Annotated in this window: 58 protein-coding genes (2 of these 58 only partly in view); 31 read left to right on the forward strand and 27 right to left on the reverse strand. The window is 36.0% G+C overall.

Features of this window, described 5'->3' with window-relative positions; translation table 11 throughout:
* The 3 genes from hisD to JHT90_RS04715 all read left to right on the forward strand — a co-directional run.
* A protein-coding gene (gene hisD / locus JHT90_RS04705) for a histidinol dehydrogenase (protein WP_201094726.1) crosses the window boundary here: on the forward strand, window positions 1–877 show its 3' portion. Its footprint begins 428 nt before the window's first position; the window shows 877 of its 1,305 coding nt (coding positions 429–1,305); the start codon falls outside the window, past its left edge; its stop codon occupies window positions 875–877.
* On the forward strand, window positions 877–1,953 hold the full coding sequence (gene hisC, locus JHT90_RS04710; protein ID WP_201094728.1) for a histidinol-phosphate transaminase: 1,077 nt from the start codon (window positions 877–879) through the stop codon (window positions 1,951–1,953). The genes hisD and hisC overlap by 1 nt, the downstream gene beginning before the upstream one ends.
* A 95-nt stretch (window positions 1,954–2,048) precedes the next feature.
* Window positions 2,049–2,597, forward strand: coding sequence for a GbsR/MarR family transcriptional regulator (locus tag JHT90_RS04715; protein ID WP_236254046.1), 549 nt, complete (start codon window positions 2,049–2,051; stop codon window positions 2,595–2,597).
* 80 nt (window positions 2,598–2,677) lie between these two features.
* On the opposite strand, the gene JHT90_RS04720 is transcribed toward JHT90_RS04715, so the two are convergent.
* The 4 genes from JHT90_RS04720 to JHT90_RS04735 all read right to left on the reverse strand — a co-directional run bounded on the left by JHT90_RS04720 (window position 2,678) and on the right by JHT90_RS04735 (window position 7,482).
* The gene (locus JHT90_RS04720) at window positions 2,678–3,352 is read right to left on the reverse strand and encodes a LutC/YkgG family protein (RefSeq protein ID WP_201094730.1); all 675 of its coding nucleotides are present in this window, start codon (window positions 3,350–3,352) and stop codon (window positions 2,678–2,680) included.
* Window positions 3,352–4,803 carry a LutB/LldF family L-lactate oxidation iron-sulfur protein gene (locus JHT90_RS04725; RefSeq protein WP_201094732.1) on the reverse strand — a complete coding sequence of 484 codons (1,452 nt, stop codon included), beginning with the start codon at window positions 4,801–4,803 and terminating at the stop codon, window positions 3,352–3,354. Before JHT90_RS04725 ends, JHT90_RS04720 begins: the two co-directional genes overlap by 1 nt.
* A complete protein-coding gene (locus tag JHT90_RS04730) occupies window positions 4,796–5,626 on the reverse strand; it encodes a (Fe-S)-binding protein (protein WP_201094734.1) in 831 nt (276 codons plus the stop codon). The genes JHT90_RS04725 and JHT90_RS04730 overlap by 8 nt, the downstream gene beginning before the upstream one ends.
* Window positions 5,627–5,811: 185 nt before the next feature.
* Complete coding sequence (locus JHT90_RS04735; protein ID WP_201094736.1) at window positions 5,812–7,482, reverse strand: lactate permease LctP family transporter; 1,671 nt, start codon at window positions 7,480–7,482, stop codon at window positions 5,812–5,814.
* A gap of 208 nt (window positions 7,483–7,690) precedes the next feature.
* On the opposite strand from JHT90_RS04735, the gene JHT90_RS04740 reads away from it, so the two are divergent.
* Window positions 7,691–8,467, forward strand: a complete 777-nt coding sequence (locus tag JHT90_RS04740; RefSeq protein ID WP_201094738.1) for a GntR family transcriptional regulator — start codon at window positions 7,691–7,693, stop codon at window positions 8,465–8,467.
* A 33-nt stretch (window positions 8,468–8,500) separates the two neighbouring features.
* Here JHT90_RS04740 and JHT90_RS04745 read toward each other — a convergent pair whose 3' ends face one another.
* Entirely contained in the window at window positions 8,501–8,824 is a 324-nt protein-coding gene (locus JHT90_RS04745; RefSeq protein WP_201094740.1) for a DMT family transporter, read from the reverse strand.
* A 355-nt stretch (window positions 8,825–9,179) separates the two neighbouring features.
* Here JHT90_RS04745 and JHT90_RS04750 point away from each other — a divergent pair, with 355 nt between their 5' ends.
* Window positions 9,180–10,403, forward strand: coding sequence for a 2-octaprenyl-3-methyl-6-methoxy-1,4-benzoquinol hydroxylase (locus JHT90_RS04750; protein ID WP_201094741.1), 1,224 nt, complete (start codon window positions 9,180–9,182; stop codon window positions 10,401–10,403).
* A 58-nt stretch (window positions 10,404–10,461) separates the two neighbouring features.
* Window positions 10,462–10,947, forward strand: a complete 486-nt coding sequence (locus tag JHT90_RS04755; RefSeq protein ID WP_201094742.1) for a DUF3465 domain-containing protein — start codon at window positions 10,462–10,464, stop codon at window positions 10,945–10,947.
* 72 nt (window positions 10,948–11,019) lie between these two features.
* Here the strand turns inward: JHT90_RS04755 and hemA are convergent, their stop codons facing one another.
* The gene (gene hemA / locus JHT90_RS04760) at window positions 11,020–12,228 is read right to left on the reverse strand and encodes a 5-aminolevulinate synthase (protein ID WP_201094743.1); all 1,209 of its coding nucleotides are present in this window, start codon (window positions 12,226–12,228) and stop codon (window positions 11,020–11,022) included.
* 329 nt (window positions 12,229–12,557) lie between these two features.
* Here hemA and gabD point away from each other — a divergent pair, with 329 nt between their 5' ends.
* The gene (gene gabD, locus JHT90_RS04765; protein WP_201094744.1) at window positions 12,558–14,000 is read left to right on the forward strand and encodes an NADP-dependent succinate-semialdehyde dehydrogenase; all 1,443 of its coding nucleotides are present in this window, start codon (window positions 12,558–12,560) and stop codon (window positions 13,998–14,000) included.
* A 110-nt stretch (window positions 14,001–14,110) separates the two neighbouring features.
* Window positions 14,111–15,490, forward strand: a complete 1,380-nt coding sequence (gene gabT, locus JHT90_RS04770; protein WP_201094745.1) for a 4-aminobutyrate--2-oxoglutarate transaminase — start codon at window positions 14,111–14,113, stop codon at window positions 15,488–15,490.
* Between the two features lie 66 nt (window positions 15,491–15,556).
* Here the strand turns inward: gabT and JHT90_RS04775 are convergent, their stop codons facing one another.
* Window positions 15,557–15,727, reverse strand: coding sequence for a hypothetical protein (locus JHT90_RS04775; RefSeq protein WP_201094747.1), 171 nt, complete (start codon window positions 15,725–15,727; stop codon window positions 15,557–15,559).
* A gap of 372 nt (window positions 15,728–16,099) precedes the next feature.
* On the opposite strand from JHT90_RS04775, the gene JHT90_RS04780 reads away from it, so the two are divergent.
* Window positions 16,100–16,918, forward strand: a complete 819-nt coding sequence (locus JHT90_RS04780) for a DUF1266 domain-containing protein (RefSeq protein WP_201094748.1) — start codon at window positions 16,100–16,102, stop codon at window positions 16,916–16,918.
* A gap of 231 nt (window positions 16,919–17,149) precedes the next feature.
* Here the strand turns inward: JHT90_RS04780 and cspD are convergent, their stop codons facing one another.
* Entirely contained in the window at window positions 17,150–17,389 is a 240-nt protein-coding gene (cspD, locus tag JHT90_RS04785) for a cold shock domain-containing protein CspD (RefSeq protein WP_201094750.1), read from the reverse strand.
* A gap of 399 nt (window positions 17,390–17,788) precedes the next feature.
* On the opposite strand from cspD, the gene dapA reads away from it, so the two are divergent.
* From dapA to JHT90_RS04815, 6 genes are all read left to right on the forward strand, one after another.
* Complete coding sequence (dapA, locus tag JHT90_RS04790) at window positions 17,789–18,670, forward strand: 4-hydroxy-tetrahydrodipicolinate synthase (RefSeq protein WP_201094752.1); 882 nt, start codon at window positions 17,789–17,791, stop codon at window positions 18,668–18,670.
* Between the two features lie 89 nt (window positions 18,671–18,759).
* Window positions 18,760–19,890, forward strand: a complete 1,131-nt coding sequence (gene bamC, locus JHT90_RS04795) for an outer membrane protein assembly factor BamC (RefSeq protein ID WP_201094754.1) — start codon at window positions 18,760–18,762, stop codon at window positions 19,888–19,890.
* A gap of 35 nt (window positions 19,891–19,925) precedes the next feature.
* Window positions 19,926–20,636 carry a phosphoribosylaminoimidazolesuccinocarboxamide synthase gene (gene purC, locus JHT90_RS04800; RefSeq protein WP_201094756.1) on the forward strand — a complete coding sequence of 237 codons (711 nt, stop codon included), beginning with the start codon at window positions 19,926–19,928 and terminating at the stop codon, window positions 20,634–20,636.
* A gap of 195 nt (window positions 20,637–20,831) precedes the next feature.
* Window positions 20,832–21,644: a pyrroline-5-carboxylate reductase gene (proC, locus tag JHT90_RS04805; protein ID WP_201094758.1), complete on the forward strand. Its 813-nt coding sequence runs from the start codon at window positions 20,832–20,834 to the stop codon at window positions 21,642–21,644.
* An 80-nt stretch (window positions 21,645–21,724) separates the two neighbouring features.
* Entirely contained in the window at window positions 21,725–22,645 is a 921-nt protein-coding gene (rdgC, locus tag JHT90_RS04810) for a recombination-associated protein RdgC (RefSeq protein WP_201094759.1), read from the forward strand.
* Between the two features lie 19 nt (window positions 22,646–22,664).
* Entirely contained in the window at window positions 22,665–23,381 is a 717-nt protein-coding gene (locus tag JHT90_RS04815) for a 5'-methylthioadenosine/adenosylhomocysteine nucleosidase (RefSeq protein WP_201094760.1), read from the forward strand.
* 47 nt (window positions 23,382–23,428) lie between these two features.
* Here JHT90_RS04815 and JHT90_RS04820 read toward each other — a convergent pair whose 3' ends face one another.
* On the reverse strand, window positions 23,429–24,448 hold the full coding sequence (locus JHT90_RS04820) for a DUF481 domain-containing protein (RefSeq protein WP_201094761.1): 1,020 nt from the start codon (window positions 24,446–24,448) through the stop codon (window positions 23,429–23,431).
* Window positions 24,449–24,753: 305 nt separating this feature from the next.
* Here JHT90_RS04820 and JHT90_RS04825 point away from each other — a divergent pair, with 305 nt between their 5' ends.
* The 10 genes from JHT90_RS04825 to JHT90_RS04870 all read left to right on the forward strand — a co-directional run bounded on the left by JHT90_RS04825 (window position 24,754) and on the right by JHT90_RS04870 (window position 34,763).
* Window positions 24,754–26,577 (forward strand): AmpG family muropeptide MFS transporter, encoded by a 1,824-nt coding sequence (locus JHT90_RS04825; protein ID WP_201094762.1) that lies wholly within the window; start codon window positions 24,754–24,756, stop codon window positions 26,575–26,577.
* 125 nt (window positions 26,578–26,702) lie between these two features.
* Window positions 26,703–27,266 carry an ATP-dependent zinc protease family protein gene (locus JHT90_RS04830; RefSeq protein WP_201095773.1) on the forward strand — a complete coding sequence of 188 codons (564 nt, stop codon included), beginning with the start codon at window positions 26,703–26,705 and terminating at the stop codon, window positions 27,264–27,266.
* 38 nt (window positions 27,267–27,304) lie between these two features.
* Window positions 27,305–28,915, forward strand: coding sequence for a UUP1 family membrane protein (locus tag JHT90_RS04835; protein ID WP_201094763.1), 1,611 nt, complete (start codon window positions 27,305–27,307; stop codon window positions 28,913–28,915).
* A gap of 4 nt (window positions 28,916–28,919) precedes the next feature.
* Window positions 28,920–29,903 (forward strand): alpha-L-glutamate ligase-like protein, encoded by a 984-nt coding sequence (locus JHT90_RS04840; protein ID WP_201094764.1) that lies wholly within the window; start codon window positions 28,920–28,922, stop codon window positions 29,901–29,903.
* A 158-nt stretch (window positions 29,904–30,061) separates the two neighbouring features.
* A complete protein-coding gene (locus tag JHT90_RS04845; protein ID WP_201094765.1) occupies window positions 30,062–31,015 on the forward strand; it encodes a toxin-antitoxin system YwqK family antitoxin in 954 nt (317 codons plus the stop codon).
* A gap of 175 nt (window positions 31,016–31,190) precedes the next feature.
* A complete protein-coding gene (locus JHT90_RS04850) occupies window positions 31,191–32,048 on the forward strand; it encodes a hypothetical protein (RefSeq protein WP_201094767.1) in 858 nt (285 codons plus the stop codon).
* Between the two features lie 291 nt (window positions 32,049–32,339).
* Window positions 32,340–33,266, forward strand: coding sequence for a hypothetical protein (locus JHT90_RS04855; protein ID WP_201094769.1), 927 nt, complete (start codon window positions 32,340–32,342; stop codon window positions 33,264–33,266).
* A 171-nt stretch (window positions 33,267–33,437) separates the two neighbouring features.
* On the forward strand, window positions 33,438–33,941 hold the full coding sequence (locus JHT90_RS04860; RefSeq protein WP_201094771.1) for a hypothetical protein: 504 nt from the start codon (window positions 33,438–33,440) through the stop codon (window positions 33,939–33,941).
* A gap of 153 nt (window positions 33,942–34,094) precedes the next feature.
* Complete coding sequence (locus JHT90_RS04865; protein ID WP_201094773.1) at window positions 34,095–34,448, forward strand: JAB domain-containing protein; 354 nt, start codon at window positions 34,095–34,097, stop codon at window positions 34,446–34,448.
* Window positions 34,449–34,508: 60 nt separating this feature from the next.
* Window positions 34,509–34,763, forward strand: coding sequence for a hypothetical protein (locus JHT90_RS04870; protein WP_201094775.1), 255 nt, complete (start codon window positions 34,509–34,511; stop codon window positions 34,761–34,763).
* A gap of 50 nt (window positions 34,764–34,813) precedes the next feature.
* Here the strand turns inward: JHT90_RS04870 and JHT90_RS04875 are convergent, their stop codons facing one another.
* The 12 genes from JHT90_RS04875 to JHT90_RS04930 form a co-directional block, all read right to left on the reverse strand.
* On the reverse strand, window positions 34,814–35,617 hold the full coding sequence (locus JHT90_RS04875) for an HNH endonuclease (RefSeq protein WP_201094776.1): 804 nt from the start codon (window positions 35,615–35,617) through the stop codon (window positions 34,814–34,816).
* Between the two features lie 28 nt (window positions 35,618–35,645).
* A complete protein-coding gene (locus JHT90_RS04880; RefSeq protein WP_201094777.1) occupies window positions 35,646–37,637 on the reverse strand; it encodes an AbiJ-related protein in 1,992 nt (663 codons plus the stop codon).
* A gap of 238 nt (window positions 37,638–37,875) precedes the next feature.
* Complete coding sequence (locus JHT90_RS04885) at window positions 37,876–38,178, reverse strand: topoisomerase II (protein WP_201094778.1); 303 nt, start codon at window positions 38,176–38,178, stop codon at window positions 37,876–37,878.
* Window positions 38,179–38,203: 25 nt separating this feature from the next.
* Window positions 38,204–39,406, reverse strand: coding sequence for an aspartate aminotransferase family protein (locus JHT90_RS04890; RefSeq protein ID WP_330893059.1), 1,203 nt, complete (start codon window positions 39,404–39,406; stop codon window positions 38,204–38,206).
* Window positions 39,407–39,515: 109 nt separating this feature from the next.
* Window positions 39,516–39,728, reverse strand: coding sequence for a 50S ribosomal protein L31 (rpmE, locus tag JHT90_RS04895; RefSeq protein ID WP_201094783.1), 213 nt, complete (start codon window positions 39,726–39,728; stop codon window positions 39,516–39,518).
* 121 nt (window positions 39,729–39,849) lie between these two features.
* A complete protein-coding gene (locus JHT90_RS04900) occupies window positions 39,850–40,173 on the reverse strand; it encodes a DUF3392 family protein (RefSeq protein WP_201094787.1) in 324 nt (107 codons plus the stop codon).
* A 3-nt stretch (window positions 40,174–40,176) separates the two neighbouring features.
* Window positions 40,177–41,328, reverse strand: a complete 1,152-nt coding sequence (hemW, locus tag JHT90_RS04905) for a radical SAM family heme chaperone HemW (RefSeq protein WP_201094788.1) — start codon at window positions 41,326–41,328, stop codon at window positions 40,177–40,179.
* Complete coding sequence (rdgB, locus tag JHT90_RS04910) at window positions 41,328–41,921, reverse strand: RdgB/HAM1 family non-canonical purine NTP pyrophosphatase (protein ID WP_201094793.1); 594 nt, start codon at window positions 41,919–41,921, stop codon at window positions 41,328–41,330. The genes hemW and rdgB overlap by 1 nt, the downstream gene beginning before the upstream one ends.
* Window positions 41,922–41,940: 19 nt before the next feature.
* Window positions 41,941–42,537 (reverse strand): methionine biosynthesis protein MetW, encoded by a 597-nt coding sequence (gene metW, locus JHT90_RS04915; RefSeq protein WP_201094795.1) that lies wholly within the window; start codon window positions 42,535–42,537, stop codon window positions 41,941–41,943.
* A gap of 10 nt (window positions 42,538–42,547) precedes the next feature.
* Complete coding sequence (gene metX / locus JHT90_RS04920) at window positions 42,548–43,690, reverse strand: homoserine O-succinyltransferase MetX (RefSeq protein WP_201094803.1); 1,143 nt, start codon at window positions 43,688–43,690, stop codon at window positions 42,548–42,550.
* A gap of 41 nt (window positions 43,691–43,731) precedes the next feature.
* Window positions 43,732–44,283, reverse strand: a complete 552-nt coding sequence (locus JHT90_RS04925) for a YggT family protein (protein WP_201094804.1) — start codon at window positions 44,281–44,283, stop codon at window positions 43,732–43,734.
* An 85-nt stretch (window positions 44,284–44,368) separates the two neighbouring features.
* Window positions 44,369–45,064, reverse strand: coding sequence for a YggS family pyridoxal phosphate-dependent enzyme (locus tag JHT90_RS04930; protein WP_201094805.1), 696 nt, complete (start codon window positions 45,062–45,064; stop codon window positions 44,369–44,371).
* Window positions 45,065–45,172: 108 nt separating this feature from the next.
* Here JHT90_RS04930 and JHT90_RS04935 point away from each other — a divergent pair, with 108 nt between their 5' ends.
* Together JHT90_RS04935 and JHT90_RS04940 are read left to right on the forward strand one after the other, a co-directional pair.
* Window positions 45,173–46,189, forward strand: a complete 1,017-nt coding sequence (locus tag JHT90_RS04935) for a type IV pilus twitching motility protein PilT (RefSeq protein ID WP_201094806.1) — start codon at window positions 45,173–45,175, stop codon at window positions 46,187–46,189.
* Between the two features lie 66 nt (window positions 46,190–46,255).
* On the forward strand, window positions 46,256–47,398 hold the full coding sequence (locus JHT90_RS04940) for a PilT/PilU family type 4a pilus ATPase (protein ID WP_201094807.1): 1,143 nt from the start codon (window positions 46,256–46,258) through the stop codon (window positions 47,396–47,398).
* Between the two features lie 54 nt (window positions 47,399–47,452).
* On the opposite strand, the gene JHT90_RS04945 is transcribed toward JHT90_RS04940, so the two are convergent.
* From JHT90_RS04945 to JHT90_RS04955, 3 genes are all read right to left on the reverse strand, one after another.
* The gene (locus tag JHT90_RS04945) at window positions 47,453–48,346 is read right to left on the reverse strand and encodes a toxin-antitoxin system YwqK family antitoxin (RefSeq protein WP_201094808.1); all 894 of its coding nucleotides are present in this window, start codon (window positions 48,344–48,346) and stop codon (window positions 47,453–47,455) included.
* Window positions 48,347–48,397: 51 nt separating this feature from the next.
* Window positions 48,398–48,838: a hypothetical protein gene (locus JHT90_RS04950; protein WP_201094809.1), complete on the reverse strand. Its 441-nt coding sequence runs from the start codon at window positions 48,836–48,838 to the stop codon at window positions 48,398–48,400.
* 113 nt (window positions 48,839–48,951) lie between these two features.
* Complete coding sequence (locus JHT90_RS04955) at window positions 48,952–49,548, reverse strand: IMPACT family protein (RefSeq protein WP_201094810.1); 597 nt, start codon at window positions 49,546–49,548, stop codon at window positions 48,952–48,954.
* 154 nt (window positions 49,549–49,702) lie between these two features.
* On the opposite strand from JHT90_RS04955, the gene JHT90_RS04960 reads away from it, so the two are divergent.
* Window positions 49,703–50,569, forward strand: coding sequence for an alpha/beta fold hydrolase (locus JHT90_RS04960; RefSeq protein ID WP_201094812.1), 867 nt, complete (start codon window positions 49,703–49,705; stop codon window positions 50,567–50,569).
* 36 nt (window positions 50,570–50,605) lie between these two features.
* On the opposite strand, the gene sohB is transcribed toward JHT90_RS04960, so the two are convergent.
* The gene (gene sohB, locus JHT90_RS04965) at window positions 50,606–51,634 is read right to left on the reverse strand and encodes a protease SohB (protein ID WP_201094814.1); all 1,029 of its coding nucleotides are present in this window, start codon (window positions 51,632–51,634) and stop codon (window positions 50,606–50,608) included.
* Window positions 51,635–51,807: 173 nt separating this feature from the next.
* On the opposite strand from sohB, the gene JHT90_RS04970 reads away from it, so the two are divergent.
* Together JHT90_RS04970 and JHT90_RS04975 are read left to right on the forward strand one after the other, a co-directional pair.
* On the forward strand, window positions 51,808–52,119 hold the full coding sequence (locus JHT90_RS04970; protein ID WP_201094816.1) for an SCP2 sterol-binding domain-containing protein: 312 nt from the start codon (window positions 51,808–51,810) through the stop codon (window positions 52,117–52,119).
* Window positions 52,120–52,134: 15 nt separating this feature from the next.
* Window positions 52,135–52,911, forward strand: a complete 777-nt coding sequence (locus JHT90_RS04975) for a TSUP family transporter (protein ID WP_201094818.1) — start codon at window positions 52,135–52,137, stop codon at window positions 52,909–52,911.
* Here JHT90_RS04975 and nudC read toward each other — a convergent pair.
* Window positions 52,879–53,718, reverse strand: coding sequence for an NAD(+) diphosphatase (nudC, locus tag JHT90_RS04980; protein ID WP_236254048.1), 840 nt, complete (start codon window positions 53,716–53,718; stop codon window positions 52,879–52,881). The genes JHT90_RS04975 and nudC overlap by 33 nt on opposite strands.
* The gene (locus JHT90_RS04985) at window positions 53,703–55,916 is read right to left on the reverse strand and encodes a hypothetical protein (protein ID WP_201094820.1); all 2,214 of its coding nucleotides are present in this window, start codon (window positions 55,914–55,916) and stop codon (window positions 53,703–53,705) included. The genes nudC and JHT90_RS04985 overlap by 16 nt, the downstream gene beginning before the upstream one ends.
* A 448-nt stretch (window positions 55,917–56,364) precedes the next feature.
* Between JHT90_RS04985 and JHT90_RS04990 the strand changes: the two genes are divergently transcribed.
* A protein-coding gene (locus JHT90_RS04990; protein ID WP_201094821.1) for a potassium transporter Kup crosses the window boundary here: on the forward strand, window positions 56,365–57,671 show its 5' portion. Its footprint extends 616 nt past the window's final position; 1,307 of the gene's 1,923 nt are visible here — the first part of the coding sequence; its start codon is at window positions 56,365–56,367; its stop codon lies beyond the right edge, outside the window.

Raw genomic sequence — 57,671 nt, forward strand, 5'->3', positions numbered from 1 at the left:
TTCTTCAGTAATTATGAATGCTATTCCAGCTAAAGTGGCAGGTGTACCTGAAGTGGTGATGGTAGTACCAACCCCTGATAATGAGGTAAATGATATTGTTTTAGCAGCAGCGGCTGTAGCAGGTGTGGATAGAGTATTTGCTATTGGCGGAGCACAAGCTGTAGCTGCATTGGCTTATGGTACGGAAACAGTGCCTGCTGTGGATAAGATAGTAGGGCCTGGTAATATTTATGTGGCTACCGCTAAACGTCATGTGTTCGGTAAAGTGGGCATTGATATGATCGCAGGGCCTTCTGAAATTCTTGTGGTATGTGATGCTGGTACTAATCCAGATTGGATTGCCATGGACTTATTCTCACAAGCAGAACATGATGAAGACGCACAAGCTATTTTAATCTCACAAGATAAAGCCTTTATTGAGCAGGTTGAGGCAAGTATTAATAAATTATTGCCTACCATGGAACGCTCTGAAATTATTAAAACCTCGCTAGAAGCGAGAGGTGCGTTAATCCATGTTGATACCAAAGAGCAGGCTCTAGAAGTAGCCAATATTATTGCACCAGAGCATTTGGAGTTATCAGTAGCCGATCCAGAAGATTGGCTACCAGAGATTCGCCATGCAGGTGCTATTTTTATGGGTCGTTACACAGCTGAATCAATTGGTGATTATTGTGCAGGCCCTAACCATGTATTACCAACCTCAGGTACAGCACGTTATTCTTCACCTCTAGGTGTTTATGATTTCCAAAAACGCTCTTCAATTATTTTCTGTTCAGAGCAGGGAGCGGCTGAATTAGGCAAAACAGCTTCTGTATTAGCTCGTGGTGAGTCATTAACTGCACATGCGCGTAGTGCCGAATATAGGATGAAAAAATAATGAATAAATATTGGAGTCCCTTAGTTAATAAGTTAACGCCTTATGTGCCAGGAGAGCAACCAAAACTGGATAAGTTAGTTAAACTAAATACTAATGAAAATCCTTATGGCCCATCACCAAAGGTGTTAGAGGCTATTAAGGAAGTAACTGCTGATAGTTTACGCCTTTATCCTGATCCCAATAGTGATCGTTTAAAACAAACCATTGCTAACTATTATAATTTAGAGGCTAACCAAGTTTTTGTGGGTAATGGTTCTGATGAAGTGTTGGCAATAGTGTTTCAAGCATTATTTAAACACGATGATGAACAGCGCCCCTTACTATTTCCTGATATTAGTTATAGTTTTTATCCTGTGTATTGTGGGTTATATGATATTCACTATACAGCTATTGAGTTAGATGAATTATTCCAAATTAAAGTGAAAAGTTATCTAAGACCCAACAGTGGTATTATTTTTGCTAATCCTAATGCGCCAACAGGCATTTTATTATCATTAGAAGATATAGCGGAGTTATTAGAAGCTAATACTGAATCAGTCGTAGTTATTGATGAAGCCTATATTGATTTTGGTGGTGAAACAGCTGTTGCTCTAGTCAATCAATTCCCTAATTTATTAATTGTACAAACACTTTCTAAATCGCGTAGCTTAGCAGGATTGAGAGTTGGTTTGGCGTTGGGCAATGCTGAATTGATTGAAGCCCTAGAGCGAGTCAAAAATAGTTTTAACTCTTATCCATTAGACCGTTTGGCACAAGCAGGAGCGATTGCTGCTTTTGAAGACGTAGAGTACTTTAATGAAACCTGCCAGACTATTATTGAAGATAGGGAGTCTTTAGTAGCAGCTCTTGAGCAACTACAATTTAGAGTATTACCATCAGCAGCAAACTTTGTATTTGCACGTCATACTAAATTAGATGCAGAGTTATTAGCTACTAAATTGCGTAATAGAGGCATTATTGTTCGTTATTTTAATAAAGCACGTATTAATCAATTTTTACGTATCACTGTAGGTACTTTAGAGCAGAATCAACAGTTGATTGATGGAATCATTGAGATAATGCAAGAAACGGAATAAAAGTTATTATCTATAAGGGATAATCATTGATTATCCCTTTTTTATGATTTATTATTTCTGTAACTACAGAAATAAATAAAATTTGTGAGTTGATTATGATGAAGCTAACACCTCTTACTGAAAAATTTATTCTGCATTGGGGTGAAATGGGGCCCAGATGGGGAGTGAACCGTACTGTAGCTCAAATTCAGGCATTATTGTTCTTGTCTGATGAACCACTCAATGCAGAAGATATTTGTCAGATTCTTAATGTGGCACGCTCTAATGTAAGTAATAGTATTAAAGAATTACAATCAATGAAGTTAATTAAAGTAGTTCAAAAAATCGGTGATCGCCGTGACTACTTTGAATGTCAAAAGGATGTATGGGAATTAGTTAGAACTATTATAAAAGAGCGCAAGGAAAACGAATTTGATCCTACCATTGCTACCTTGAAAGGTTATATGGAAGAGGATGATTTTGCTCAAGAAACAAAATCCACACAAAAACGGATTAAAGATACTTTAGAGTTAATGCAGGTAATGGATAGTTGGGTAGATGAAATGCTAAAGCTTTCCCCTGAAACAGTATTAAAAATTATGAAATTAGGGGCTAAAGTACAGAAGCTAATTCGTGGCGATAACGAAAAAAGAATGAAGAAGTAACTATTAATAACTAACTATTTGATACTGCGCAATCATATTAAAAAAAGGGCTAAAAAAGAGATTTAGCCCTACTAGAGTGATTAAGCATCTTCAAGAATAAGTACAATTAACTCTTTTGGACCGTGTGCACCATAAGCTAATACTTGTTCAATATCCGCTGTTTTTGAGGGGCCAGAAATTAATAAAGCATTAGTTGGAGTATGTTCTACCCAGTTTAATTTTTGTTGTGCTTCATAGAAGTTATCTACAATTTTACTGGCTTCTAAAATAGCAAAATGGATAGGTGGAACGAGACTCATCAAACGAGGTTCTTCGCTATTCGGCCATACAATTAAACTACCTGTTGCCGCAATACCGCCCAAAGTGCTAGTAATACTTGATTCAATTTCAAAGAATAACTGAGTTTTCCATTTCTCTAGGAGTTGATCATAAAGTTTCAAAGTAGGCAGATCAGCATTTAGCTGCCAATAATCAGCTATTTGCTTACCCCATTCAGTGGTGGGTGCGTAGAGTAGATTATTGACTTTTTTTTGTTTGAGCAAATCAGCAAATAAAGTGACCCAGCTTGCTTTAGTGGTTTGATAAACTTCAGTACGTACCGATTCCATCATGGTTCGTAATTGTTTGATCTTACCCTGTGTATCACCATACGACCAAGGTTTGGTGACTAGCTCAACATTAAAATCGTCAGGACGAGGTGTAGTGCCTTCAAGACTGGTACGCAGTTTTTTCAGGATATTTTCACGTGCAGTCATTATTGCTCTCCTAAGTGCTTGCGTGCTAATTCATGTAATGTTTTGCTAGCTGGTTTAGCTTTGCTATGATTTTGTGACCAAGCTATTATATTAGGAGTTAATGCTCTAAAACGAGTAGCCAATAGGCTAAAGTTACGATACAACCTAGGTTTGGTATTAAGCATTTTCCAAACTTTCCACATTAAACGTTCTTTACGGGAGAAGCGTGCGCCTTGTCCTTTAACGGTGTGTGGTGTTTCTTCTGGAGGGCGAACATCTTCTTCACGAAGCCTACGTAATAATTCAGGAATAGGAATTTTCACTGGGCATACTTCACCACAAGCACCACAAAGGGTAGAGGCGATAGGTAGATCTTCTGTTTTATCTAACCCCATAAGGTGAGGAGAGATGATTATACCAATGGGGCCAGGATATACAGTGCCATAAGCTTGCCCACCAATGCGCGTATAAACAGGACAGTGGTTCATACAAGCACCGCAACGAATACAGTTAAGGGTTTGTCTTAATTGTGCATCTGCAAAAGCTTGGGTACGACCATTATCTAATAATACTAAGTGGACTTCTTCTGGACCATCTAATTCATCTGCTTTACGTGGACTAGAGATTAAGTTGACATAGGTTGTAATAGCTTGACCTAGTGCAGAACGGGTTAGGAGTGACAGTAATGGTACTGTATCGCGCAAGTTTTCTACCACTTTTTCAATACCCGTAATAGCAATATGGACAGGTGGTACTGTGGTAGACATGCGGCCATTGCCTTCGTTTTCTACTAACAACAATGAGCCTGTTTCTGCCACGGCAAAGTTTACCCCTGATATACCAATATCAGCTTCAAAGAATTTCTGACGCAGAATCTTACGACCTGTTTGAATTAATGTATCTACATCATCGGTGTATTGGGTATGTAATTTATTTTCAAATAAATGGCCTACCTGTTTAGCACTTTTATGAATAGCGGGCACAATAATATGAGAAGGGCGTTCATGGTCTAATTGGATAATATATTCACCCATATCAGATTCCAATGCTTCAATACCATGATGTTGTAGATAATGGTTCATGTTCAATTCTTCACTGACCATGGACTTACCTTTAATAAAATATTTTGCTTGGCGACGCTGAGCAATTTCTAAAATAATGTGGTTTGCTTGCTCAGTAGTCTCAGCCCAATGTACTTGTACACCGCGTTTAGTTAAGTTTGCTTCTAACTTTTCCAATAAATCTGGCAGTTTAGAAAGCGCTCTAGCACGAACGTGGTTTCCTAGTTCACGCAAGTTTTCACGTTCATATTCATTGCTCATAGAGGCTAAACGTTTAGTCATTAGTGAGTCCATCGCTGAACGCATATTATGACGTAGCTGTTGATTACCTAAAGCTTGGTGAGCATTTTCTTTAAAATGCTGGCTTAGCGCATCAAATACAGGAATACGATGTTGATCTTGATTACTCATCTCTAGTGCCTCCTGTACGTAGCCAAAGGAATGTGGCTAGATGTTGTCCCCTAAGGGCTTCATTTTGCTTTTCAAACGAACCATTAATATTCATTAAACAACCACAATCTGCACTCACTACTTCATTAGCCCCTGAGTCTTTAAGTGCTTTAGTTTTATCTAATACCATAGCGCCTGAAATATCAGTCATTTTTACTGAGAAAGTACCACCAAAACCACAGCATTCGCTTTCATGGTCATGATTAATACGTTCTACATTGTCTAATTGACTGAGTAATTCGCGAACATGTAAATGGGTATTCATTTCACGGCGTGCTGCACAAGAAGTGTGTAGCGCGATTTTAGTGTGTGGCCCTTGGTCTTTAAGTTGTACTTTACTGACATAGAGTAAAAACTCAGCAAATTCATAAATGCGTTCGCTTAAGGCAGTTACTTTTTTTAAGGTCTCAGGTTCATCTTTAAATAATTCTTTATAATGATGACGCATCATCCCAGCACATGAGCCAGAAGGAATAACCACAGGCCAATCATGTTCAAATAGCTTTAGTTGTGCACGGGCTACTTCTCTTGCTTCTTCAGTATAACCAGAAGAATAGGCGGGTTGACCGCAACAACCTTGATCCTGTGGATAATGTACTTTTATCCCTTCACGTTCAATAATTCGAATAGCATCTAAACCAGCATTAGGATACATAATATCAATGATACACGTACCAAATAAATAAATATCCGTCGGTTTTTCTGTAGGGTATTGACGGAGTTCGGGCAGAGGGGGAGCTACGCGCGTTGCATTGGGGGCAGCATCATAAAATAAACTACTCATCAGACTATCCTCTGGTTTTTACCAGTATTTATTGCTATTCCCTAGCTTATTATACTTTGTTGAATGGCTTAGCCGTACTAATTGTACTGTCTTCAGCCATTCGCCTCGTCTAAAAAGCTATGGAAACAGCTATCTTAAAATATATAAAATCTAATAGGGCAATCACGGTTGCCCTTTTTGTATTATTAATGGGTATAAATCATCCAAGGAAATACATACGATTGTAATAAGTTTATAAGCCCTACAATTACTGCAAAGAAGATACTGTGCTTCACAGTAAAGCGGAATAAATCAGATTCTTTACCTACTTGGTTAGTAGCAGCACACGCAACAGCAATAGATTGTGGGGAAATCATTTTACCAGTTACACCACCACTACTATTTGCGGCTACCATTAAGGTATCTGATAAGCCTAATTGGTGAGCAGTATTAGCTTGCAAAGAACCAAATAAAGCATTTGCAGAGGTATCAGAACCTGTTAGAAATACCCCTAGCCAACCTAAGAAGGGTGAAAAGAAGGGAAAGGCAATACCAGTGCTAGCCAGTACAAGAGCCATTGTCACAGACATACCAGAGTTATTAGTCACATAGGCAAAACCTAATACCATACCAATTGAAAATATAGACCATTTTAATTCTTTAATAGTTTCCCAAAATGTACAGAGTGCAGATTTAGGTTTAATTTTTAAAATGATGATAGAAATAATAGCGGCAATTAAGATAGCTGTACCAGTAGCGGCTACTACATCAAATACAAATAAGTTTTTGATATGGTTAATTCCTGAACCAGTAGGATCAGCTACAGCAATAGGTGCTGATTTGGTGATTTGGATACCATCAAATACAAATTGAGTACTAAATACGCTTAAAGCATCTTTGATCGTTTTTAAAGTCCATACACTCACCATGATAGTTAGTACAATAAAAGGCGACCATGCTAAAAGAATTTGTTTAAAATTATAGGGTAGAGGTTGTTTCTCTTTAGTGCCAGTGGCAATGCTTGCTGTTCCATCGCCATTAATGGCGAGTTCAGTACTTCCTTTTGGTTGCCAAACTTGTAATAAAGCGGTTAAGCAAAGCATACTTACTAGTGCTGAGGTAATACCTGCTAACTCATAACTAATATAGTGAGCAGTAATATATTGCACAATAGAGAAGCTAAAGCCTGTAACTAGCGTGGCTGGCAGGGTTTGTTTAACACCTTTGACACCATCCATAATAAACACAATCCACATTGGCACAAAGGCAGCCAAGAAACAGAGTTGACGACTTGTCATTGCACCTATATCGTGGGCATCAATACCACTTACAGAGCCAGCAACAGTAATTGGAATACCAAGGGCACCAAAAGCAACAGGAGCAGTATTTGCGATTAAACATAAGCCAGCAGCATAGATAGGATTAAACCCCAGACCAACTAGCAGTGCTGCTGTAATTGCAACAGGCGCACCAAAACCAGCAGCACCTTCTAAGAAGCCACCAAAACAGAAACCGATTAATAACACTTGTAGGCGTTTATCATCAGTAATATACACAATGGAGTCACGGATAATATCAAATTGACCACTCTTTACGGTAAGTTTGTATAAAAATACCGCTCCAATAATGATCCAAGCGATTGGCCATAACCCATAAAGAAATCCGTGAGCTGCTGAAAGTAAAGCCATTTTGGCTGGCATACCAAAAGCTACTATGGCAACAATAATCGATAGGATCAGTGTTATCGCACCTGCTATATGGCCTTTTAATCTTAAAACAGTTAAGGCTAAAAAGAAGAATATTACAGGGATGGTGGCTACAAAGGCTGATAAGTAAATATTTCCGAGAGGATTATATATGTGTTCCCATATTTGCATGAGCGGCTTGCCTCTTTATAGTGTTTATTATAAAGTTAGTTCTATTGTTATTTTGGTCAATTGGTAAGACCAATTTTAGTTTGACTATATTAGATTAAAGGTTTATTGACTAAATAGTCAACTATTCTTTGTAAGACTTTTGTAGAGTTTGAAGTAATAAGTTAGAATTATTCGGATAAGCAGGCTGATAGACAAGAAAGAGACATTAATGGCCCAACAATTGGTAAAAAATAGAAAAATATCTGATGATATTGTTGAACGTTTAGAGCAAATGATTTTAGAGGGTATATTTGCTACAGGTACACGTTTACCTGCTGAACGTAAGTTGGCTGAGCAATTTGGTGTTTCTAGGCCTTCTTTAAGGGAAGCTTTAAAAAAATTAGCTGCAAAAGGACTTATTACTAGCAAACAAGGTGGCGGTAATTACGTGGCAGAGAGTGTAGGCCAGTTATTTAAAGATCCTATTTTAAATTTATATGAAGAATATCCAGATGCACAACGGGATTTATTGGAATTTCGTCATACTTTGGAAGCGTCTAGCGCGTATTATGCGGCGCAACGTGCAACGGCCTTAGATTTACAGCGCTTAAAAAAGGCATTTGAAGCGATTGAAAAACGTTATTTAGATAAAAATAGTACGCAACAACAGGAAGCAGAGGCCGATGCTAATTTTCATTTAGTAATCGCTGAAACCAGTCATAATATGGTGCTGCTGCAAATTATGAGAATGCTTTGTGAACTAGTAAAGCAAAATATTATCACCAGTATTTTTGGTTTACATGCTTATAGCAAAGAGGCACGTGATAATTTGATGCAACAACATCGAGCATTGTATGAAGCAATAAAAAATGGTGAACCTGAGCAGGCCAAATTAGCCGCTAGTATGCATATTGATTATGTTCGTACGATCTGGGATAAAATGGCTCAAGAGCAAAAGCGTATGGCTCAGTCAGCACGACGGGAGCGGCTTGGCGAGAAGGAGTAATAGAGAGCTTAATAGCCCTCTATCACTTGTACTTTAAGAAGTATGGGCAGTTATTTTCATTAAAACCATACCTGAGATAATAAGGATTGCTGCTAAGATACGCAAAGCACTTATTTGTTCATTTAAGAACACAATACCTACTATAAATGCACCTACAGCACCAATACCTGTCCATATTACATAAGATGTACCAAGTGGTAAGCTACGCATTGCATAAGCTAATAAGGCAAAGCTGGCAATCATGGCAACAATCGTAATAATGGAAGGGGTAAGGTTTCTAAAGCCATCAGAGACTTTCATGAAATAAGACCAAACAACTTCAAGTAGGCCAGCGGCTAATAAAGCAAACCATGCCATATATAATACTCTCTATTAGATAGGGTCAGGTCGTCCTGAAGTTATTGCGAAATGAGAAAGGTCGTCCTTTCTATTGGTTATTATAACATAAAAATTAAATAACAGAGGGATAAGCCATTATGCTACTCGCACAAACGAGTACATTAAATTGTTAGTTAAGTTTGAAAAAGGGAAAGTCCAAGGGATATAGTATATTAGGCGTTAGGGCGCTTAATGAAGATGCAGAGGATAGTTTGTTATTATAAAAAAATTGGCAAGTATTTTTTGATTGTAAACAGCTTATTGTATTTTTCTGATCATCACTATTTGAAATTATAGTATGATAAACATTATTTTTTAGGTTAGAGGAATGATAATGCAAGCAGATATCGTCATTGTCGGTGCAGGCATGGTTGGCAGTACACTGGCTTTAGCATTAAAAGATTCTGGTTTAAGCATTGTGGTATTGGAAAGCAATGCAGCAAGCTATAAAGAATTTACTCCTGACACACCTTTTGAGCCTAGGGTAAGTGCAATTTCTATTGCTAGTCAACGTGTATTGCAACATGTGAATGCTTGGAATGGTGTACTTGCAAGACGTTTATCCCCTTATAGCCAAATGTATGTTTGGGATGGTTCAGGTACTGGCCATATTGATTTTGATGCCGCTTCAGTACATCAGCCAATATTAGGTCATATTATTGAAAATAGAGTTATTCAAGACGCTTTATTAGAACAGTTAGAAGAAGCGAATGAAACTATTACCTTACTTCCTGAAGTCGAGTTAGAGTCTTTAGAGCGTACCGCAGAAGGTTGGAATATTGTTCTAAAAGATTGTTTACAGATTAAGGCTAAGTTAGTTGTAGGAGCAGATGGTGCACGCTCTAAAGTTCGTCAATTGGCAGATGTTAAAACCCGTGAATGGGATTATTTTCATCAAGCAGTTGTTACCAGTGTGCGTTGTGAGAAGCCTCATCAACAAACTGCATGGCAACGTTTTACAGATGAAGGGCCGTTAGCTTTCTTGCCTTTATCGCTAGCAGGTGATGAGCATTGGTGTTCAATTGTATGGTCGTTACCTCCTACCAATGCTGAACAGGTGATGGCTTTGGATGATGAGGCGTTCTGTAAAAAATTATCTGAAACCTTTGAGTATAAATTAGGAAAAGTAGAGCATGCTGATCCTAGGATGTGTATACCACTCCGTCAACGTCATGCTAAGCGTTATATTCAACAGGGTTTAGCAGTCATTGGTGATGCTGCACATGTTATACACCCATTAGCAGGACAAGGCGTTAATTTAGGCTTTATGGACGCAGCTGCTTTAGCTGAAACCTTACTTGAAGCAGTGGCTCAAACTGAAGATATTAGTAGTGTAAAAGTATTGGGTCGTTTTGAGCGTAATAGAATGCCCCATAATTTAGGTATGATGGCAGCGATGGAAACCTTTGAACGTTTATTCCAAGCCGATCCATTGCCTTTACGTTGGCTTCGTAATACAGGGTTAAAAGTAGTTAATCAGTTACCAGAAGCTAAAGCCTTATTTATTCGCAGAGCATTAGGTATTGAAGGCTCTTTACCTAAGATGGCAATGGCTTAAATGTATAAGCCCCTCTACTAGGGGCTTTTTCTTGAAAAATATAAGAGTAATCTAATTAATGAAAAAAAATTTCTTCACGGTTTTACCATTAGTTATTACTTTTGCCGTTATTTTTGCATGGCAATTGTATGTAGAACAACCAACCCCAACTGTAGATCCAACAACTAACCAAACGACTAGTCAGCAACAAGTCGATCATAATCCAGCGACTAATAATCCTCAGTTGTTAGCAGCTTATAATAATCAGGTAGCTAAGCTACAAGTTAAGGGGCAAGGAATTATTGTTAAAATATTAAAGGATGATTTAGAGGGTAGTCGCCACCAACGTTTATTACTAAGGGTAAACGATAACCAGACAGTTTTGATTGCACATAATATTGATTTAGCGCCACGCATTGCTAATCCAGAGCTAGGAGATATAGTAGAGTTTTATGGTGAGTATGTGTGGAATAATAAAGGGGGCGTTATTCATTGGACGCATAAAGACCCACGTGGCAATCATACAGATGGTTGGTTACGTTATCATGGAAAAGTTTATCAGTAGTATTTAATAACTAAGTTCTCCACTATTAATTAGTGGAGATTTTGGTAGTAAAAAGTTAATCAAGTTAGTCAGTTAATCTACAAACTTTAGGTTTAAGGTTTTCCATACTTCAGTAAGTGCTTGCACCAAATGATGGATATGATGGTCTGTGTGCAATGGCGTAGGAGTTATTCTTAACCGCTCAGTACCCCTTGGTACTGTGGGGTAGTTAATAGGTTGAATATAGATATTATGGTTTTCTAATAAAAGTTGACTAGCCGCTTTACATTTTTCGGCATCACCGACCATCACAGGGATAATATGCGTTTCTGTAATTAGTTGTGGCAGTTTAGCTTCAGCTAATGCTTGTTTGGCCTTTCTAACTTGCTGTTGTTGTAATTGACGTTCAATGTTGGATTGTTTCAAGTGTTGTACAGAAGCTGTTGCAGCAGAAGCCACTGATGGGGGTAGAGCAGTAGAGAAAATAAAACCAGGTGCATAACTGCGAATAGCATCAATAATATTAGCATTCGCTGCAAGGTAACCACCCATTACCCCAAAAGCTTTGCCTAAAGTCGCCTCAATAACATCAATACGTTGCATTGCTTCTACTTGCTCAGCATAGCCACCACCACGTTTACCATACATACCAATAGCGTGTACCTCATCAATATAGGTCATGGCTTGGTATTTTTCAGCAAGATCACAAATAGCATGGATAGGGGCTATATCACCATCCATTGAGTAAATACTTTCAAATACAATAAGTTTTGGACGATCATCTGCTTCTTTTAATAATTGTTCTAAATGGTTAAGATCATTATGTCTAAAAATAACTTTATCACAATAAGATTGCTTAACACCTTCAATCATTGAATTATGGTTATAAGCATCTGAAAGAATTAAACAGTTAGGAATTAATTTAGCAAGGGTAGAAATCCCCGTTTGATTAGACACGTAACCAGAGGTAAAAACTAAGGCGGCTTGTTTATGGTGTAGGTCGGCTAGTTCTTGTTCAAGCTCAACAATAGCATGACTATTGCCAGAGATATTACGTGTGCCACCTGCACCTGTGCCATAACGCTGCGCTGTAGTACACATAGCCTCAATAACAGCAGGATGATGCCCCATACCTAAATAATCATTAGAACACCAAACCACAATTTGTTGGGTTCCTTCAGGTGAGTGCCAAAAGGCTAAAGGGAATTGACCCACAATGCGTTCAATATCTGTAAAAATACGATAGCGACGTTCTGTGTGTAGTTTATCTAATGCTGTATTAAAGAAATCTTGGTAGTTCATTACTGAGTAGCTAATCACTGGCTGTTAAAATAAATAAAGTAAAAAATGCGTTTAGTAAGTTTATAGTTTTGAGAAACATAGTTAATGCAAATCGATAGTTATTTGTTTACTACGGTTCTTTTTAGTTGGCTAATTATACTCCAATCTAATTTTTTTTTAAGAAAAAATCCTTCATATCGTTAAAAAATAGAGAAAATATTATTGATAACTATTGTTCTTTTGCGCTATAAGTTCTAGCATAGTGGTCATAATTTTTAACATCTATTTGTAAACTCTCATAGTCGCTTAGTGTCAATAATCACTAACACACAACAATAATGGAGAATAATATGCAATTGAAAGACACCAGTCTATTTCGCCAACAAGCTTATGTGGATGGTAAATGGTTAGATGCTGACGGCGGTAAAACTATTGAAGTAACTAATCCAGCAACAGGTGAAGTAATTGGTACGGTGCCTAAAATGGGTGCTGCTGAAACTAAACGTGCTATTGAGGCTGCTAATAAAGCCCTGCCAGCATGGCGAGCTAAAACAGCAAAAGAGCGTTCAGTTATTATTCGCCGTTGGTACGATTTATTAATTCAACATCAAGAAGATTTAGCTTTAATCTTAACCACTGAACAAGGTAAACCCTTAGCAGAAGCTAAAGGTGAAATTGTGTATGGTGCTTCTTATTTAGATTGGTTCTCAGAAGAAGCTAAACGTGTGTATGGTGATGTGATTCCAGGTCATATGACAGATAAGCGCGTGGTGGTTATTAAACAACCTATTGGTGTGACTGCTGCTATTACGCCTTGGAATTTCCCTAATGCAATGATTACCCGTAAAGCTGGTCCTGCATTGGCTGCTGGTTGTACAATGATTATCAAACCAGCAAGTGCTACGCCTTTTTCAGCCTTGGCTTTAGTTGAGCTTGCTGAGCGTGCAGGTGTTCCTGCTGGCGTATTAAGTGTGGTAACAGGTTCAGCAGGTGAAATTGGTAATGAATTAACCAGTAATCCAATTATTCGTAAACTCTCTTTCACAGGTTCTACTGAAATTGGCCGTGATTTAATGGCACAGTGTGCAAAAGATATTAAGAAAGTATCTTTAGAATTAGGTGGAAATGCACCCTTTATCGTATTCGATGATGCGGATTTAGATGCCGCTGTTGAAGGGGCAATGATTTCTAAATACCGTAATTCAGGGCAAACTTGTGTTTGTGCCAATCGCTTATATGTGCAAGATAGTATTTATGATGCCTTTATTGAGAAATTTAAAGCAGCTGTTGCCAAATTGAAGATAGGTAATGGGGCTGAAACAGGAATTACTACAGGTCCTATGATTGATGGTAAAGCGGTAGAAAAAGTACAAGAGCATATTGAAGATGCGGTAAGTAAAGGTGCTAAAGTAGTTGCAGGTGGTAAAGCATTAGGTGGTAATTTCTTTGAGCCTACCATTTTAGCCAATGTACCTAAAGATGCTAAAGTATCTAAAGAAGAAACCTTTGGACCCTTAGCTCCTGTATTCCGCTTTAAAACAGAACAAGAAGTGATTGAATACGCCAATGATACTGAATTTGGTTTAGCCTCTTACTTCTATGCCAAAGATATGTCGCGTGTAATTCGTGTTTCTGAAGCGTTAGAATATGGTATGGTAGCTATCAATACTGGCTTATTATCTAATGAAATGGCACCTTTTGGTGGTGTTAAAGCTTCTGGTTTAGGCCGTGAAGGTTCTAAATACGGAATAGAAGATTATTTAGAAATTAAATATTTATGTATTAGTATTTAATTATTGGTGATTTCAGAAACATTGGCAGTCGATCATCGTATGCTGCCAATGTAATCTTCTGAAGTCGTATCCTAACCCCGACTGGATCGATGAACAGTCAAGAGGACATTATGGCTAAACAAGTAAAAGCAACTAAATCAGTAAAACCAACAAAAGCACCAGCTAAAGTAGCAAAACCAGCTGCTAAAGCAGTGAAGCAAGCTAAACAAACCAATGCTAAATTATTTAAGCGTCGTGCTGCAGCGGTAGCTAATGGTGTGAGTATGATTCACCCAGTAGCTGTAGAGCGCGCAGAGAATGCTAAAATTTGGGACGTTGAAGGTAAAGAATATTTAGATTTTGCGGGTGGTATTGCGGTATTAAATAGTGGTCACTTACACCCAAAAGTAGTAAGCGCTGTTCAACAACAATTAACTAAAGTAACTCATACTTGTTTCCAAGTAGTGGCTTATGAGCCTTATATTGAGCTTTGTGAAAAAATTAATGAATTAGTTCCTGGTAAATTCCCTAAGAAAACATTGCTAGTGACTACTGGTTCAGAAGCTGTTGAAAATGCGGTGAAGATTGCCCGTGCAGCGACAGGTCGTCAAGGTGTAATCGTATTTGATGCGGCTTATCATGGCCGTACTATGTACACGCTTGCTATGACTGGCAAGAAAGTGCCTTATGCTGCTGGTATGGGTTTAATGCCTGGTGGCGTGTATCGCGCATTATTTCCACGTAAGTTACATGGTGTTAGTGTTGCAGAAGCATTAGCCAGTGTTGAGCGTATCTTTAAAAATGATGCTGAACCACGCGATATTGCAGCGATTGTACTCGAACCTGTGCAAGGTGAGGGTGGTTTCTATGCGGCACCAAAAGAGTTCTTTAAAGGTTTGCGTGAAATCTGTGATAAACATGGTATTGTATTAATCGCTGATGAAGTACAAACAGGTGCAGGCCGTACTGGTACTTTCTTTGCGATGGAACAAATGGGTGTTGCTGCTGATTTAACGACATTTGCTAAATCGATTGCAGGTGGCTTCCCATTAGCGGGTGTATGTGGTCGTGCCGAATTAGTAGATTCTATTCCTCCTGGAGGTTTAGGTGGTACTTATGCAGGTAACCCTCTTTCTTGTGCGGCAGCATTGGCTGTAATTGATGTATTTAAAGAAGAGAAATTACTGGATCGTGCTAATAAGCTAGGCGCAAAAGTTAATAAAGCATTAACGGCCATTCAGAAGAAACATCCTACTATTGCTGAGATTCGTATTACAGGTGCAATGATTGCGTTTGAATTAATGGATAAGAAAACCCATAAACCAAATGCTGAATTAGTCGCTAAGATTGTAGAACGTGCCCGTGAGAAAGGTTTATTATTACTTTCATGTGGTTCTTACTACAATATTATGCGTATCCTAGTACCTTTAACTATTTCGGATGCGGATTTAGATAAAGGTTTAAATATTATCGCTGAGTGTTTTGCTGAGTTAGATAAAGGTAAAAAGTAATTTATCTGATCTTTTAGTAATAAAAAACCCATCATTATGATGGGTTTTTTTATATATAAAATAAAATTATTTTTTCTTAGTTTTTTTCTTCTTATTGGTTTTTTTACTACTAGCTAATGGAAATGCTTTCTCAAAAGCATTATGAAGCTCTTGTAGATTTTTCTCATGAATATCATGGATACGTTTGCTACGTTGTTGATTAAAATTAACTAGATTATTGTCAGTTGTTTTTTTCATAAAAAGCGCATTGCGTAAACTTAACAAGATAAAAATAGTCTGGAAAATAGTGATAGTCAAGCTTAGTTTACCCTTATTCAATAAATTATCAAAATGTGTTTGTTGATTATCCATAAGAGATTGTCTTTATTGAACTATTGATGAAAGTAGTTAGTTTTATGAATCCAATATTATTAAGAAATAAGTTTTATTAGAAAAATAGAATAGATACTGGCTTTATTACTTACTTTGTTCTAAAGTGGTTGTTTTTAAAGACAACTCTTGTTATTTCTTGAAACAGTAATTTAGTAAAACTACTTTGATCGAGTTATTTAACATGATTAAAATTATTTTTTTAATTAATCCTTTCCTTGTGAAATTGGGGATAGCTTAATGGATGCTAAAGATTTTTATACAATAGCAGATAACAATGTATTGAAGTTTGCAGAACACACAGATTTAACAGAGGACGAAAAATGGTTAGTTGCTTTAGGTGGGATTTTTTCTAGCCTAGCAGGAGACAATGTAAATAGTATTGAAACTGGGCGTAGTAACCAAGAAATTAGAGAATCATTACGTAAAAATTGGTTAATTAATGACCGAGCGACTTTTGAGCAGGCAGCTTTACGATTGGCTATTGGTGAGAAAAGAGACCTCTATCTATCTCGTCTAACAATGTTACGCCGCTTTTTTGACTTTTTTGATAATTCTAATGTTGCGGTTAAGTTTGTTGCAAATTTTTCACCTTTATTGGCTATGGATTGGTATCAAACTAGAACAAAAGAAGACTTACGTAAAATAGCTAGAGAAGAGTTAGAGTTAGATCGTTTTGCTAAATCAGGTAGTAAAAAAAGCGAAGAGCTATTTGCTTTGTTAAAAAATACCAATGAATGGCGGAAGAAATTAGACAAAGTGGGTGACTATCATCAGATAAATGATTTAGTGGCATGGGATGCAGTATGCTTAGTTAATTTGGCGCGTTGTGCAACACAGATTCATTTTATTGATCGTACGGAATTTGTTAAATATGCTGGCACTATCAAAAAGCAAGTACAAGCTGCTTATAATAGTTGGAATGAAGCTGCTCTTGGTTATTTAATGGGCACGTTCTTATGGCAATATTCAGAAAATAAAGCAAAAACAGTTATTAGAACAACTTGCCAATATTTAGAAGATCCTAGAACTTTGGTTCATACGGTTAAATTTAAATAATAGTATGTTAATTAGCACAACAGTTAGCCAAGGTATTCTATGACTTGGTTGAGTAAGCCACTACAATAGCTATATCTGTAGTTAATTATCCACAAGTATTCGTTAACTATTCGCTAACAGGAACTACTTATCGTCTACAGCTAGCACTTTTAGTTATACTGCTGAGTAGTAATACTATGACGATAAAAATTCTTTTTTAGGTATGGACATGGTTAGTCCATACCCTGAGGTTTATTGATTATTAAAGGAGTCAGGTGTTAATTGGGCTTGTTCAAGAACTATATTTTTAGCATGTAATCCTTTATTCCCTTGCTCTATTTCGAACAGAACGTGTTGACCTGCTTTAAGCGTTTTATACCCATCTATCTGTATGGATGAATAGTGTACAAATAAATCCTCGCTGTGTGTCTCTGATGAAATGAAACCATAACCTTTGGTGTTATTGAACCATTTAACTTTGCCACGTAGCATATACATCTTCCTTATGATTTGAGAACCCTTATAATAAATAGACTGTACAAAGTACAGCTCCCAATTTACTGGCTTTGCTTTATGATTGGCCAGCCTATTATTATATAATGAAATAGTTAAATTTAGTTTGTTTGTTTAACCGATTTGTGCAAAATTTCATTACAGAAATTTACATAATCACGGGAATAATAATTGTTTTTCAAAAACTAGAAAATAATACTAAAGTTTATAATCGAATTATTTCATTAGACGTAAGACTAACATTCAAGAAACCGTAATACAGTAGTGAGCATAGTCAATTAACGTGTTATATCGTAAAATAGCAATTATTAGTTGTATACAAAATACTGGATAGACAGTAGTATAATTCTTTTTATATAAGTTTTTAGGAACCGTCAAATGATCACAGGTAGTATTGTTGCGCTTGTTACCCCTATGGATCGTGCAGGCAATATTGATTGGGATTGTCTCAATCGTTTAGTTGATTTCCATTTAGAAGAAGGTACTCACGCGATTGTTGCAGTCGGAACTTCAGGTGAATCGCCTACGCTAGAATTTGACTCTGAGCATTTAGAGGTTATTCGTCGTGTTATAAAGCGGGTAAATGGTCGTATTCCAGTGATTGCAGGAACAGGAGCTAATTCTACACGTGAAGCTATAGCTTGGACTAAAGCGGCTAAAGAGGTTGGTGCTGATGCTTGTTTATTAGTGGTTCCTTATTATAATAAGCCTACCCAAGAAGGGCTCTATCAGCATTTTAAAGCTATTGCAGAAGCAGTAGATATTCCTCAAATCCTTTATAACGTACCTGGTCGTACTGTATGTGATATGCAAGCAGAAACAGTAGTACGTCTTTCGCAAATACCTAACATTGTAGGTATTAAAGATGCCACTGGCGATATTGAACGTGGTCGTGCTCTTTTAAAGCAAGTAAGTAAGGATTTTGCTGTTTATTCTGGTGATGATGCCATTGCACTTGATTTAATTGTTGCTGGTGGTAAAGGTAACATTTCTGTTACTGCCAATGTGGCGCCACGTGCCATGAGTGAACTTTGTATTGCAGCCTTAGCAGGTGATATTGTAAAAGCACAAGAAATTGATGCATCATTGGCTGAGCTGAACAAAGCACTTTTTGTGGAAGCAAATCCAATTCCTGTAAAATGGGCATTGCATGAAATGGGCTTAATTCCTGAGGGAATTCGTTTGCCATTGACTGTACTTAGTGAGCGTTACCATGAACAAGTACGTCACGCGATGCGCCAAGCAGGTATTCTTGAGTAATCTTATTTAGCCATTGTTATGATGAATAGCGCAATTAGCGTCAGCGTCTCAGCTATAACGCCGAGGAAATGTTTAAGGAGTTTAAAGCCATGAGACAATTGGCTAAATTATCAGTAATCGCAGTAGTTATATCAACAACCAGTGGTTGTGGTTGGTTATGGGGTGATAAAGGTTATTTTAAAGACCGTTCTAATGATTATTTAGATGCTAAACAGGCACCTTTAATAACCGTTCCTGCTAATTTACAGCAAAATACTAAACCATTAGACCCTCTTTATCCTATTCCTGCTAATATTCCTAATTCAACCGCAGGTAAGGATTTTGAGGTGCCTCGTCCTGTGCCTTTACAGGTTGTTAATGAAAGTAGGGCATTTAGCTTGCAAAGCAGTCAAGGTATGCAATGGTTTATTGCACAACAGCCAACCATGCAAGTGTATGGGCAAGCTTTCCAATATTTCCAACAAGCAGGCTTTCATATTGATGTTACTCGTCCAGCAACAGGCGAGTTTACAACCAATTGGGTGAAGCCAAGTGCATTGACAAATATGTTATCTAATCGCCTATTGGCCGTAGATTCATCATTGGCTAAAGAAGAATTAAAGGTAAGAGTAAGAATTGAGCCAGGAGTAACTACTAATACCAGTGAGGTTTACACCTTGGTTATGGTACGCGCTGAAGATAGCACAGCTGATGCGGCTTGGCCTGCAAAATCGCAAAATGCTTCAGTGGAATCAGTATTACTAGATGAATTAATGGCTAATATGTCAAATACTCAAGCTATGGATAGTACGGTGTCCCTCCTTACAGATAACCAACAGCAGGCTTCACCTGTAGCGTCTACAACGGCTGTATTATCAAGAGATGCGCAAAATATGCCAGTGTTAGTAATGAATGGTGATTTTGATTTAGTATGGTCACGGGTTGAGCGTGCTATTACCACGGCTAATATTAAAATTGATGATATGGATCGCAGTATGGGGGCTTATTATGTTAATTTGGCAGAAAAAGCCGATGGCAGCTCTGATGTAGGCTTCTTTGGTCGTGTACTTGGTGGTGATTCGCAGGCTAAGCGAGATGCAAGGGCTGAGCGTTATATTATTAAATTAGATAAGGTAGATAATGCCATTAATGTCAGCGTTCAGAATGCTAAGAACAGTAGTCCAACAGCAGCTGATAAAGCTGAAGCAATACTTAAGCAACTTAACGATAATATGAATTAAGCATACAAATTAGCCTTAATAAAGAGTGAAAGTAGATGGAAAAGCGTGAAGAACTTTACCGAGGTAAAGCAAAATCAGTATTTGCAACAAGTGATGAAGATCGTTTGATTCTTTATTTTCGTAATGATACTTCAATGATGGATGGGGAAAAGATTGAGCAGTTAGAACGTAAAGGGGAAATTAATAACCGTTTTAATGCTTTTATTATGCAGAAGTTAGAGGAAGCAGGTATTCCTACCCAGTTTGATACATTATTATCAACCAATGAGTCTGTTGTTAAAAAATTAAAGATGATTCCTGTTGAGTGTGTAATTCGTAATTATGCAGCAGGTAGCCTAGTACGACGTTTAGGCGTGGAGGAAGGAATTGCTCTTAAACCACCTGTGTTTGAATTATTTTTAAAGAATGACAAACTGCATGATCCTATTATTAATGAAAGTGTAGCCATTACTTTTGGTTGGGCAAAAGCTGAACAGCTAGCCCGTATGCGTGAGTTAACTTATCAAGTAAATGAAGTATTAACTAAATTATTTGATAAGGCTGGTCTATTATTGGTTGATTTTAAATTAGAGTTTGGTTTATTCCATGGTGAAATTGTTTTAGGTGATGAGTTTAGCCCAGATGGTGCTAGATTATGGGATAAAGAGACACTTAAAAAATTAGATAAAGATCGTTTTCGCCAAGGTTTAGGTGGTGTAGTAGAGGGATATATTGAAGTAGCTAATAGACTGGGTGTACCGCTCTAGTTATTATTTATAAAGTAAAAGGGCTATTTAAATAGCCCTTTTCTTTTTCAATAAATTAAAGCTAAACCTATTATGGTTAGATTTAAATACATATCCTACGAAATAATCTCATTATTACAAGACAAAGGATAGCTATTGTTTGTGGTATAGTTGGTTTAAAATGTTGTGTCAAATATAGGGCATTGGAGATAAAGCATGAATAAAAAGATTGGTTTTATTGGCGCTGGCAATATGGGTGGTGCCATTATAGGTGGGTTAGTAGAAAGTGAAGTACTCCCAGCTGATCATATTTATGCTATTAATCATCATCCTAAAAGAACACAAGAGTTGGTTGATCAGTTCGCCATTAAGGCAGCTAGCAGTATCGAGGAGCTTGTCAAAGCGAGTGATATTGTATTGATTGCAGTAAAACCTAAAACTGTTGCTGAAGTATTAGCTGAAGCCGCCCCTTTTTTAAAGAAAGATGTAATAATTATTTCTGTTGCGGCAGGGGTTACCTTAGCAAGTCTAGAAAAGGCTGTGGGCTCTAAACAGAAACTAGTGAGAATAATGCCTAATTTACCATCATTAGTGGGTGAGGGTGCAAGTTCTATAACGCCTAATGAATTGGTTTCAGAAGAAGATCTGGCGATAGTTAAAGAAATTTTTAATAGTTTTGGTAAAGCTGAGGTTGTGTCAGAAGATTTAATACATGCAGTAGTAGGAGTAAGTGGTTCTTCTCCTGCTTATGTCTTTATGTTTATTGAAGCTTTAGCCGATGCAGCCGTGCAGGGAGGAATGTCACGTGAGCAAGCTTGTACTTTTGCTGCTCAATCGGTGTTAGGTTCTGCTAAAATGGTATTGGAAACAGGTATCAATCCTGGTGCTTTAAAAGATATGATTTGTTCACCAGGAGGCACGACTATTGAAGCAGTCTGTGAGTTAGAGCGAAAAGGCTTTAGATCAGCAGTAATTGATGGCGTTCAAGCGGCTATGGCTAAGTCTGCTGCAATGAGTGAGAAACAGTAATTATTGTCGATGAGGGTTAGACAGGCTAGTTGGTTGACTAGCCTGTTTGTTTTAATACATTAGAAAAAGAGTTGTTATTTATGTGGTTTCGTAATTTATTAGTCTATCGTTTAACACAACAGATTTCGTTCACTGAAGAAGAGTTAATTAAAGCGTTACAAACTAAGTTAGCCAAGCCTTGTACTTTTCAAGAGTTATCAACCTTTGGTTTTATTGCGCCTTTTGGTAAAGGTGAGGATGCACCCTTAACCCACATCAGCCAAGATTTTTATTTAATAGCCGCACGTAAAGAAGAACGTATTTTACCTGCTAGTGTAATTAAAGAAGCATTGCAAGAAAAAGTTGATGAAATCGAGGCTAGAGACGCACGTAAGGTTTATAAGAAAGAAAAAGATCAATTAAAAGATGAAATAGTACAGGACTTATTACCTCGCGCGTTTAGCCGTAAAAAAGTAATTTATGCGGCTATTGCGCCTAAATTAGGGCTTATCTTAGTGGATAGTACTAGTACCAGTAAAGCAGAAGAGTTGCTGTCTACTTTACGTGAAGCGTTGGGTTCTTTACCTATTAGACCTGTTACGGTTAAGGTTGCACCAAGCGCTACCTTAACAGATTGGATAAAGACGCAAAAGTCAGCTCAAGGTTTCCAAGTTTTAGAAGATTGTGAATTACGAGATACCCATGAAGACGGTGGGGTTGTCCGTTGTAAGCGCCAAGATTTAACCAGTGAAGAGATTCAAATTCATTTAAAATCTGGTAAGGTGGTGACTCAGCTAGCATTAGCATGGCAAGATAAACTATCTTTTATATTAGATGATAAGTTTGCGATTAAGCGAATCAAATTTGAAGATTTATTATTAGAGGAAGCAGATAAAGTAGGTGGTGATGATGCTGTCAGTCAGTTTGATGCAACGTTTACTTTAATGATGTTAACCTTTGCTGAATTTTTGCCAGCGCTTTTACAAGCTTTAGGTGGTGAAGAGTTACCACAGAGTATTTAATCATTAAATGGGTAGAGAAATGTCTGATAAAAAAGTAGTGGATATTGCCATTATTGGGGCTATGGCAGAAGAGGTAGAAGCTTTAGTTAGTTATTTGACAGAGGCAGCTTTATATGAAAAATTAAGCAGTGTTTATTATTTAGGTAAGCTAGTAGATAAAGAGGTAGTGGTATTCCAGTCAGGTGTTGGGAAGGTAGGTGCAGCTTTATCAACAGCCTATGTGTTGGAACATTTTTCGCCAAAATTTGTGATTAATATTGGTTCAGCGGGTGGTTTTGATCCTAAATTATCAGTAGGTGATGTGGTTATTTCTTCAGAAGTTCGTTATCACGATGTAGATGTTACCCTTGTAGGCTGTGAATATGGACAAATCCCTAATATGCCAGCTGCGTTTGAGGCTAATAAGCAACTTGTAGAAGTAGCTCAAAATGTTGTTCAACAACATTCTAATCATAAAGCAATGACAGGCTTAATCTGTACAGGTGATTGTTTTATGTCAGATAAAGCGGTTGTTAAATTAGTGCGTAATCGTTTTCCAGAAATGATAGCAGCAGATATGGAAGCAGCTGCAGTAGGCCATACCTGTTACTTATATGACTGCCCTTTTGTAGTAATTAGAGCTATTTCTGATGTGGTTGATCAACCCGATAATAAGATTGATTTCTTTAGTTTTTTACAGATAGCTGCTAGAAACTCGGCAGATATAGTGGCAAATATGGTAAAGCAACTTAACTAGTATACCTGTTAAGCGAGGTTGGGGAGATTCCCCAACCCAAGTAAGCATTACCAGTTAACGCCAAAACCAAAAATATAGCGAGTTTCATTAATGCTTGCATCACTAGCACCATTAACAATATTGCGATTTACTTTAAAGTTTAAGGATGCCCAGTCAGTAAGTTTATAACGTATCCCTACATCTGTATCTAAGGTATATTTTGCAACGTTACTATTAAAGGGACGAGTGGCATTACCTGTAGTAAATAATTCGAAATTTTTACCTAATAAATAACGGTTATAATCCCAGCGAATACCATAAGAAGCAAAGTTTTTGCTAGTGGTGTCTTGATATTCATAGCGTGACATATTAATCAGTGATGACATCGAGAAAGCACCTTGGCTATCATCCCAGAATTGGTAACCAGGACCAGTACCTATTGTGTATTGTTTACGTAGATCTTCCACATGATCAAGTTTAAAAGCAGTGTTAGTTTGCCAGAACCATTGTTTAGTAATAAAGTGGTCAAGTGTGTAGTCTATTGCATAATTATTGGTGGATACATTGCCATCACTGCTTTTACGGTTATATTCACCATTCAAAATATGACGCCAATCACTATGTTCAAGCTTTGTTTGGAAGTCAATATCAAAGGTGGTGGTATCTTTCTCAGCTTTTTTGCTATCAAGCGCTATATTAACTTTACCCGACCAAATAAGGTCATCAATTTCAACGCCAAGTTTTTTTGGTTTAATTATTTGGTTAATATCTTTTAATGCAACTTCCTCTGGTTCTGCACCATTGACTAATTGCAATTTACCTTCTTGGGAAGGCTTGATTATTTTGGCCTTTTCTTGCTTATCTTTTTTAATTTTAACTAGCAGTGGACTTGTGGTTTCAATGGTGGATACTTTGCTCCAAGAGATAGTAACTGAGCCAGCATAGTCTGTATCTAACACTAGTTTATTATTATTCAAGAGAGAAATCGTACCTGTTAAACGATCACCATTTTTCATCCAGACAATGTCTGCTAAGGAGGAGAGAGGTAAAGAAGCAAGTAATAAAAAAGCAAGAAAGCGTACTAACATAATAATATGGCGTTTTTAATAGAGAATAATTAATAGAAAGGTGATGAAAATTTAAAGATTTGAGTTCAATAAATCTTTTAGTAATTTACCAATAGCTCAGGAAAGTAGAGGCTATAGCGTAGTTTGTCAACATATAAATGGTATATTACACTACATAATATAAAAATCAGAAATTAACGTATAATATACACTATAGAAATTTCTACTGAATATGATAAGGTTAAGCAATTTGTGAAAATAGATAAATTAATTCTAGGGAAGATGAATAGTTTGCTATGATAAGGAATAGCCATTCGTGAGTTTTAATGAGAACTAATACAGTAAAGCATTCTAAAAATGCTTTGAAACTGCCTCATCATTTAGTTATTTTGGTGTTGGGCTTTTCAGCAGGTATTCCTAGTTTATTAATATCTTCTACCTTGGGTATTTGGTTGCTAGGGGCAGGTGCATCTTTCGAAACAATTGGTTACTTAGGCTGGATAGGTCTTATTTATGCACTAAAATGGGTTTGGGCGCCTATGTTAGACCAATGGCGTTTACCTTGGTTAGGAAGACTTGGGCGTCGTCGCTCGTGGTTATTGTTTGCACAAATTTGTATTTTTATCGGGTTGGTTTGTGTCGCTTTAACAGATCCGCAAAGCCATTTAAGACTGTTTATAATTTTTGCCTGTTTAGTGGCTTTTTTCTCTGCTACCCAAGATATTGCATTGGATGCATACCGTTTAGAAATTGCTGATCAAAGCCAGCAGGCAAAATTGGCAGCGCTTTATATTATAGGTTTTAGAACAGCATTATTAACCGCTGGAGCTGGTTCTTTATTATTGGCTACTTATTTAGGCACTTCTCAACAGTATTATTATTACAATGCTTGGCAAATAACCTATATGGTTTTTGCGCTATTAATGATTCCAGCTATGATGGTGACGTTATTCAGTGCAGAACCTGATATTCATCTAAAACAAGAGGAAATTGCCGAAGCTGAATTTAGCTTTGGACGGCAATTATTTGCAGTTATTTTGGTATTGTTCTTAGTGGTATCCCTACCTGTGATGATTACTGCTATTATGGATCAAGCTTGGCCAAGGGCATTGCTGTATGCATTAATTTTGATAACAGGTTTATCACCTTGGGGAAAATCACAAATTTTGCCTGTGCGTATTTTATTAAGAAGAATGCGCCATCATTTAAAATTAACGGCACGGGCTAAAGAAATCCCTAATTTTGATTTTGTTCATCAGAGTGTTTCTATTATTGTGATGCTTATAGTGTTAGTCACAATTTATGCGTCAAGTAAAGCATTTATACAAGGTGCTTGGCCAAGAGGAACATTATATCTATTAATTTTCTTTGGCTGTATTACTGCACCAGGCCGATTCTTAATGGCGCCTATTTTGACACCAATGGTTGAATTTATTCAGCGTTATCGTTGGCAGGCATTATTAATCCTAGCCATTGTTTCTACCTATAAATTAGCTGATACCATGCCACTCAATATGATCGATGTTTTTTTATTAAAGCATGGTTTTAGTCAAAATATCATTGCGATTGTAGTAAAAGGGTTCGGCATTGTATTAACCATTATTGGTGCAGCGTTTAGTGTCTTTTTAATTAATAAATTTAGAATTATGCCAGTATTGTTTTTTGGTGGTATGGCCTGTGCTTTTACTAATCTGTTATATATTTTATTAATAAATGATCAGGGAAGTATTGCTGTATTAACTGCTGGTGAGTATGGTTATTTCTTAGTTCATGACAGTGTCGCCTTTTATGGTGCGATACAACCGGTTGCTAGCATTTGGGAGCAGGTATTAAACTTTGATCCATCTATATGGACTTTAATAACCATTGTTGTATTTGATAGTTTAAGTTCTGGTATTGCAGTATCTGCCTTATTAGCGTATCTCTCAGGGTTAACTAATATAAAGTTCTCGGCTACACAATATGCGATGCTGAGTTCTGTGATGTTGCTTCTTCCTAAATTTATGGGTGGTTATTCAGGAAGAATTCTGACCTATTATGATTATGATTATCAAAAGTTTTTTTGGATTTGTGTACTATTAGGTCTACCCACTTTATTGTTTATTGGTTGGGCATGGTTGAGACAAGAGCATCATAATGTTAATAATTAGTAGCATAATTGCTAAGTTAAATTCCTAAATAAACATGCTAAAATAATGGGAATTAGTTTTTGTTAGAGGTTAATAACCTCTTTTTTATTTTGAACTACTCAATTAAAGTGTGGATATTTATGCCTATGCAATTCAGAAAAGCCGTTTTATTGTGTTGTTTAACCTTTTTTTCAGTAACTGGCTTTGCTGCTGAAAAAACCATAAATAAGCCAGTTTATGGTCGTTATGAAAAGATTAAAATGATGGATCTTAATGGTGCTTTAATTCCTGCTAAGATTGATACAGGTGCTATGACAGCTTCCTTGAGTGCTACTGATATTAAAATGTTCAAAAAAGACGGAGAGGATTGGGTACGTTTTACTCCACAGGTAAAAGGACAAAAGCTCAGTGCTGTAGAACTTCCATTAGTACGTGTTGGTAAAATTAAGCGCCGTGCAGCAGATATAAGTGATGTTACTATAGATTCTGAGGATGATTCAGATGAGGAAGATCCAAACTATACTTATCGCCCAGAAGTCGAAATGAAAGTATGTATTGGTGACCAACTAAAAACCATTAATGTTAATTTAACTGATCGTAGTTCTTTTAGTTATCCTTTATTAATTGGTGCAAAGGCTCTGAGACAGTTCAAAGCAGTAGTTGATCCAAGTTTAAAATATCAATTAAAAGCTACTTGTGCAGTTAAATAGAAAAATTAGAAAAGAAAAGTTCTGTTAATGGAAATAATATGCGTGCACTGACATTACATTTAAAAATTCTTATTGCTATATTGGTAGGTATTGGACTATTTTCCATAGCTTATCAAGTTTTTGTATTGAAAATCCCTGTACAAGAGAATGAGCGGGGTAATTATTGGACCATTGATGCTAAAATAGATTTTTACGTACGTGGTTCTAAACCTGTACGCGTACAATTTTTTGTACCTTCTGAACAAAATGGTTATCTTAGGTATATTAAGTCAACGGATAGTTTATTAGCGAAAGACTATGGTAGTAGCATTGAAGAAGATACCTATGGTAATCAATTATTAACTTTATCATCACGTCGTGAATCAGGCTTACAAACCCTTTATTATCGTTTGGCGTTAACTGAACGCGATAGTTTAACCACACCCAAACCAATTAAAGGTAAAACTTGGCGCGAAAGTATTCCCTTAACAGAACAACAACAAGTTGCTACTAAAACATTAATTGATAATATTCGTCAGAAATCTCTAGATACTGCAACATTTATTACAGCAGCTATTAAAGCAGTAGGTGATGTAAAGAATGATAATGTTAGCCTGTTATTGGATAATAATAATACAATTGATAATAAGGTAAATGTATTAGAGTTATTGTTATCACAAGCACATATACCTATTCAACGCGTTCATACGGTTCGTTTGATAAGAGGAACAAATCAAAAGCCAGAGCTTTGGATTAGAAGTTATATTGCACCAACTGTTGTTAAATCGAATGCAGATAAAAATACTAACAAAACAACTACTGCTAATAATACAGGTTCATGGGTTTATTTTAACCCCGAAACGGGTAAAACGGGTTTACCTGATGACCGTATAATTTGGTGGGTAGGTGATGATGAATTATTAAGTGTTGATAATGGTAGCCAAGCAAAAGTAACCTTTAGTATTGATAACTCAGAGTTAGCTGCTAAAGGTATTATCTCACAAATGGCTAATCAGAAAGATGCAAGTAGTTTTATTACTTACTCTTTATATAGCTTACCTATCCAAGTACAAGATACCTATAGTGTCATGATTATGATTCCTATAGGGGTTTTAGTTATTTTGATATTACGCAATATTGTAGGCTTACAAACATTAGGTACTTTTACCCCTGTACTGATAGCGCTAGCCTTTAGAGAAACAGGCTTAGGTTTTGGTATTTGTCTATTTACAGTTATTGTTGCCCTTGGTTTATCTGTTCGTTCTTATTTAGAGCATTTGAAACTGCAAATGTTACCAAGGCTTTCAGTCGTATTAACCTTTGTCGTGGTATTGATTGCTGCAATTAGTTTATTTAGCCATAAGTTAGGCTTAGAGCAAGGGTTATCCGTTACTCTATTCCCTATGGTTATTTTAACAATGACGATTGAACGACTTTCAATTACGTGGGAAGAGCGTGGCGGTACCAATGCCTTTAAAGTGGGTGTAGGTACACTATTTGCGGCTTCTTTAGCTTATTTAGTTATGAAGATTCCTGCTTTAGTTTATTTTATATTTACCTTCCCTGGAATTTTATTAATATTGGTAGGGTTTATGCTTGCAATGGGTCGTTATCGTGGTTATCGCTTAACAGAACTACGTCGTTTTAAAGCTCTGTTAAAAGAGGATTAATTGCATGTTGTCATTGTGGAGAACGTGGAAGCAATTAAAAGCCCGAGGTATTATGGGAATTAATCAGCGTAATGGCGATTATATTCTCAAGTACAATAAGCGCGAATATTATCCAGTAGTGGATGATAAGATTATTACTAAAATGCGTGCTATAGAAGAAGGTATACATGTGCCAGAGCTTTATGGCATTATTGAAACAGAGCACGATATTAGTAAACTCAACACCATTTTAGCAGGACGTACTGATTTTGTTATCAAACCAGCGCAGGGTGCTGGGGGTGATGGTATTATCGTTATTGCTGATAAATTTGACGAAAAAAGATATAAAACAGTTTCTGGACGTATGATTTCTCATTCAGAAATTGAATATCAAATTTCCAGTATCTTGACTGGATTGTATTCACTAGGAGGCATGAGAGATCGTGCGCTTATTGAATACCGTGTAACACCAGACTCTATTTTTAATAGTATCAGTTATGAAGGTGTACCTGATATCCGTATTATTGTATTAATGGGTTATCCTGTGATGGCTATGTTACGCTTGCCCACTCGGCAATCAAGTGGTAAAGCTAATCTTCATCAGGGGGCAATCGGGGTCGGTGTAGATTTAGCCAGTGGTGTCACCTTAAAAGGTACATGGTTAAATGAGAAAATAGATAAACACCCTGATACCAACAACTTTGTTAGTGGCGTACAGTTGCCAGATTGGGATAATTTTATGCGTCTGGCTACTCGCTGTTATGAACTTTCTGGGCTAGGCTATATTGGCGTTGATATGGTATTAGATAAAGATCAAGGCCCACTAATTTTAGAGCTTAATGCCCGTCCTGGTTTAAATATACAAATTGCTAATGACACAGGTTTGGCAATGCGTAATAAGATTGTTGAAGCGCATATAGCAGCCTTAAAGAAAAAACAACGTGTAGAAACTCCTGAGGAAAGAATGCGTTTTTCTCAGGAGCATTTTGCAGTAAATTTTAATAAATAGTTTGTTAAAGTATGATTAGTTGTACCCAAGCTATCTTATCTATTATTAACAATATCAATAATAGATAAGATAGCTTGGGTATTTTTGATATAATGCTGTATATTATGGCGAAGAGTCGACTATACTAACGCATTAATCACAATTATGGATTGTTGTTGATGAATAAAATAATTTATCTTATTGTTGCTGTTTTAGTTATTGGTGGCATTGTTATGTTCCAAACGGGGGGGGATAACACAGCTACGCCTACTGTAATAGTAAATTATAAGGAAGGCGAAATCATTGCTCAAAACAGTGAATATTATCGTAAGTTTATGGGCAAAAATACTGATAACTTCTATGTAGTACAGGATTTTTACTCAGGATTTGATACTAAACTTACTAATCCATTTACTTTAACCAGAGCCGAACACTTAACACGATTACCTACTACTGCCATTAACGATAGTGGTTATTATGCTTCTCTATCAATTTATCGGACTTTCCGCCTATGGACAAAAGAGGGCGACCCTATTGAAGAGTTGAACTTTATGGACGGTAAAGTCGATGGTCCAGCAATCAAATGGTATCCTAATGGACAGCAAATGTATCAGCGTTATTACAAGGGTAATGTGCCTGATGGATTATGGTCAGAGTGGTATGCAAATGGTCAATTAAAGTCAGAAGGACTATATGCAGATAATAAACAAATAGGCCCTTGGCGCATATGGTTTGAAGATGGATCACTAACCAGTGAGGTTTTTTATACAGATGGTATAAAAGATGGTTCATCAGTAGTTTATAACCAAGCGAGAGTAAAGCTTGAAGAAGGTAATTATCGCCAAGGAAAGAAACAAGGGATGTGGCATTTTTCTGATCAGTTAGGCGAAAACAGTTGGCAAGGAGAATATCAGGATGATATGCCAATAGGAAAATGGCAATGGTTCTTTGAAGATAGGAAGATAACTGAAGGTGAATATCAAAATGGATTGAAAGAAGGTATATGGACAGAATACGATGGCAATGATAACAAAACCAAAGAAATTACTTATAGAAAAGGTCAAAAAGTTTCAGAAAAAACATTTGAAAAATCTGAGCCTGAGCCTGAAACTGAAGAAACTACTGATCTTTAGCTGATAGTAAATGATTGGTGCTTTGTATAGCCACTAACTAAGTAAAGTTTTTGTATGCTAGAAATTGTAGAGTGAGATAATTAAGATCTAGCACAATTATTTATTTTGATATTTAGATAAATAGGTATTTATTTTGTTAAGCAAGAAAACATCGGATTATTATAAAGTAATTCCTGTGTCACTACATAAGGAAGCCGATGCATTAATCGACTATGTAAGATATTTTCCTTACCAGTTTCCTACAGAATGTCCATATTGTGCTTATCATTCATTTCGTCAAACAAGCCATATCAATACAGCAGGGCAGCCTCGCTTTGTTTGCTACCGTTGTAAAAAGAATTTCAGCCAATTAACAGGTACTTATTTTGCACAGATGAAGCAAATAGAGTTATGGCCTGATTTTATTTGTTTACGTTTAGCGGGTATTTCCCTTATAAAGATACAAGATATTTTAGGAATGTCGAATCATGCGGTAACTAATCGAGAAAAAGTTCTACGTCGTATGATTAAAGATCTATTTCCTAACTTAGCGGCTTGGTGGTTACCACATCACCAATGGCAAGATCGTCGTTTAACTCAGCAAGTAAAAGACGAAAAAAAGACATTTATTAGTTTCTTAGATAAATTAGTTTATCAGCAAACCATTGATTGTCCTGAATGTGGTAATAAGGGGGTAAAAAGAGTAGAGCTATCTAAACATCGTCCTTATTTCGTGTGTCATCGTTGTAAAACATCTACTAATCTATTGAAAGGTACAGCCTTCTTTCGGTTGGATCACATGGAATTATGGCATTCCTATGTTGAATGTTTAGTTAAAGGTGAAAGTAATTTAACCATTCAACAGCAATTAGATATTTCTCATAGTTGTGCATTAAATTGGCGTAAACGCTTTATTAAACAAATGCAAACAATGGGACTTAATGAATTAGTGTACTGGATAAAGTGGCAGTGGGGGCGTCGTCAAGCTGCTATCAGGGGGAAGGCTAATAAGAAACAGCCAAAGCAAATAGCTCAATCAAACTCATCTAAATAAAGTAATATTATGAACTTAAATTATAAGCTTGTTTTAACAAGAATATAATCTTTCTATAGGCTATATCTTAAGAAATAGTCTTGTTGTATACATCCAAATAGTGCGTATTAATAATGGATTATTATTCTGCAGTCTGTTGAAAAACAAGTAAATATATCCTTAATTAATTCTTTAATGATTTTTATTGAAATAGCTATTTACAAGTGTTTTTTTCTAATCATGAGTTTTATACCCTATAATGATGATTATTTATTATGATAATGGCCTGTTACTATATAAAAAGGATTAATAGTGATAAAAAAGAAAATACCTGATTATTATAAAATTATTCCCGAAAATTTACATAAAGATGCTGATGCATTAGTTGATTATGTCAGGTATTTTCCATACCAGACGCCTAGCCAATGTCCCTATTGTGATTACCATTCATTTCGTCAGGCTACAGAAGTTAATGCTGTTGGTCAGCCGCGTTTTAATTGTAATCGTTGCGAAAGAAATTTTAGTCAATTAACAGGTAGCTACTTTGCCTATATGAGCCATATGGAATTATGGCCAGACTTTGTTATTTATCGTTTATCAGGCTTATCATTTCAAAAAATCAGCCGATTATTAAATATCTCCGAAAATGCTTGCCAGATACGGGAAAGAAAACTCTATAAAATGATGGAAGAATTGTTTCCTGCATTATATCAATGGTGGAAACCTCATCATGAATTTAAAGATAGAAAGGTAACTGACAAAGTAGCAAAAGAGCGTGCAGCTTTCTTAAAATGGTTAAAAACACGTATAGAACAACAAACAGCAAATTGTCCAATTTGTGGTAAGTTTATTAAACAACGTGCTTATGTTGGGGGGCATTTTGGCAAACTGTCGCAAAATAAAAGTAGACCTTATTTTGAATGTAGCCGTTGTCGCAAAAGTTTTAGCGTGTTTAAAGATACACCATTAGACAAACTTACTCATATCGATCTTTGGTTACCTTTTGCCAAAGGGCTTTGCCAAGGTAAAAGTAATTATCAAATTATGGATACATTACCCACAACCATTATGAAAAAAACAGCCAGTAATTGGCGCAACAAGTTTATTGAACAAATGAAACTAATGGAGCTTAATGAGCTAGTATTTTGGTTAGAATGGCAGCGTAGTCGTAATAAAGGGGCGGAGACTCGCAAAGTAAAACAGCGAGAAGCTAGACAAAAAAGTAAATCTAAAGATTAGTTATTGAAATATATAGATATAGCAGTAAAAACTTTTAATAAGCTTGTTTAAAAAATAGCCTGCAAAGCAAATGGATGATAGTTTCTTGATCTATTTTAGTCTTATAACTGTTAATAAAGTTAAGGATTAGGGTAAACTAGACACTATGACTATATAAAACAGGAGGTTATTATGGCGAAAACGTTAGCAGAATACCTAACTGAGTGTTATCAACAGTTAATCAAACATTGTTATCATAATGATGGCACGCCTATTTTTGAGCAACACAAAATAGACCGTGTCACCGTTGCATGTGAGTTTGATTTACTGGTGCTAATTAAAGGCGAGTTTTCTTCTCTAGAGAAAATAGCCATGCTAACTGCTAAAGAATATTGGTTATATGAAGCTTTAGAACTAACCCCTGTTATGCAACTATTAGCACAAAAGTTATCAGATGGTTTAGCTTATAAGACCCCTAAAATAAGAGCCAAAAGAAAGTGTTTGCTAGCATTATTACAAACCGATGGTGAAAATTTATTCGATAGTTTAGAAGCTTTTTTTGAAAACTTTGCAATAATGGATGTTCCCATGATAATGGTTAAACCCGTGTTAGATAACCATTTTGAAGGGGTATTAAAGAAAATAGACTATAGAACCAAAGAAGATAATAGTAAGTTTTCTTTTAACATAGGTTAGTGTTTTGCAAAAAAACTATCTCTAACTAAATGACAAACCTAATCTACTGATTTATGTTGCCAAGCATAAGGATAGGCTAAGCTAGGCTTACAATCATTAAAAACTATGCTATATTGCTAAATTATTCGGCTAACTCCGTGTAATCAGGGAATTATGAATATCAAGCTAACTGATAAAGAAAAAATCAAAGTTAATGATCCAGATGATCTATTTGCAATTATGCAACGTATATTATTGCGTGATAATAAAATAGATCAAGATAAGGAACATTTTTGGATTGTGGGAATGAACCAAGCAGGGTTAATTCTCTATATCGAGTTAGTCAGTTTGGGTGGTACTAAATCTACGATTGTTGAACCCATGAAAGTATTTCGCGTAGCTGTAATGAAAAATGCTACCAGAGTGATTGCAGTACATAACCACCCTGCAGGTTCAATGACACCTTCTACCCAAGATAAAGATATTACAGATCGTCTTATTCAAGTAGGTAAAATCTTAGATATATAACTAGATGATCATCTAATCATTAGCCCAACCACCTATATAAGTTTTAAAGCATTAGGCTTAATGGATGAGCTAGCCCAAAGCTTAAAATATGTACCTACTTACCAAGTAGTAGAGCAAATTAGAAAAGAAGAAAAGGCCATTGCAAGGGAAGCTATTAATGCTGAAAAAGAGCATCGTAAAAAAATAGAACTACAACTAGCTTCTGCTGTAGATTTTTTATTAAACAAAGATATCCCAACCGAGCAAATAGCAGAAATCTTAGGTATTTCTATTAAAGAAGTTGAGAAAATTATTAGTAAGAAATCTTTTAAATAAAAAATTTAAAAATATCTATTTAAGAAATCATCATTTGTTATTAATGACATTTATAATATTGATTTCCAATAATTGTAGCCAAAAGAAATTTTTTGTAATTCATTTGCTCCACTAATAATATCAATAATTTTGTCTTGTGATAATCCTCCTCTTAGCGAAGTTTTTATTATATCTTCCATATAACTTATTGTTTCATTGGAATTTTCTTTAAACCTATCACATAGTCTTAGTCTATAATAATGGCTTTCTATGATACAGTATAAATTTTCATCTATATTATTGGAGTTATTAAGATAAAAATGTGGAACAATTACATTTTTATCTATTTCATATTCAATAAATAAATATTGTAGGTTTGGCAGTTGATCTAAATATAGATTAAGGAATATTCTTCTTTCATTTTCTATCCAAGAAGCATTTTTATGGCTATTACAAGTAGTACAACTTGGAAATAGATTTTTCGGATTTACTACAAATTCTGGAAACTTCTCTTGTGGTAAATAGTGATCAAAAGAATTTATTTCACTAATAGTACAATTGGGACAAGTATTGATTATTCTATTGGTATCTGTAGTTGTTAATGCTATTTTTAATTCTTTTATTATCTTACTTTTATAAGAGTAGAGTTTCTTTAAATCATCTTTCTCATTTATTGAGAATGGTGATATATCCATTAGTTCTAATGAGTTTTGTATAAAATAACTATCATATAAAGTAAAACGATTACTAATCTGGCTTTCTAAAATTTCTATTCGGGATTTATATGAAGGATCATTACTAGTATTTTTTTTACGTAATAGTACTGCTTTATGAAAATCCATTGAGTTATCTGAATAATAGTTAATGTTTTTCATAATTTTTATTAGTAATCCTTTATATATTTTAATTTATTAAGCTTTTAATATATATGCGAGCGTTCAAGCTAAGGGGAACATTATCATGCTCAAGTAAAGAAACTATATCTTCATAGTTTTTTCCTGAATTAACTAATCGTTCTATAATTTTTTTATATTGTTTTGGTATTCCTTTATTACCAAAAATTTCTTCAGTAAGAATGCCAATATTTTCACCAAATGATTCCATTGCAATGCGTCTAATGGAGGGTGTATTATGATCTCGCTCCATAATATATACATTTTTAGAGAAAAGTTCTCTTATAACCAATGGGGAATGAGTAGTTATAATACAAAATGAGTGAAATTCTTCTACTAACTCATATATAGTATTCATTAATTCAGTAATAGCATTTGGATGTAAATGCGTTTCTGGTTCATCATATAGTAATAAAGAGTTATAACGGATATTTGCAATAATTTCTGTTATGATATATAACATAATTGTTTGGCCAGAGCTAAGCTTATCTTTTATTTCATTAAATCCTTTAATTTTGACTTCATAGTTATTGAGATTTTGTATGTTATTATCATCAAAATCGTCGATTTCTTCAATTTTTATTAGAAAAAGATCAATTAGGTCCTGATCAACAAAAGTCAATAAAATTTTTCTCCATTTATCAATACGTCCAAAATTTTCTATTTTTTTCCAGGTATTATGAAATCTTAAAACTAACCCACGATCTGTGTAGTTTTCATCTTTGTTTTTTCTGATACCACAATAATGATAATTAAAAGTTGTAGATTTTCGAGGAATATCAAATTTATCAAATACACTGTATGAAACGGAAATGATTTTACTAAATAATGGTATTTGTGGAGAAAATAGTTTCTCATTTTGTTGTGCTATATTAATAGGTAATGAGCTAATTAATTGAGTTTTACCTGTACCATTTTTCCCAATTATTGCATAAATTTGATTAGGAATAATTTCATTTTTATTATCATTGTCATCAAAGTCAAAAATTATATCTGTTCCTTTTTCTGAGTAAGCTGGTATAAATGTATATTTAAAACTATAAAGATTTGATAGATCATATCCCATGATCTTGTGTCTAGCTATTCTTAAAAGGCTTTCAGCATTATCATATCTTATTAATGAGTTTATAAAATTACTATTACATTCAAAACAATCTTGTATGTCTGGAAAGAAGGCAGTGTCTTTAAGGGCGTATAGAATGCTGTGGAATTCTTTATCAAATAGTTCTTTTAATTTTGAATAATACTTATAACTTTGCCCTAAGGAACAAAAATTATGATCAAGGTTAGTAAATTTATTAGGAAGATATTGGTCTGTTTCTTCTTCCTTATTATAAATAATTTTAGTTTCACCGATATATTCAATGTTGTTGTTTGGATGTGAATAAAAAAATAAATCATAACTACTCCATACCCCATAATCATTCCAACCAGTATTGGATACTAGAACAAAGGCAGGATATGTTGTAGGTGGAGTATGTGAGCTTATACGATTACTTCTTCCCTTTGGATTTTTTTCAACGTAAAAAATAATATCATTTTGTTTTATATCGAGTGGTTTACTATCGTCTTTTTCACCAATTTTATATATTGGGTTTTCATCATCGTAATCTTGAAGAAATAATGAGAGATCATGTTTTTCTAAATAAGGATTAATTAAAATAAGATATCGAGTTATTTCATCTTCAGAGTTTCTAAACTTTGGAGAAATAATGGTTTCAATAAACTTTATAAAATTTTCTTCGTTTTCAAATAAATCTAATCTTTCTTTGAAGAGATAATCATAACTATAGTCGTCATTATTTATTAAGTGCTGAAAAAACTCTCCAGAAGCATTTTTATATCGATTATCCATTGATTTTATAGCACTTAAATCCCATATTTCTTCTAAAAATGAGATAATATTATCATCATTACTAGTATCAATATCACCAAATGCATTCGGTTCTTTTTTTAGAAGATTGTATAATTCAAGTTTTGTTTTCTTTGGTATTTTTTTCATCGATTTTATAAATTATTCCTTATAATTTATTAAATAATAGATATTATTTAGTTATTCTTAAGTAATCAAGCATCCTCTTGGAATTATTAAAAAAAGAAAGTACTATTTGATAGTACTTGTATTATAAGGCATGTTTCAGTTAGGGAAAGTTAAGTTTTTATAATGTTTCAATTTTTAGCTAAGTTTTTATTTATAAATAATAAAGTTATGCCTAGCTAAAAACTAGGCATAAAAGAAATTAATGCCCACTACAACCACAACTACCGTTACCACAACATTCATCATCTTCTGCTAGGGCTGGGCCTTCTTCCATTGCTTCTAGCTCTAGTTGTAAGCTAACTAGGTTGGTAGCCATAGGGCGTAGTACTAGGTTTGTAAATTCTGTATCATTTTCGGCTACATCAGTACCAATAAATAATTGGCCGCTAATATTTTGTACCCATAGTTCTTTGCCATTTAAAATAATAGCAAAGCGGCCACAGTTGGTTTTTTGGGTATTGCCATCAGTATCTTCTAGTAGTAATTCAATTGTTTCGTTCATGGTATATTCTCTTAATAAATAATGGTTAAGCTAGTGTTTGGATAGCTTGTTCAAAGCGTTTTAAGCCTTCTTTAATATCGGCTTCTTCAATAATCAAGCTAGGGGCAAGACGAATCACTTCTGGGCCTGCTTGTAATAGCATTAAGCCCTGTTGTTCAGCCGCCTGTAAAATCTCTTTAGTACGTTCTTTCCAATCTGGAGTAAGTACACAACCAATTAATAAACCTTTGCCACGTATTTGCGAGAAGATATTGTATTGTTTACCAATACGTTCTAGTTCTTGTTGAAATAGGGCACGACGTTTAGTAACTCCCTCTAATACTTCGGGTGTGTTTACAATATCAACCACTTTATTAGCAACAGCACAGGCTAATGGGTTGCCACCATAGGTTGTACCATGCACACCTACTGAAAAACTTTTGGCTATCTGTTCTTTGGTAAGCATTGCGCCAATAGGGAAACCACCACCTAAACATTTAGCATTGGTTAAAATATCGGGGATTACATTATAGTGCATATAGGCAAATAGCTTGCCAGTACGCCCCATACCTGTTTGTACTTCGTCAAAGATAAGTAATGCATTGTATTTATCACAAAGCTTTCTAACACCTTCTAAATAGGCTTGATCTGCTGGTAAAACACCGCTTTCACCTTGAATAGGTTCAAGAATTACGGCACAGGTTTTATCAGAAATAGCGGCTTCCATTGCTGCTAAATCGTTGTAAGCAATATGAGTAATGCCTTCAATTTTAGGGCCAAAGCCACTAGAGTATTTAGCTTGGCCGCCAGTGCTTACAGTAAAGTAGGTGCGGCCATGAAAGCTATTAATGGTGGAGATAATTTCATATTTATCTTCGCCAAAGTTATCAAAGGCATAACGACGGGCTAATTTAAGCGCGGCTTCATTGGCTTCTGCACCTGAGTTGGAAAAGAAAGCACGATCAGCAAAAGTAGCTTCTGTTAGCTTTTTAGCCAGTTGTAAAGCAGGTTCATTAGTGAAAATATTGGAAACATGCCAAAGCTTATGAGCTTGTTCAGTTAACGCTTCAACAAGGGCTGGGTGGGCATGACCTAGTACATTAACCGCAATGCCGCCTGTAAAATCTATATAGTCTCGTCCCTCCTGATCCCACACTTTAGAGCCTTGTCCCTTAACGGGGATAAATTTAGCAGGTGAATATACAGGAACGATATAACGATCAAAATCAGTACGACTTACAGTAGACATTTTAAGTGCTCCTAGCATTTAATGGATAGCGGACAAATTATAGCACTGAATTAAAACAAAAAAGGCGTCTTTGGTAAGACGCCTTTTTGGTATTCGAACAATGAATTGCTTATTTCTTACCGAAACCACCAAAACGTTGTTTGAAACGATCAATACGACCACCAGTGTCTAATACTTTTTGTTTGCCAGTGTAGAAAGGATGGCAAGCAGAGCATACGTCAATAGTGATGTCTTTGCATAAGGTTGAAGCAGTTTCAATAACATTACCACAGCTACAAGTAGCTTTGATAGCTTCGTATTTTGGATGGATATCAGGTCTCATTTAAGTTTCCTCAGTGTAAGCGTGCCGCCACTTAATTAGTATTAACAAAAACTAAGCACCGCACAGAAAATTGTGGCGTATTATACCAAAAAACAAGGTAACTGCAAGTTGCTTTTAAAGCTTAACGCTTATCTGCAATCATGCCTATAAACACCATAATAAGTAATAATATGGGGAATAAACTGTAATAATTCAAGTAGCTTAGTAGTTGTTTAATTAGCGCAGGTACAAAGTTAATAATAAGACCAAACACTAGCATATAAACAATAGCCAGAATAATAACCCTAAATACGATATTCATGGTACCAATTAGCCGTTGAATATATTTGCCTAGAGTAAGCCCAAATAGCACTAATAGCACTGCTACTAGGGCGAGTGATATTTGATCTAGATGGCGATCACACCAACGGGAAAGGGTAACAATAAAATCAAGTAATATATCCATAGTTTAATCTAAAAAATATTCCAATAAGTTGTTTAAAAAAAGAAAACCTTGTGGAGTGGCTACTAGTCGTTTATCACTGGTGGCTAGTAAACCAGCTTGTCTTGCTTTTTGACAAGTTTTTTCGATGGTGGCTAAGGTTAAATAAGTACGTTCTGTAAAAAAGTGAGTGGGTACACCTTCTTTTAAGCGTAATGCATTCATCATAAATTCTACAGGTAGCTCTTCATGAGTTAATTGTCGTTCGCCTGCTTGGTAAGGTTTATTAGGTGCTAGATAGTCTTTAGGTACACGGGTTTTCCAGTTACGGTAAATAGTGCCATTCGGTTGAGTTAGCTTGCCATGCGCTCCTGCACCTATGCCTATAAAATCACCAAATGTCCAGTAGTTAAGGTTATGCTTTGCTTGTGCATTGGCTGATTTTGCGTAAGCGGAAATTTCGTATTGTTGAAAGCCATTTTCAGCTAGTAGAGATTGCCCTTGTTCTTGGATAGCCCATAGTGCCTCATCTTCTGGTAATACAGGAGGATGTGACCAATATGCGGTGTTAGGTTCGATGGTTAGTTGATACCAAGAGAGATGATCTGGTTGTAATGCAATGGCTTGTTGTAAATCAGCGATAGCTTGTGCGGGTGTCTGTTGTGGTAAACCATGCATCAAGTCGAGATTCAAGCGCGTAAATCCTGCTTGATGAGCCATTTCAGCCGCTTTTATGGCTTCCTGTGCTGAATGAATACGCCCTAAAGCTTGTAGCTGTGTGCTGTGAAAACTTTGAACACCAATAGATAAACGATTAATCCCCAGACTAAAATAATCAGCAAATTTTTGTTGTTCTGCTGTGCCAGGATTTGCTTCTAGTGTAATTTCTATATCGTCGGCTAAGGTAAGTTGTTTGCTAATACCATTAAGGAGAAATTCAAAACTGTTAGCAGAAAATAGGCTAGGCGTACCGCCCCCTATAAAAATAGACTGAATAGGGCGTTGTTGCGCTGCATCCAGTTCTAAAGCAAGGTCTGCTAATAAAGCTGTTATATATTCTTGCTCTGGTAGTTGGTCATGTGTGGTGTGTGAGTTAAAATCGCAATAGGGACATTTACGCACACACCAAGGAATATGAATATAGAGTGATAGTGGTGGTAATGTGATAGCTTGGTTCATTAAATGGTTAAACGCTGTTTTAATAATGCCATAGCCTTAGCACGGTGGCTAAGTTGATTTTTTAGCTCTGGTGATAGCTCAGCGCTTGAACATTGTTGTTCGGCGACCCAAAATAGGGGGTCATAGCCAAAACCGTTAGTACCTCTTGCTTCAAATAGAATACTGCCTTGCCAGATGCCTTCACAAATAATGGGCATAGGGTCATTTTCATGACGAACTAAGGCTAGTGCGCAAATAAATTGAGCAGTGCGTTGCTGTTCTGGAATATCTTTTAATTCGTTAAGTAATTTAGCATTGTTGGCTTGGTCACCTGCATTACCTGCATAGCGTGCAGAATAAATACCTGGTGCACCTTGTAAAATATCCACAGCTAGACCTGAATCATCAGCTAGGGCAGGTAATCCTGATACTTTGGCTGCATGTCGTGCTTTTAAAATGGCATTTTCCACAAAACTAAGCCCTGTTTCTTCTGGCTCAATAGATGAAAACTCTGCCACAGAGTGAACTTCAAAGTGATCACCCAACATTTTTTGTAGTTCTTTTAGTTTACCTTGGTTATGGCTGGCTAATACTAGCTTTTGGTGGTTAGTCATTGTGTTCTCAATTTACTTACTAAATATTGGATGTTAATTGGTAAATACCAATTTCACTCATCAGGTTTGGCCATAAACGGGTTAGCATTGTATCGTGATGTTGGCTGTTAACTGCTAATCGTTGTAATACCTTTGCGCCTAGTTGTTTAGTTAAGTTTTCAAAATCCTTAAAGGTACAAAAGTGGATATTGGGTGTGTTATACCATGTATAAGGTAAAAATTCTGATACTGGCATTTTACCTTTGAGGCTAAGGTAAAGACGACAACGCCAATGACCAAAATTGGGAAAAGTGATAATGCAGGTTTTACCAACCCGTAACATTTCTTGTAGTAGTCTATCTGGGTAGTGTACTGCTTGAATGGCTTGGGTCATAATTACTACATCAAAACTTTGGGTAGCAAAGTTGGCAAGCCCTTCATCGAGGTTTTGTTGAATAACATTAACCCCTTTTTGCAAGCATTGGTTGATATTGGCAGGATCAATTTCTAAACCGTAGCCACTAACTGCTTTATGTTTTGTTAAATAGGAGAGTAGCTCACCATTACCACAGCCTAAGTCTAGGATTCTACTATTGTTAGGAATCCATTCTTGGATAATTTCTAAATCAGCACGCATTATATTCACCTTAAATAACAATACGTTGCATATAGGTTGTAAAAGCTTCTTGATACCTTGGAATTGGCATTAAGAAAGCATCATGACCTTGTGGTGCATCGATGTCTAAATAGCTTACATTTTTACCTGCGGCAACCAGTGCATCAACTATTTCTTTTGAGCGAGCAGGGGAGAAGCGCCAATCTGTAGTAAATGATATTAAGAAGAAACTAGCGTTTACATGGGCAAAAGTGGTAGCAAGATCACCATTGTGTTTGGCAGCAGGATCAAAATAATCCAAGGCTTTAGTCATTAGTAAATAGGTATTGGCATCAAAACGGCCTGAGAATTCTTCACCTTGATAGCGGAGGTAGCTTTCTACTTGGAATTCTACATTATGAAAATCATAGTTAAGCTTTTCATGTTTTAAGTCACGACCAAACTTCTGCCCCATCGCATCGTCAGATAGGTAGGTGATATGCCCAACCATACGTGCTAACATTAAGCCACGTTTAGGAATAACCCCTTGTTCTTGGAAGTTACCCTCTAAAAAGTCAGGGTCAGATAAGATAGCTTGTCTGGCTACTTCATTAAAAGCAATATTTTGAGCTGAAAGTTTAGGGGCGGCAGCAATAGCCACACAATGACGAAGGCGGTCTGGGTAGCTAATAGCCCATTGCATGGCTTGCATACCGCCTAGACTACCACCTACGACTGCTGCCCATTGTACAATACCTAATTTATCCGCTAATCTGGCTTGGCTATTTACCCAATCTTCCACAGTGACGATAGGAAAGGTAGAGCCATAGGGCTTATTGGTTTCTGGATTAATACTGGTTGGGCCAGTAGAACCATTGCAACCACCTAGATTATTAATACTCACTACAAAGAATTTATTGGTATCAATGGGCTTATTAGGGCCTATATAGTTGTCCCACCAACCTGATTTTTTTTCGTCTTCTTTATGATAACCTGCGGCATGGTGATGACCTGAGAGTGCATGACAAATTAACACTGCATTACTACGATGCTCATTTAATTTGCCATAGGTTTCATAGATAATTTCATAACCAGCAGCCAACTCTTTGCCACAAGCTAGTCTTAGTGGTTTATCAAATGACATAATCTGCGGTGTGACGAGCCCTACAGAATCCACAGGAAAATTAGTTGTCATTGATAATTCCTTATTAAATAGAAATAACCCAATCTAAATTGTTACCCAATTAGCTTTGCAATAAAGTTACTGATAAGAAACAGTAATATCAGTGCAATCATCGGCGTGATATCAATAATTCCAATAGGGGGGATAACACGACGTAAAGGAGCCAATATAAAATTACTAATTTGCTTAATCAATATAGCTGCTGGCGCTCTACTGTCTGGAGCGATCCATGACAAGATGGCATTCCCAATGAAAATTAAGAACAGTAAATATACAAAAGTATCGAGTAAAGCTATAAATGAAACAATCAGTATATTAACAAAGGCTAGGAGAATATTTTGACCTTGTAGCAAGAGTAAGATGATGATGATAATCAGTTGTACTATATAGGCCAGAATAATAGAAGCAAAATCTTGTCTGCCAATGCTAGGAATTATTTTTCTAATTGGTTTTAGTAAAGGGTGAGTCACTTTTACTATAAACTGGCTGATAGGGTTATAAAAGTCAGCACGCGCCATCTGTAGTAAAAAACGTAACAGAATGATGGAAATATAAATCTTTCCTAGCAAAGCAATAATCATTAATAAAATATTTAAACCTGTCACTTGAATCTACCTAGTATTTTACTGTGTGCTTTAAGCAAAATGTTAATTTTAAGGGAAAATAGCAAGTAATGAAACAGGCCTATTGTTAAACTTTATAATTTCTTTCACCAAAAATAGCTGTGCCGATCCGCAGCCAAGTGGCACCTTCGGCAATTGCAGCTTCCAGATCATAACTCATACCCATGGAAAGAGTATCTAGATAGAGATTAAGCTGTTGATTAATATTATCTTTTAATTTTCTTAAAGTAGCAAAAGCCATATGTTGTGCTTGTTTATCATCGGTTGGTTCAGGAATAGCCATCAGTCCCCTTAATTGCAGCTTTGGCATTGTATTAATTGCTTCAACCAGTGGTATAAGCTCGGCAGGATTACAACCTGATTTACTTTGCTCACCGCTAATATTAACTTGTATGCATATTTGTAATGGGGGAAGTTCCAAGGGGCGTTGATTATTTAATCGTTCAGCAATTTTAAGACGATCAACTGAGTGAACCCACTGAAAGTTTTCAGCAATATCTTTGGTTTTGTTGGATTGAATTGGCCCAATAAAATGCCAGATTAATGGTAAGTTATTGAGTTCTGACTGTTTTTGTAAGGCTTCTTGTAGGTAATTTTCACCAAAATTGGTGATACCACATTGAAAAGCTTCTTGAATGGCTTTGGCAGGTTTAGTTTTACTAACAGCCAGTAAATATATTTGCTTTGGATCTCGTTTAGTAATGGCAGCTATTTGAATGATACGTTGCTGAATAAAATCAATGTTTTTACTTATTTCTGACATTTATAACCTGTAAGTCGATGTGTAATATAGTCAAGATGTGATATATTTATAAACAATATTAACATGCTTTCATGGATTATTTGATTTTATTTGGAGGTTTAAAGCATTATGGAAATCACTGAACTATTAGCGTTTAGCGCAGAACACAAAGCATCAGACTTACATTTATCTGCGGGATTACCGCCAATGATCCGTGTGGATGGGGATGTACGTCGTATAAACCTCCCTCCTTTAGATCATAAGCAAGTGCATAGCCTTGTTTACGATATTATGAATGATAGACAACGTAAGGAATACGAAGAAAACTTGGAAACAGACTTTTCTGTTGAAGTTCCTGGTTTGGCACGTTTCCGGGTAAATGCTTTTAATCAAAATCGTGGCGCAGCGGCCGTATTTCGTACCATTCCTTCTAAAGTATTAACCATGACCGAGTTAGGCATGGGCGATGTATTTGAGAAAGTTTGTAATAATGATCGTGGTTTAGTGTTGGTAACAGGACCTACGGGTTCTGGTAAATCAACTACACTTGCAGCTATGGTGGATTATGTTAATGCCACCCGTTATGAACATATTTTAACCATTGAAGACCCTATTGAATTCGTTCATGAATCTAAAAAATGCCTTGTTAACCAACGTGAAGTTCATAGGGATACCTTAGGATTTAATGAAGCTTTACGTAGTGCACTGCGTGAAGACCCTGATATCATCCTTGTAGGTGAAATGCGTGACTTGGAAACTATTCGTTTGGCATTAACTGCCGCAGAAACTGGTCACTTGGTATTTGGTACATTACATACCAGTTCAGCTGCAAAAACCATTGACCGTATTATTGATGTATTCCCAGCTGCTGAAAAAGCAATGATCCGTTCCATGCTCTCGGAATCATTACAAGCAGTAATCTCACAGAAATTGATTAAGAAGATTGGTGGGGGCCGTGTTGCTGCCCATGAAATCATGATTGGTACACCTGCCATTAGAAACTTGATTCGTGAAGATAAGGTTGCACAAATGAACTCTTCTATTCAAACGGGCGCTCAAGTAGGTATGAAAACTATGGATGCTAGTTTGAGGCTGTTAGTTGAGAAAGGCTTTATTGAAAGGATTTATTTGAAAAAAACGGATTAATTAATAATTATTATATTAGATTTATTTTAAAAATTTATATGTATTTATTTTTATGTAGGTAGTGAGATGGAGTTTGAGAAATTATTACAGTTCATGGTTGATAAGAAAGCCTCTGACTTATTTTTAACAGTGGGAGTTCCACCTTGTATTAAAGTTGATGGCAAGTTATCTCCATTACCTGTAGATAAACTAAACGGAGACAGGATGAAAGAGTTGGCTAGGTTATTAATGACCGAACGCCAACAAAAAGAGTTTGCTTCTACACAGGAGTGTAACTTTGCAGTTAGTTATCCTGGAATTGGACGTTTTAGGGTGAGTGCTTATATTCAGCGTAATCAAGTGGGCATGGTATTACGTCGGATTGTTACTGAGATTCCTAGCCTAGAGCAGTTGGCCTTACCGAGAATTATCAAAGACTTAGCCATGGTAAAACGTGGCTTGGTCTTGTTCGTTGGGGCTACAGGTGCAGGTAAATCTACTTCACTAGCAGCGATGGTAGATTATCGTAATACTCATTCTACAGGGCATATTATTTCGATTGAGGACCCCATCGAATATTTGTTTAATCATAAGAACTGTATTGTAACGCAACGGGAAGTTGGGCTTGATACAGAGTCGTTTGAAATTGCTCTTAAAAATACCTTACGTCAGGCACCTGATGTTATTATGATTGGTGAGGTACGTACCCGTCAAACCATGGAGTATGCATTGGCTTTTGCTGAAACTGGGCATTTATGTTTAGCGACCTTACATGCTAATAATGCAAACCAAGCATTAGATCGTATTATCAGCTTTTTCCCAACTGAACGTCATTCGCAAGTATGGCTAGACTTATCATTAAATCTACGGGCGATTGTAGCGCAGCAATTAATTCCTAATAAAACGGGTGTAGGTCGTCAAGCAGCTGTAGAAGTATTATTAGGAACACCACTTGTATCGGATATGATTCGTACAGGTCAAGTAACAGAGTTAAAAGGCATTATGTCTCGTTCCGTTGAGTTAGGCATGCAAACCTTTGACCAAGCCTTATTTGATCTATTTGAGAGAGGTTTAATCTCTTATGAATCAGCATTAGCTTGTGCAGACTCTGTAAATGACTTACGTTTAATGATTAAATTAAACTCTGAGAAAAATGTTAAAGCTTCCTCAAGTGAATTATCAGGTGTCAAATTAAAAGACTATGATGACGAAGAGGATGATGATATTTAATCACTAATAAAAAAATAGCCCAACAACGGGCTATTTTTTATTGTATTAAAATATCTACTCTATCATATTGCGGATAGTAGAGGTACAGCGTTCATTGTTATCGCCAGTATAAATAACAGAACCCTGATCGTCCCAAATACTGCAATTTATGTTTGAATCATTTCTTTTTAAATACGCAGCTTTCTGGTTGTTTTTGTGCCATATAGTAATTTCAGTCGCTGTATTATTGTTATATACAAACTCACTTTGTTTATTTTGGTTTGGATAATAGGTAACATGAGGGCCGTGTAATTTATCATTATGATAGGTTTCTATAGAGTATTTATTACCAGATTTATCCCAATAGGTACTGACCCCTTCCTTTTTGCCTTTTTTATACTGTTTCTCAGCCACTTTCTTACCCTCTTCCCAATAGGAAACGGTTTCAAATTGACCATCTATAAAGTAAATTTCAAGAGTTTTATTACCTTGTTCATTCCAATAAACAGCATAACCATTTTCTTTGCCATCAATGTAATATTGTTCTAGTTCTTTTTGACCATTACTATGCCAACTGGTTAATAGCCCATCTTTCTGACCATCCTTATAATTAGCTTCCATATTTTTCTGGCCATTTTCATACCATAATATTAAGCCACCATGAATACTTTTAGGTAGGCCATCTACAAGATCAGTAGGCCTGTTAAATGTAAAAGGCTCAGATTGTTTCTGGTTAGAGTTTTGATAAAAATCTTGTACAGTAATTCCCATATTATTGATTGATAAAACTTTTCTATAATAGCCATCTTTAGTGGGGGCTATTACAGGTCGCCAATCTTTATCGAAATAATAGATGGTGCTTTGTGATGAAGATAATAGCGAATTTTCACTACTTGTAAAATCTTCTGTGTATCCTATAACTGCCATACTGCATAGAATAATAGCAATAAAAACTGCCCAGTTTTTCATTCTAATACTCCCTTTAAGTATCGTGACAATATATTCCTTTACCCAGTTTTTTTAAAAAGGCTCTAGTTGTGTATAAATTCCTCTAGCCTCAATGCCGAATTCTGCTGGCATTCCACAAGTTTTTTCTTGCTCTATAACAAGTTTTGGTGGTTTAAAGAAAAAATACAGATTACAGTTTTTATGAGGGCTAGAGTAAACACCAACACCTTGTGGATTAAATGTGGCAACTCCATCTACTTCATTATAATACTGTACAGTCATTGCCGAATGAGTAGGGGTTTGAGCACTAAAAATTTTAAAATAGAATTTACCATTAATAGGCGTAGTAATATAAGCATCTTTAATAAAATGTTCATAAGCGAAATAATACTGCCCTGTAACGGTTGTATCAGTAGTATAGGGAGGAGGGAAGTTTGATTGTGAGGTACCCTCATCAGAAAACGCTACTACTGAGAAGACCATTAAGTAGAAAGATAATAAGCGTATTAGCATAAAGAAGTGGACTATTGTTTATAGAAATATGGTGCATATTGTACTTAGAAAATAGCGTTTGTATAGGGTTAATCCACTTATTCATTGGATATTATCAGGCATCAAACAGCTAGTTAGTTGTTATTATGAAGAATATTGGCTTGAACCCTTCCTTTAGTTAAATCATTTAATAATTGTTGGAGTGTGGAGATATTTTGTTTAGGTAGTGCTAATAATAATGATATTCCTTCTGCATCAAAATTTTGTTGTTCAATTGTCGCCTCTAGAGAGTTTAACCTATTTTCTAATAAAGGCCATTCATGATAGTAGCAGCTAAATTGGCAAGAAATACGAGGAATTAATTCAATAAGGGGTGCTTGCTGTAAGCAGCGAGCAACGCTGCCACCATATGCTCTTGCAAGACCGCCTGTGCCTAATTTTATACCACCAAACCAACGCGTAACAATTGCTACTATAGAGTCACATTGCTGGCCTTCGATTGCTGTTAGTATTGGTCTACCTGCTGTACCTGAGGGTTCGCCATCATCGTTAAAGCGATAGTTTTGAGCTATTTTCCACGCCCAACAATTATGTGTTGCTGTTGGATCACTGACTTTTTCAATGAACTCAGAAGCTTGTTCAATTGTACTGATAGGAGCAACTTGTACGAGAAAGCGACTTTTTTTTATTTCTTCGATAACTTGAAAAGGTTCTGATAAAGTAAAAGCCATAACAAAAAGTGAAATATTTCATGTTTTAAAGGTTAATTATTAATAATATCAATTAATCACTAGTAGGTGCTATACGAATAAGCAATAATGTTATAAAGATAATGAATTGAATAGCAATTTTAGTTGTCAGTGGTTGTAGGAGTAGTGGTAAAAGATGTTTGATGCAAAGGAAGTACGAATTCAATTACCTCATGTTGAACTAGCAGGCTTGGAGTATGGTGATCCTCAAGGAGAACCTGTATTAGCACTACATGGTTGGTTAGATAACGCCATGAGCTTTGTGCGTTTAAATCCAAAATTAAAAGGTATGCGTATTATTGCCATAGACTTAATGGGGCATGGCTTTTCGCAACATAAACCTGCAGGAACAGGCTATCAATTGTGGGAAGCTGTATTTAGTACAGTTGCCGTGATACATAAACTAGGCTGGCAGCGATGTTCATTATTAGGGCATTCTTTGGGGGCTATCATTTCTGTAATGACTGCGGCTATCCGTCCAGATTTAGTTAAACAATTAATGTTAATAGATGGTTTAGTTGCTTACTCTAAGCAGCCTACAGAATTTCCTCAGCAGTTACAGCATGCTATGTTAGGGTTTGCTAAATCACTTTCTCAGCCGCAAACAGTGAAAGTTTATGATTGTATAGATACTATGATTCAAAGGCGACAAAAAGGATTAGTACCCATCAGTTATGAAGCAGCCAGTTTGCTAATGGAAAGAGGTGCTAAGGCTGTAGCAGGGGGGTATAGTTGGCGTTCTGATAGTCAGTTAATGATCCCTTCACCTTTTCCGTTAACGGATGATGCGGCATGGTCTTATGCGGAGCAAATAACTTGCCCCACCCATTTGATTTTAGCTAAACAAGGTTTATTAATTGAAAATAAGCATTTTATGCAGCGTTTAGCACAATTAAATACTTGTAAAGTAGAGGTATTAGAAGGTGGCCATCATTTACATTTAGATACTGAACAATCTGCACAAGAGGTAGCGGATTATTTTAATGATTGTTTTTTAATATGATAAAGGTGAGTTAAAACTCACCTTTATCAATAGCAATTAACGCCAAAAACGTAATTGATTGAGATGATCTAATCCTTTGGTTAATACGTGATCTACAGTAGCTGCAGCACCAAAGCCTATTTTTTCCTGTAGGCCTCTCTTGATAACATAATGAACACAGTAAATATCAGCTTGTTTAGCTTTATCCATTAAGTACTGATCACTGGTGACGATACTATCAACCAAATGTTTTTCTAAGGCAGCCGTACCCAACCATGTTTCACCTGTGGCTATTTCATCAATATTAAGATGTGGGCGGTTGGCTGCTACAAAGCTTTTAAAAAGTTGATGAGTGATTTCTAAATCTTCTTGGAATTTTTCACGACCTTTGGCAGTATTTTCACCAAATATAGTCATGGTGCGTTTATATTCACCCGCTGTCATCACTTCATAATCAATATCATGTTTTTTTAATAGTTTATGAGCATTGGGTATTTGGGCCACGACACCAATAGAGCCTAAAATAGCAAAAGGTGCAGAATAAATACGGTTACCTATACAGGCCATCATATAGCCACCACTAGCAGCAACTTTGTCCACACATATTGTCAATGGAATATTGGCTTCACGAATTCTAGATAGTTGCGAGGCCGCCAATCCGTAGCTATGCACCATACCACCAGGGCTTTCTAAACGAACAACTACCTCATCAGCAGGAGTGGCAATAGTCAAAATCGCAGTTATTTCTTGACGTAAATTTTCAACCGCAGACGCTTTGATATCACCTATAAAATCTAAAACAAAGACTCTAGATTTGGTTGTTGGTTGTTTACCTTTATCCGCTTTTTGCTGCTTTGTTTTTTCTTTTTTGAGTTTTTTTAGAACGTCTTTCTCAAAAATAGCCTCTTCGAGTTGATCATGAAGTTTATCAAAATGCTCATTAATTTTTTGAATTTGTAATTGGCCTTTTTGAGCTTCATGTTTACGGCTTTTTAAGCTGACGATAAATATAAGCACAGCAATAATAGCAATAACGAGTGTTACTGTTTTTAAAAGGAAACTAGCATATTCTAATAAAAAAGCCACTGTATTTTCCCCAGAATGAATAAAATTGGTAGTTAAACGCACATTGTACAGATTTTAAAAAAGGATCGGTATGCTAATTATATAGTTTGAAAGATAATTTAATGAAAAAATTATTATCTGATGTAAACTAATTACTTTTTTTAAGTACTAATAATAGTTAAAGGAGTTTATTGATGAGTGCTGATGAAATTATTGAACAATTAAAGTCAAAATTTAACCCAGAAGCTGCTCAAGGAAAAGATTTAACGTTTCAGTTTATGATTGAAGGTTATCAAAATTATAGCTTGAAAGTAAAAGATGGCACTTGTGTTATTGTTGAAGGTGTTGTCAATGATGCTGATGTTACGTTAAGTATGGATAAACAAGACTTCAAGGCAATGTTAAATAAAGAATTGAATGCAATGATGGCATTGATGACAGGTAAATTAAGAATCGATGGTAACCCATTGTTAGCCATGCAATTAAGCCAATTATTTTCTATATAGTAAGTAGAGGTTTACTTGGATCCTTTTTCTCTCAGTCCTGAGTTATTATTAATACTATCGGTTGTTGCTTTTATTGCAGGTTTTATTGATGCAATTGCTGGTGGAGGAGGTTTAATTACGGTGCCTGCATTATTAACTGCTGGAGTACCTCCTCACCTAGTATTAGGGACTAATAAGTTAAGTGCAACTTTTGGTTCAGCTACTGCTAGCTTTGCTTATTATCGAAAGAAATTATTTTTACCTAAACTTTGGTGGCCTAATCTATTAGCAACAGCTGTAGGTGCTGTAATAGGTGCTGTGATTGCACATAATTTATCAGCCAGTTTTTTAGAAAAATTCTTGCCAATTATTGTCTTTAGTTGTGGTCTGTATTTTCTATTTTCAAAAACACCTAATAAAACGATGGCTGACAATGTAATTATCAAAAAGCCTAGACAATTGCCTCAGGGATTTACATTAGGGTTTTATGATGGGATTGCAGGGCCTGGTACAGGTGCCTTTTGGATGGTAAGTACATTATTAATGTACCCTGTTGATTTATTGAGAGCCAGTGGCGTTGCAAGAACCATGAACTTTGTCAGTAATGGCATGGCATTAGCTGTATTTATTGCTTATAACCAAGTGGCTTGGTTATTGGGTCTTTGTATGGGGTTGGCTTTAATGATGGGGGCTTATTTAGGTGCTAACAGTGCCATTAAAGGCGGCTCTAAGCTTATAAGACCTATTTTTATTTGTGTGGTAATGGCTATTACTATTCGTTTAGTGTGGAAAGGTTGGTTTGGCGGTAGCTAATTTTTCAGCGATATAAAGATCTATTAAGTATCTTGAAATAGCTTGTTTAGGTGGAAGTTCTGGAAGTTTTTTAATAGTAAACCATTGGGCATCTTCAATTTCATCAGGTTGAGGTGTTATTTCTCCAGCTGCATAATCAGCATGAAAGCCTAGCATTAAAGAGTAGGGATAAGGCCAGTTTTGGCTGCCAATATAACGTAAATTATTAATGGTAATGCCTACTTCTTCATGTACTTCACGATGTACGCAATCCTCTACAGATTCACCTGCTTCAACAAAGCCTGCTAAAGTGCTATACATGTTGTTAGCAAAACGCGGTGAACGAGCCAATAATATTTCATCGCCTCTTGTGATAAGAATGATCATACAGGGATTAAGGCGTGGATAAACTATATTGTTACAGGCTACACAATACATATGATGCTGTTTGCTATTGTGCTGCATTCTACTACCGCAACGGCCACAGAATTTATAATCAATAGCCCATGTAGCTAATTGTGCAGCATAACCCAACAATTTAAAAGTGATAGGATCTATTTGCAACATTAGTGGCCGTAATGATTGCCAGTGGGTGTGGGATAGTAAGGAGTATTGCTTATCTAAAATAACAAGATGAACAGGAATATTATTCCATAAACCTAAGCTAATTATCTGATGATCAACTTGATTAATCGATGAGAATAGATCATCTAAAACAAAAAGAACTTGATATTGGTCTGTACATAAAAACTGATTATTTGCATAGATCAATAATAAGTTCTTTTGAGTTGTTTGTAATGGAATATTAGCTTTTACGAAAGAGTCCAATTTTCAGGCCTTGTAAACTTAATATCATCATCACTCTGTACCTTTTCAGTAGATTGCGGTTTTGTCGCTGGTTTTTCTTCTTTATTTTCATCGGTTTGAGCAATTGGTTCTAAGGATAATTTTGATGACGCAGATATATCCGCTAGAGTTTTTTCTTCTACTTTAGTCGTTTCAACTGTAGGGGCAGGTGTTGCTGCTGTAGGTTCTTTAATAATATCAGTGTTACCTATAGTCGCTGTTTTTTGTTCTTCTTGACTAGCAGTCACATCAACTTTAAAGGAAGAAAAATCATCAAGATTAAAATCTAAGTCTTTTGACTCTTGTAATGTTTCAGTATTATTGTTTATTGCTTTTTCGTCATAAACATCTGTGAATAAACTGGCAGGCTTAGCATTATTATTTATAGCTTCGGGGGCTACTGTGTCTAATGTTGGAATTGCTCTCGCTTTTTTAGCTGTTACAGCAGGTGCAATTGGAGCTGCAGGAATCTCAATATCAGGTACATTGAGTGTCGCTAAACTCTCTTCAGCTAGGTCTAATACTTTATTATCAGCAACAACATTTGAATTTAATGTTCCTGTTTCCATAAAGAATTCGAGACTAGCAAAAATATCAGCCAAGTTATCAAGTTGTTGGGTATCTGGTAAAGTATCTGTGGTTAACATTTTGGTATCAATGTAGTAGTTACATTGGCGAATGATTTTGGCTGCTCTTTCTTGGTTAAGAAACAGTAAACAGCCATAAATTTCATTTAAGATTTGTGGCATTTTTTCTAAGTATTGTTTATCACCCTTAGATTCAACATAGCCCATTATGTTTTGTTGGGCTGTGCCAATACCAGTTAAAGACTCTTGAATGGCAAGCGAACGACCTTGTTTAAGATATTGATTAATAGTATCTTCTACGGCATCAGGATTGCTAGCCATTGATTTTTCATTATCATCACAAGAAGCTGTGGTTTCATAATTTAGAATAATACCTTCTACATGCAGTATTACATCTGCTAATTTATCTAAGATACTAGGGCTAAGGTCGGTTTCATTTTTATTTAATTCCAATATTCCAATCTGTTCTTTTAACATGGTTTCAGCCGATTGTAGGCCAACCAATGAAAGAGTTTTAATAAGGTGTTCTAGGTTATTTAGTAAAGACTCAGTAAGTGTTTGATGATCTGCACTGCGGCTAGTAAATGCATCTATTGAGTATTGAGTTTGTACTAACTCTTCTCTTACCGCTGCTGTAAAAGAACAAATAGCACTTTGGCTAGGGCCTGCTAGTTTGTTCATTTCCGCTTCTAATACTTTATTATTATAGGGTAGAGGAGCTAAATTAAATGCACCAAATACAGTGAGAGCCTTTATACCAAAGGCATTATCCAAAGAAACTATGTATAGTAGGTCTTTTAACAATGATTCATTAATTGATTCATGGTTTATTTGAGTTTTACGTAGTTGCTGATCTACACGGCTAAATAGTTTTTTACGGGTAGGGTAGGCTGTCATTCTTGAATCAGTAAATGATTCAATCGCTGCAGAAGTCACCCAACATAGTCTGGCAGCATTTTCATCATCAAGGTGTTTTTGTAATCTATCCATAGATCTGGACATCATACGTAAACTTGCTTCCCTGTTTTCGTCTTTAATTAAGCCTAATAAGCCAATCTGATACATTTGGCGCAACCTACCAAACAGAGCTAAATCGATAGTCTCTGGTAATGGGTTGGGTAATGGAGGCTGTATAATAGAAATATCAGCAAAATAACTATCAGGCAATGGTGGTTTTTTATCTGTTAATCGTAATTCGTTGATAACAGGAAGCAATAGTTCTGGTAAGGGATAAGGATAATTTTCAAAGTTTTCTAAATAACGGCGTAAGGTGAAAATAGCCGTACTTAAAGTGCTTAAGGTGTTATCCCATTGTCCATCCGCCTCTGTAGGAATAGCCAATGCACGCTCTAACATAAGGTCAGTTAAGGTAGTAGCACCAGAAATCTCGATTAATGTTAAAGAGCCACGGATCTGTTGTAAAGCTTGGATAAACTGTTGTAGAGAAGCATTGCTTTGACGTTCAGAAATAAACATTTCTAAACAGCGTTCAGCATGGTCAATGGTGATAAATAGCTCATTCTTAACTAGGTTAAGAAGAGTTATGATTGTTTTCATTTGTTTTGGTGTTGTGGGTGTTGCCAAATCAGTCATTGAAACTTGCCTACATAATTTAATGGGGTAAACACATAAAACATGTTGTTATGTAGAAGGTAATTTGCATGTAATCTATTCATATCGAATTATTACTCAAATGCCTTCCATTGCATTATTAATGGTTTAGCTGCTAACCGTTAAACAATACATCCTTAAGTCTTATTCTAACAAAACACTTTAAGTCGTTATGCTATTAAAGTCATTGTATGTTACATGGGTTAATAATGCTATTAAGGTACATTATACCTATTCCATTAGTAAATATCTAATCTGTTGGTTAATCTAGTTAATTAGCGATGTTATGAGAAATATCAATAGAGCTTAATTAAATAAAAGATTCTGAAAGTGGAACTATTTAAATAACTGGATGTATATATTAATTATTGCTATTACTTGTACAACAGGTTTTAGGCTAAATGCATTTTATGCTGAGTATTATTTTATTATGGTTGACACAACACAACATTCAGAAAGTCAGAATTTATCAGAGAATACTAATCAAAAAACAAAAAAGGTAACCAGTGCATTATTAATAGGTGCTATGGGGGTGGTGTATGGTGATATTGGTACCAGTCCCCTATATACATTAAAAGAAGTGTTTCATATTGGTGGTATTACGACTAATGAAATAGGTGTATTAGGCATATTATCCCTGATTTTTTGGTCTTTAGTGTGGGTTGTTTCCTTTAAGTATGTCATTTTTATTTTGAGAGCGGATAACGAAGGTGAGGGTGGTACAATGTCGTTGATCGCTTTAGCCCAAACAGCCACTCAAAACTATCCCAAACTGCGTAAAGTAATCGTCTTGTTAGGATTATTTGGGGCAGGTCTTTTTTATGGGGACAGTATGATTACTCCCTCTGTATCTGTGCTTTCAGCAGTTGAAGGGTTAATGTTAATACCTTCTTTTAAAGGGTTAGATCAATTTATTGTGCCTTTGGCCGTTGTTATTTTGATTGTTTTATTTTTGTTTCAACGATTTGGTACAGCCCATATAGGAAGGCTTTTTGGGCCTATTATGATGTTGTGGTTTTTAACCTTAGCGGTATTAGGAATATATGGCATTATCCATAATCCCGTGGTATTAAAAGCGTTAAATCCAATGCGGGCGATTGAGTTTATTTACTATCATAAGGCAGTGGGTTTTCTTATTTTAAGTGCTGTGGTTTTAGCCTTAACAGGGGCGGAAGCACTGTATGCTGATATGGGACATTTTGGTCGAGCGCCAATCTCTCGTGCTTGGTTTTTCTTTGTATTTCCAGCCTTAGTGCTAAATTATTTTGGTCAAGGCGCAATGATTCTCCTAGACCCAAGTGTTAAACATAATCCTTTTTTCTTATTGGCGCCTGAATGGGCTTTAATGCCGTTAATTTTGATTGCTACTTTAGCTACTGTGATTGCTTCGCAAGCCGTTATCTCTGGAGCGTTCTCTTTAACACAACAGGCTATTCAGTTAGGTTATATACCTAATATGTTGATTCGTCATACGTCCAGTGATGAGAAAGGGCAAATTTATATTCCTTTTATCAATTGGTCGCTAATGGTTGGTGTAGTATTGCTAATTTTTGGCTTTGGTTCTTCTTCTGCACTAGCTTCAGCCTATGGTATCGCTGTAACAGGAACGATGATTATTACAACACTATTGGTTTCTAGTGTAGTGTTGTTACTCTGGAGATGGCCACTTTGGTTGGCTATTCCTTTATTACTAGCATTCTTTATTGTTGATGCACTTTATTTTGCTGCTAATTTACC

The organism is Entomomonas asaccharolytica (assembly GCF_016653615.1).
Lineage (GTDB): Bacteria > Pseudomonadota > Gammaproteobacteria > Pseudomonadales > Pseudomonadaceae > Entomomonas > Entomomonas asaccharolytica.

Coding starts and splice junctions, on each gene's coding strand:
- JHT90_RS04840 (WP_201094764.1), top strand. CDS start 28,920: ATGTTGTCATTGTGGAGAACGTGGAAGCAATTAAAAGCCCGAGGTATT.
- JHT90_RS04750 (WP_201094741.1), top strand. CDS start 9,180: ATGCAAGCAGATATCGTCATTGTCGGTGCAGGCATGGTTGGCAGTACA.
- JHT90_RS04950 (WP_201094809.1), bottom strand. CDS start 48,838: ATGCTAATACGCTTATTATCTTTCTACTTAATGGTCTTCTCAGTAGTA.
- JHT90_RS04730 (WP_201094734.1), bottom strand. CDS start 5,626: ATGAGTAGTTTATTTTATGATGCTGCCCCCAATGCAACGCGCGTAGCT.
- JHT90_RS04955 (WP_201094810.1), bottom strand. CDS start 49,548: ATGGCTTTTACTTTATCAGAACCTTTTCAAGTTATCGAAGAAATAAAA.
- JHT90_RS04870 (WP_201094775.1), top strand. CDS start 34,509: ATGGATGAGCTAGCCCAAAGCTTAAAATATGTACCTACTTACCAAGTA.
- dapA (WP_201094752.1), top strand. CDS start 17,789: ATGATCACAGGTAGTATTGTTGCGCTTGTTACCCCTATGGATCGTGCA.
- rdgC (WP_201094759.1), top strand. CDS start 21,725: ATGTGGTTTCGTAATTTATTAGTCTATCGTTTAACACAACAGATTTCG.
- gabT (WP_201094745.1), top strand. CDS start 14,111: ATGGCTAAACAAGTAAAAGCAACTAAATCAGTAAAACCAACAAAAGCA.
- bamC (WP_201094754.1), top strand. CDS start 18,760: ATGAGACAATTGGCTAAATTATCAGTAATCGCAGTAGTTATATCAACA.
- purC (WP_201094756.1), top strand. CDS start 19,926: ATGGAAAAGCGTGAAGAACTTTACCGAGGTAAAGCAAAATCAGTATTT.
- hemW (WP_201094788.1), bottom strand. CDS start 41,328: ATGAACCAAGCTATCACATTACCACCACTATCACTCTATATTCATATT.
- JHT90_RS04885 (WP_201094778.1), bottom strand. CDS start 38,178: ATGAACGAAACAATTGAATTACTACTAGAAGATACTGATGGCAATACC.
- JHT90_RS04970 (WP_201094816.1), top strand. CDS start 51,808: ATGAGTGCTGATGAAATTATTGAACAATTAAAGTCAAAATTTAACCCA.
- JHT90_RS04745 (WP_201094740.1), bottom strand. CDS start 8,824: ATGGCATGGTTTGCTTTATTAGCCGCTGGCCTACTTGAAGTTGTTTGG.
- JHT90_RS04940 (WP_201094807.1), top strand. CDS start 46,256: ATGGAGTTTGAGAAATTATTACAGTTCATGGTTGATAAGAAAGCCTCT.
- rpmE (WP_201094783.1), bottom strand. CDS start 39,728: ATGAGACCTGATATCCATCCAAAATACGAAGCTATCAAAGCTACTTGT.
- JHT90_RS04835 (WP_201094763.1), top strand. CDS start 27,305: ATGCGTGCACTGACATTACATTTAAAAATTCTTATTGCTATATTGGTA.
- JHT90_RS04775 (WP_201094747.1), bottom strand. CDS start 15,727: ATGAAAAAAACAACTGACAATAATCTAGTTAATTTTAATCAACAACGT.
- JHT90_RS04845 (WP_201094765.1), top strand. CDS start 30,062: ATGAATAAAATAATTTATCTTATTGTTGCTGTTTTAGTTATTGGTGGC.
- JHT90_RS04935 (WP_201094806.1), top strand. CDS start 45,173: ATGGAAATCACTGAACTATTAGCGTTTAGCGCAGAACACAAAGCATCA.
- JHT90_RS04740 (WP_201094738.1), top strand. CDS start 7,691: ATGGCCCAACAATTGGTAAAAAATAGAAAAATATCTGATGATATTGTT.
- JHT90_RS04735 (WP_201094736.1), bottom strand. CDS start 7,482: ATGCAAATATGGGAACACATATATAATCCTCTCGGAAATATTTACTTA.
- JHT90_RS04960 (WP_201094812.1), top strand. CDS start 49,703: ATGTTTGATGCAAAGGAAGTACGAATTCAATTACCTCATGTTGAACTA.
- hemA (WP_201094743.1), bottom strand. CDS start 12,228: ATGAACTACCAAGATTTCTTTAATACAGCATTAGATAAACTACACACA.
- JHT90_RS04880 (WP_201094777.1), bottom strand. CDS start 37,637: ATGAAAAAAATACCAAAGAAAACAAAACTTGAATTATACAATCTTCTA.
- JHT90_RS04900 (WP_201094787.1), bottom strand. CDS start 40,173: ATGGATATATTACTTGATTTTATTGTTACCCTTTCCCGTTGGTGTGAT.
- JHT90_RS04780 (WP_201094748.1), top strand. CDS start 16,100: ATGGATGCTAAAGATTTTTATACAATAGCAGATAACAATGTATTGAAG.
- JHT90_RS04725 (WP_201094732.1), bottom strand. CDS start 4,803: ATGAGTAATCAAGATCAACATCGTATTCCTGTATTTGATGCGCTAAGC.
- JHT90_RS04875 (WP_201094776.1), bottom strand. CDS start 35,617: ATGAAAAACATTAACTATTATTCAGATAACTCAATGGATTTTCATAAA.
- proC (WP_201094758.1), top strand. CDS start 20,832: ATGAATAAAAAGATTGGTTTTATTGGCGCTGGCAATATGGGTGGTGCC.
- metW (WP_201094795.1), bottom strand. CDS start 42,537: ATGCGTGCTGATTTAGAAATTATCCAAGAATGGATTCCTAACAATAGT.
- rdgB (WP_201094793.1), bottom strand. CDS start 41,921: ATGACTAACCACCAAAAGCTAGTATTAGCCAGCCATAACCAAGGTAAA.
- hisC (WP_201094728.1), top strand. CDS start 877: ATGAATAAATATTGGAGTCCCTTAGTTAATAAGTTAACGCCTTATGTG.
- JHT90_RS04985 (WP_201094820.1), bottom strand. CDS start 55,916: ATGACTGATTTGGCAACACCCACAACACCAAAACAAATGAAAACAATC.
- JHT90_RS04945 (WP_201094808.1), bottom strand. CDS start 48,346: ATGAAAAACTGGGCAGTTTTTATTGCTATTATTCTATGCAGTATGGCA.
- JHT90_RS04825 (WP_201094762.1), top strand. CDS start 24,754: ATGAGAACTAATACAGTAAAGCATTCTAAAAATGCTTTGAAACTGCCT.
- JHT90_RS04890 (WP_330893059.1), bottom strand. CDS start 39,406: ATGTCTACTGTAAGTCGTACTGATTTTGATCGTTATATCGTTCCTGTA.
- JHT90_RS04755 (WP_201094742.1), top strand. CDS start 10,462: ATGAAAAAAAATTTCTTCACGGTTTTACCATTAGTTATTACTTTTGCC.
- JHT90_RS04715 (WP_236254046.1), top strand. CDS start 2,049: ATGATGAAGCTAACACCTCTTACTGAAAAATTTATTCTGCATTGGGGT.
- JHT90_RS04820 (WP_201094761.1), bottom strand. CDS start 24,448: ATGTTAGTACGCTTTCTTGCTTTTTTATTACTTGCTTCTTTACCTCTC.
- JHT90_RS04720 (WP_201094730.1), bottom strand. CDS start 3,352: ATGACTGCACGTGAAAATATCCTGAAAAAACTGCGTACCAGTCTTGAA.
- JHT90_RS04830 (WP_201095773.1), top strand. CDS start 26,703: ATGCAATTCAGAAAAGCCGTTTTATTGTGTTGTTTAACCTTTTTTTCA.
- JHT90_RS04930 (WP_201094805.1), bottom strand. CDS start 45,064: ATGTCAGAAATAAGTAAAAACATTGATTTTATTCAGCAACGTATCATT.
- JHT90_RS04815 (WP_201094760.1), top strand. CDS start 22,665: ATGTCTGATAAAAAAGTAGTGGATATTGCCATTATTGGGGCTATGGCA.
- metX (WP_201094803.1), bottom strand. CDS start 43,690: ATGACAACTAATTTTCCTGTGGATTCTGTAGGGCTCGTCACACCGCAG.
- cspD (WP_201094750.1), bottom strand. CDS start 17,389: ATGCTACGTGGCAAAGTTAAATGGTTCAATAACACCAAAGGTTATGGT.
- gabD (WP_201094744.1), top strand. CDS start 12,558: ATGCAATTGAAAGACACCAGTCTATTTCGCCAACAAGCTTATGTGGAT.
- JHT90_RS04860 (WP_201094771.1), top strand. CDS start 33,438: ATGGCGAAAACGTTAGCAGAATACCTAACTGAGTGTTATCAACAGTTA.
- JHT90_RS04865 (WP_201094773.1), top strand. CDS start 34,095: ATGAATATCAAGCTAACTGATAAAGAAAAAATCAAAGTTAATGATCCA.